Annotated in this window: 54 protein-coding genes (2 of these 54 only partly in view); 36 read left to right on the plus strand and 18 right to left on the minus strand. The window is 42.2% G+C overall.

Annotation, left to right across the window (positions count from 1 at the left end; genetic code table 11):
* On the minus strand, positions 1-6 hold the beginning of the coding sequence (locus AACW45_RS18880; protein ID WP_190628437.1) for a DUF2231 domain-containing protein. Its footprint begins 495 nt before the window's first position; only the first 6 of its 501 coding nucleotides appear in the window; the start codon lies at positions 4-6; its stop codon lies beyond the left edge, outside the window.
* Between the two features lie 510 nt (positions 7-516).
* Between AACW45_RS18880 and AACW45_RS18885 the strand changes: the two genes are divergently transcribed.
* Both AACW45_RS18885 and AACW45_RS18890 read left to right on the plus strand, forming a co-directional pair.
* Entirely contained in the window at positions 517-936 is a 420-nt protein-coding gene (locus tag AACW45_RS18885) for a BlaI/MecI/CopY family transcriptional regulator (RefSeq protein ID WP_190628756.1), read from the plus strand.
* Positions 936-1781: a M56 family metallopeptidase gene (locus AACW45_RS18890; protein ID WP_190628439.1), complete on the plus strand. Its 846-nt coding sequence runs from the start codon at positions 936-938 to the stop codon at positions 1779-1781. Before AACW45_RS18885 ends, AACW45_RS18890 begins: the two co-directional genes overlap by 1 nt.
* A gap of 30 nt (positions 1782-1811) precedes the next feature.
* On the opposite strand, the gene AACW45_RS18895 is transcribed toward AACW45_RS18890, so the two are convergent.
* From AACW45_RS18895 to nifV, 4 genes are all read right to left on the minus strand, one after another.
* The gene (locus AACW45_RS18895) at positions 1812-3152 is read right to left on the minus strand and encodes a glycosyltransferase (RefSeq protein WP_190628441.1); all 1341 of its coding nucleotides are present in this window, start codon (positions 3150-3152) and stop codon (positions 1812-1814) included.
* A 188-nt stretch (positions 3153-3340) separates the two neighbouring features.
* Positions 3341-3544, minus strand: coding sequence for a putative nitrogen fixation protein NifT (gene nifT / locus AACW45_RS18900; RefSeq protein ID WP_190628444.1), 204 nt, complete (start codon positions 3542-3544; stop codon positions 3341-3343).
* Positions 3541-3807: a nitrogen fixation protein NifZ gene (locus AACW45_RS18905; protein ID WP_096647218.1), complete on the minus strand. Its 267-nt coding sequence runs from the start codon at positions 3805-3807 to the stop codon at positions 3541-3543. Before AACW45_RS18905 ends, nifT begins: the two co-directional genes overlap by 4 nt.
* A 127-nt stretch (positions 3808-3934) precedes the next feature.
* Positions 3935-5050, minus strand: coding sequence for a homocitrate synthase (gene nifV, locus AACW45_RS18910; RefSeq protein ID WP_190628446.1), 1116 nt, complete (start codon positions 5048-5050; stop codon positions 3935-3937).
* A gap of 1715 nt (positions 5051-6765) precedes the next feature.
* Between nifV and nifB the strand changes: the two genes are divergently transcribed.
* The 18 genes from nifB (at position 6766) to fdxB (ending at position 22350) form a co-directional block, all read left to right on the plus strand.
* A complete protein-coding gene (gene nifB / locus AACW45_RS18915; RefSeq protein ID WP_190628447.1) occupies positions 6766-8226 on the plus strand; it encodes a nitrogenase cofactor biosynthesis protein NifB in 1461 nt (486 codons plus the stop codon).
* A 42-nt stretch (positions 8227-8268) separates the two neighbouring features.
* A complete protein-coding gene (locus tag AACW45_RS18920; protein WP_190628450.1) occupies positions 8269-8628 on the plus strand; it encodes a 4Fe-4S binding protein in 360 nt (119 codons plus the stop codon).
* Positions 8625-9821, plus strand: coding sequence for a cysteine desulfurase NifS (gene nifS, locus AACW45_RS18925; RefSeq protein WP_190628452.1), 1197 nt, complete (start codon positions 8625-8627; stop codon positions 9819-9821). Before AACW45_RS18920 ends, nifS begins: the two co-directional genes overlap by 4 nt.
* A 92-nt stretch (positions 9822-9913) precedes the next feature.
* On the plus strand, positions 9914-10849 hold the full coding sequence (gene nifU, locus AACW45_RS18930) for a Fe-S cluster assembly protein NifU (protein WP_190628453.1): 936 nt from the start codon (positions 9914-9916) through the stop codon (positions 10847-10849).
* 141 nt (positions 10850-10990) lie between these two features.
* On the plus strand, positions 10991-11155 hold the full coding sequence (locus tag AACW45_RS18935; protein ID WP_190628455.1) for a hypothetical protein: 165 nt from the start codon (positions 10991-10993) through the stop codon (positions 11153-11155).
* Entirely contained in the window at positions 11148-12044 is an 897-nt protein-coding gene (nifH, locus tag AACW45_RS18940) for a nitrogenase iron protein (RefSeq protein WP_190628457.1), read from the plus strand. Before AACW45_RS18935 ends, nifH begins: the two co-directional genes overlap by 8 nt.
* 302 nt (positions 12045-12346) lie before the next feature.
* Complete coding sequence (gene nifD, locus AACW45_RS18945) at positions 12347-13828, plus strand: nitrogenase molybdenum-iron protein alpha chain (RefSeq protein ID WP_190628459.1); 1482 nt, start codon at positions 12347-12349, stop codon at positions 13826-13828.
* Between the two features lie 72 nt (positions 13829-13900).
* Positions 13901-15439 (plus strand): nitrogenase molybdenum-iron protein subunit beta, encoded by a 1539-nt coding sequence (gene nifK, locus AACW45_RS18950; protein ID WP_190628461.1) that lies wholly within the window; start codon positions 13901-13903, stop codon positions 15437-15439.
* Between the two features lie 142 nt (positions 15440-15581).
* Positions 15582-15872: a Mo-dependent nitrogenase C-terminal domain-containing protein gene (locus AACW45_RS18955; RefSeq protein WP_190628463.1), complete on the plus strand. Its 291-nt coding sequence runs from the start codon at positions 15582-15584 to the stop codon at positions 15870-15872.
* Between the two features lie 143 nt (positions 15873-16015).
* Complete coding sequence (locus AACW45_RS18960) at positions 16016-18727, plus strand: bifunctional nitrogenase iron-molybdenum cofactor biosynthesis protein NifEN (RefSeq protein ID WP_190628466.1); 2712 nt, start codon at positions 16016-16018, stop codon at positions 18725-18727.
* Positions 18728-18755: 28 nt separating this feature from the next.
* Positions 18756-19160, plus strand: coding sequence for a nitrogen fixation protein NifX (gene nifX, locus AACW45_RS18965; protein WP_190628468.1), 405 nt, complete (start codon positions 18756-18758; stop codon positions 19158-19160).
* Positions 19157-19633 (plus strand): NifX-associated nitrogen fixation protein, encoded by a 477-nt coding sequence (locus AACW45_RS18970; RefSeq protein ID WP_190628470.1) that lies wholly within the window; start codon positions 19157-19159, stop codon positions 19631-19633. The genes nifX and AACW45_RS18970 overlap by 4 nt, the downstream gene beginning before the upstream one ends.
* Positions 19634-19652: 19 nt before the next feature.
* Positions 19653-19889 (plus strand): CCE_0567 family metalloprotein, encoded by a 237-nt coding sequence (locus AACW45_RS18975; protein WP_190628472.1) that lies wholly within the window; start codon positions 19653-19655, stop codon positions 19887-19889.
* Positions 19886-20203: a nitrogenase-stabilizing/protective protein NifW gene (gene nifW, locus AACW45_RS18980; protein ID WP_190628475.1), complete on the plus strand. Its 318-nt coding sequence runs from the start codon at positions 19886-19888 to the stop codon at positions 20201-20203. The genes AACW45_RS18975 and nifW overlap by 4 nt, the downstream gene beginning before the upstream one ends.
* Before the next feature lie 228 nt (positions 20204-20431).
* Entirely contained in the window at positions 20432-21229 is a 798-nt protein-coding gene (locus AACW45_RS18985; RefSeq protein ID WP_190628478.1) for a ThiF family adenylyltransferase, read from the plus strand.
* 23 nt (positions 21230-21252) lie between these two features.
* Positions 21253-21624, plus strand: a complete 372-nt coding sequence (locus AACW45_RS18990) for an iron-sulfur cluster assembly accessory protein (protein ID WP_190628480.1) — start codon at positions 21253-21255, stop codon at positions 21622-21624.
* Positions 21625-21660: 36 nt separating this feature from the next.
* Positions 21661-21960, plus strand: a complete 300-nt coding sequence (locus tag AACW45_RS18995; protein WP_190628482.1) for a 2Fe-2S iron-sulfur cluster-binding protein — start codon at positions 21661-21663, stop codon at positions 21958-21960.
* Between the two features lie 93 nt (positions 21961-22053).
* Positions 22054-22350, plus strand: a complete 297-nt coding sequence (fdxB, locus tag AACW45_RS19000) for a ferredoxin III, nif-specific (RefSeq protein ID WP_190628485.1) — start codon at positions 22054-22056, stop codon at positions 22348-22350.
* 81 nt (positions 22351-22431) lie between these two features.
* On the opposite strand, the gene AACW45_RS19005 is transcribed toward fdxB, so the two are convergent.
* Positions 22432-22569 carry a hypothetical protein gene (locus tag AACW45_RS19005; RefSeq protein WP_190628487.1) on the minus strand — a complete coding sequence of 46 codons (138 nt, stop codon included), beginning with the start codon at positions 22567-22569 and terminating at the stop codon, positions 22432-22434.
* A gap of 71 nt (positions 22570-22640) precedes the next feature.
* On the opposite strand from AACW45_RS19005, the gene AACW45_RS19010 reads away from it, so the two are divergent.
* The 6 genes from AACW45_RS19010 to AACW45_RS38430 all read left to right on the plus strand — a co-directional run bounded on the left by AACW45_RS19010 (position 22641) and on the right by AACW45_RS38430 (position 28377).
* Positions 22641-24011, plus strand: a complete 1371-nt coding sequence (locus tag AACW45_RS19010) for a cytochrome P450 (RefSeq protein WP_190628489.1) — start codon at positions 22641-22643, stop codon at positions 24009-24011.
* A 101-nt stretch (positions 24012-24112) separates the two neighbouring features.
* Positions 24113-25492, plus strand: coding sequence for a flavin monoamine oxidase family protein (locus AACW45_RS19015; RefSeq protein WP_190628491.1), 1380 nt, complete (start codon positions 24113-24115; stop codon positions 25490-25492).
* Between the two features lie 147 nt (positions 25493-25639).
* Complete coding sequence (locus tag AACW45_RS19020) at positions 25640-26509, plus strand: sterol desaturase family protein (protein ID WP_190692770.1); 870 nt, start codon at positions 25640-25642, stop codon at positions 26507-26509.
* A gap of 186 nt (positions 26510-26695) precedes the next feature.
* On the plus strand, positions 26696-27358 hold the full coding sequence (locus tag AACW45_RS19025) for a TMEM175 family protein (protein WP_190628495.1): 663 nt from the start codon (positions 26696-26698) through the stop codon (positions 27356-27358).
* 103 nt (positions 27359-27461) lie between these two features.
* On the plus strand, positions 27462-28151 hold the full coding sequence (locus tag AACW45_RS19030) for a GNAT family N-acetyltransferase (RefSeq protein WP_190628497.1): 690 nt from the start codon (positions 27462-27464) through the stop codon (positions 28149-28151).
* A 40-nt stretch (positions 28152-28191) separates the two neighbouring features.
* Positions 28192-28377 carry an alpha/beta hydrolase gene (locus AACW45_RS38430; RefSeq protein ID WP_190628499.1) on the plus strand — a complete coding sequence of 62 codons (186 nt, stop codon included), beginning with the start codon at positions 28192-28194 and terminating at the stop codon, positions 28375-28377.
* 6 nt (positions 28378-28383) lie between these two features.
* Here AACW45_RS38430 and AACW45_RS19035 read toward each other — a convergent pair whose 3' ends face one another.
* The 5 genes from AACW45_RS19035 to AACW45_RS19055 all read right to left on the minus strand — a co-directional run bounded on the left by AACW45_RS19035 (position 28384) and on the right by AACW45_RS19055 (position 33033).
* Positions 28384-29055 carry a TetR/AcrR family transcriptional regulator gene (locus tag AACW45_RS19035; RefSeq protein WP_190628501.1) on the minus strand — a complete coding sequence of 224 codons (672 nt, stop codon included), beginning with the start codon at positions 29053-29055 and terminating at the stop codon, positions 28384-28386.
* Positions 29056-29357: 302 nt separating this feature from the next.
* On the minus strand, positions 29358-29969 hold the full coding sequence (locus AACW45_RS19040; RefSeq protein WP_190628503.1) for a cytochrome c oxidase subunit 3: 612 nt from the start codon (positions 29967-29969) through the stop codon (positions 29358-29360).
* Between the two features lie 208 nt (positions 29970-30177).
* On the minus strand, positions 30178-31830 hold the full coding sequence (gene ctaD / locus AACW45_RS19045) for a cytochrome c oxidase subunit I (RefSeq protein WP_190628505.1): 1653 nt from the start codon (positions 31828-31830) through the stop codon (positions 30178-30180).
* A gap of 7 nt (positions 31831-31837) precedes the next feature.
* Complete coding sequence (gene coxB / locus AACW45_RS19050; RefSeq protein WP_190628507.1) at positions 31838-32683, minus strand: cytochrome c oxidase subunit II; 846 nt, start codon at positions 32681-32683, stop codon at positions 31838-31840.
* A complete protein-coding gene (locus tag AACW45_RS19055; RefSeq protein WP_190628509.1) occupies positions 32680-33033 on the minus strand; it encodes a hypothetical protein in 354 nt (117 codons plus the stop codon). The genes coxB and AACW45_RS19055 overlap by 4 nt, the downstream gene beginning before the upstream one ends.
* A 1524-nt stretch (positions 33034-34557) precedes the next feature.
* Between AACW45_RS19055 and AACW45_RS19060 the strand changes: the two genes are divergently transcribed.
* Positions 34558-36177, plus strand: coding sequence for a helix-turn-helix domain-containing protein (locus AACW45_RS19060; RefSeq protein ID WP_190628511.1), 1620 nt, complete (start codon positions 34558-34560; stop codon positions 36175-36177).
* 348 nt (positions 36178-36525) lie between these two features.
* Here the strand turns inward: AACW45_RS19060 and AACW45_RS19065 are convergent, their stop codons facing one another.
* The 5 genes from AACW45_RS19065 to AACW45_RS19085 all read right to left on the minus strand — a co-directional run bounded on the left by AACW45_RS19065 (position 36526) and on the right by AACW45_RS19085 (position 46144).
* A complete protein-coding gene (locus AACW45_RS19065; RefSeq protein WP_190628513.1) occupies positions 36526-37410 on the minus strand; it encodes a GNAT family N-acetyltransferase in 885 nt (294 codons plus the stop codon).
* 133 nt (positions 37411-37543) lie between these two features.
* A complete protein-coding gene (locus AACW45_RS19070; RefSeq protein WP_190628515.1) occupies positions 37544-41389 on the minus strand; it encodes a hybrid sensor histidine kinase/response regulator in 3846 nt (1281 codons plus the stop codon).
* 337 nt (positions 41390-41726) lie between these two features.
* Complete coding sequence (locus tag AACW45_RS19075) at positions 41727-44108, minus strand: glycoside hydrolase family 31 protein (RefSeq protein ID WP_190628517.1); 2382 nt, start codon at positions 44106-44108, stop codon at positions 41727-41729.
* 75 nt (positions 44109-44183) lie between these two features.
* On the minus strand, positions 44184-44576 hold the full coding sequence (locus AACW45_RS19080) for a response regulator (protein WP_242045513.1): 393 nt from the start codon (positions 44574-44576) through the stop codon (positions 44184-44186).
* A gap of 17 nt (positions 44577-44593) precedes the next feature.
* Positions 44594-46144 carry a sensor histidine kinase gene (locus AACW45_RS19085; RefSeq protein WP_242045514.1) on the minus strand — a complete coding sequence of 517 codons (1551 nt, stop codon included), beginning with the start codon at positions 46142-46144 and terminating at the stop codon, positions 44594-44596.
* A 1763-nt stretch (positions 46145-47907) separates the two neighbouring features.
* Here AACW45_RS19085 and AACW45_RS19090 point away from each other — a divergent pair.
* The 3 genes from AACW45_RS19090 (at position 47908) to hpnK (ending at position 51303) form a co-directional block, all read left to right on the plus strand.
* A complete protein-coding gene (locus tag AACW45_RS19090; RefSeq protein WP_190628519.1) occupies positions 47908-48738 on the plus strand; it encodes a squalene/phytoene synthase family protein in 831 nt (276 codons plus the stop codon).
* A 140-nt stretch (positions 48739-48878) separates the two neighbouring features.
* Positions 48879-50324, plus strand: coding sequence for a hopanoid biosynthesis associated radical SAM protein HpnJ (gene hpnJ, locus AACW45_RS19095; RefSeq protein WP_190628520.1), 1446 nt, complete (start codon positions 48879-48881; stop codon positions 50322-50324).
* A 112-nt stretch (positions 50325-50436) separates the two neighbouring features.
* Entirely contained in the window at positions 50437-51303 is an 867-nt protein-coding gene (gene hpnK, locus AACW45_RS19100) for a hopanoid biosynthesis-associated protein HpnK (RefSeq protein WP_190628763.1), read from the plus strand.
* 28 nt (positions 51304-51331) lie between these two features.
* Here hpnK and AACW45_RS19105 read toward each other — a convergent pair whose 3' ends face one another.
* Entirely contained in the window at positions 51332-51706 is a 375-nt protein-coding gene (locus AACW45_RS19105; protein WP_190628522.1) for a DUF2237 family protein, read from the minus strand.
* 451 nt (positions 51707-52157) lie between these two features.
* Here AACW45_RS19105 and AACW45_RS19110 point away from each other — a divergent pair, with 451 nt between their 5' ends.
* The 6 genes from AACW45_RS19110 to AACW45_RS19135 all read left to right on the plus strand — a co-directional run bounded on the left by AACW45_RS19110 (position 52158) and on the right by AACW45_RS19135 (position 56816).
* Positions 52158-52448: a hypothetical protein gene (locus tag AACW45_RS19110; protein ID WP_190628524.1), complete on the plus strand. Its 291-nt coding sequence runs from the start codon at positions 52158-52160 to the stop codon at positions 52446-52448.
* Positions 52449-53023: 575 nt separating this feature from the next.
* Positions 53024-53458, plus strand: a complete 435-nt coding sequence (locus AACW45_RS19115; protein WP_190628526.1) for a DUF6918 family protein — start codon at positions 53024-53026, stop codon at positions 53456-53458.
* Positions 53459-54193: 735 nt separating this feature from the next.
* Positions 54194-54799: a vWA domain-containing protein gene (locus AACW45_RS19120; RefSeq protein ID WP_190628528.1), complete on the plus strand. Its 606-nt coding sequence runs from the start codon at positions 54194-54196 to the stop codon at positions 54797-54799.
* A gap of 204 nt (positions 54800-55003) precedes the next feature.
* Positions 55004-55606, plus strand: coding sequence for a VWA domain-containing protein (locus AACW45_RS19125; protein ID WP_190628530.1), 603 nt, complete (start codon positions 55004-55006; stop codon positions 55604-55606).
* A gap of 44 nt (positions 55607-55650) precedes the next feature.
* Positions 55651-56256 carry a vWA domain-containing protein gene (locus tag AACW45_RS19130; RefSeq protein ID WP_096646009.1) on the plus strand — a complete coding sequence of 202 codons (606 nt, stop codon included), beginning with the start codon at positions 55651-55653 and terminating at the stop codon, positions 56254-56256.
* A 146-nt stretch (positions 56257-56402) separates the two neighbouring features.
* Entirely contained in the window at positions 56403-56816 is a 414-nt protein-coding gene (locus AACW45_RS19135; protein ID WP_190628532.1) for a salt stress protein, Slr1339 family, read from the plus strand.
* 70 nt (positions 56817-56886) lie between these two features.
* Here the strand turns inward: AACW45_RS19135 and AACW45_RS19140 are convergent, their stop codons facing one another.
* A protein-coding gene (locus AACW45_RS19140; RefSeq protein ID WP_190628535.1) for a two-partner secretion domain-containing protein crosses the window boundary here: on the minus strand, positions 56887-57671 show its final stretch. It continues 2737 nt past the right edge of the window; the window shows 785 of its 3522 coding nt (coding positions 2738-3522); its start codon lies beyond the right edge, outside the window; it ends in the stop codon at positions 56887-56889.

Below are 57671 nucleotides of genomic sequence, written 5' to 3' on the forward strand. Positions count from 1 at the left end.
CAGCATGGTCTTTTCCTGTGCATATCTATTGCACTTAGTCAAACTTAACAAATATATTCTTCCAATAATGTCTTCAATAATGATTTATCTAGCTATTCTTTAACTTTTTTATAGATTTTTTGTTTGACATAATGTCGGATTTAAACATGACAATCTGTCTTTTGACATTGGTTAATTCTTTCTCATAAAATAACCAGATTACTGGATAGCTTTGATAAAAAATCTGGTAAAAGAGTAACGATTAAACCAGAAAATATTGAATATTCGGTAAGTTATATCGATGGAATTAGAGGAGCAGATAAGAATAAATTACATCAGAATATCCAATGGAAAAAATAATTAGCTTCAATATTTTGCCAAAAATACCATTTGACATTAAGTCAGTTAGGTTGAAATGTCAAAAGACAGTCTGTCAGACTTAAATATGACAATTTGTCAAAGTTATTTTTGATGTTATCTAGCAACCTAATTATCTAGAAATTATTAGTGAATTTAGTTTAAATACCCGGAAAAATGATGAATCCGCTACCAAATTACCGTCCCAAACAATTAAAATTAGGCCCTTTGGAAGCCGAGATTTTAAATATTATTTATTCTCTGGGAACTGCCACAGTTAAAGATATACATAAACGGATCGCTGCCGATCCTCAAAGAGAGTTAACTTATTCATCAGTGGCTACAGTACTCCATCGCCTTACCAAGAAGGGGTGGCTAGAATGTGAGAAACATCAACGCCAGTATCTTTGGCGACCTTTGATTACTCATTCTGAAGCCCAGACAATAAATGCTTATGAACAGTTGCAGAGATTTCTCGAATTGGGGAAGCCGGAGATTATCGCTGCTTTTGCTGACAGTCTGGATGCGGCTAGTGTGGCACAGTTTGAGGCGATCGCAAAAAAAATCCAAGCAGTTCGTAAACTCAGGGAGAAGAAATAATGCATCTATTGATGGTAGTAATGGCGTTAATCCTAGCTTGGTACTTGAGAAGTCAGTGGTCATCCCCGATAGGAAATTGGACGGAACGTTTTCCCCGCGCCTTGTTGCTATTTCTTTTACCGCCGTTACTGCTGTTAACTACAACATTTGCAGTATTTTGCATGGGCCCTCATGGACATATTATGGTTTGGGGATGGGAAGGTTGGGTTAGCTACGGATTAGCTATCAGTTTTTTAGGATTTGCAGGTGTCTTATGGCTAAAATTAGTATGGGAAGGAAGCCAGATAATAAAACAAATTCGCACTTATCCCATAGTTTATCTCTACGGGACAGCAGCACGTTTACTGAATGTACCTGTTGCTTATTGTGCTTTAGTTGGTTTTTGGAAACCTGAATTAATTATCAGTCAGGGATTGTTAGATACCTTAGATGTCCCCCATCTCAAAGCTGTATTAGCTCATGAAAATGGACATCGCCACTATCACGATACCGGTTGGTTTTTCTTTTTCGGGTGGCTACGTCAGTTAACCTCTTGGCTACCGAACACTGAATCATTATGGCAAGAATTATTACTTTTAAGGGAAATACGAGCTGATACTTGGGCTGCTAAACAAGTTGATAGTCTGTTATTAGCAGAGGCTTTACTTTTGGTTGTCAATACTCCATTTTTACAGTCAGTAAATTTTTGTGCAGCTTTTGCCGATCGTATTCCCTGTAATCATGTCACACAGAGAATAAATGCGCTTTTGGAGCAACCAGATTTTCAAGGACAGCCAAAAATATGGTTTTGGGTGTGGTTAATTTTGGCACTTGTACCATTACTGGTGATTCCATTTCATCATTAGAGAAATTATCCAAAGATCACAATCTTAAATTTAGTAATTATTTTTACCTTCATGCTGGGTTTTAATCCAGCGCGATCGCTGTTTTTGCAAGCACATTCTTAAAGTAACTACCATCATCACCGGCACCCAATGCACCATGTAGAGCGAACCTTGAATAGTTGCCCACAGCAAAGACAATCCGCGTAAATTTTGATATTGGTAAAGTCCTGCGATAAAAGCACTAGTTAAAATAATACTCAGTATAGTCTGTAGCGGCCACAGCACGGGGCGATCGCTATAAAATATTGACCATAGTAAATCTGGGATTAAGGCTATTGGTAAGAGAAATTGTAAGAGGAAAAATAATAATAAATCGATTTCTTTTTTCCAACCTAAAGTTAAAATTTGGGGAAAATAATCTAAGAAACGCTGATAGCCACCTTCTGCCCAACGACAATGTTGATGCCATAGTTGTTTCCAGGTGATGACTCCTTCTTCTTGAATGGCTAAAGATGTGACAAACTCAATTTCACTACCTACTAAATAAAGTTTAAAACAGAAATCTAAATCATCAGTAACAGTGTCTTCATTCCAGCCATGACAATTTTCTATTAATTCTCGCCGTAATAACATCCCATTCCCGCGTAACTCAGACATTCCGCCGACTGCAATGCGATGGGTTTGCAGAAAACTATCACAAATCATTTCCATTTGTTGACAGCGAGTTAAGAAATTAGTATTTACGTTACATATTGATTTTCTCACTTGCACTGCACCAGTAACTTGATTTTGAAATAGCGGTACTGTTCGCCGGAGAATATTTACAGGTAACTGGGCATCAGCATCACAAATTAATAGAATCTCGCCTTTAGTAACTGGAAAAACTGCGTTCAGCGCGGCTGATTTGCCATTTGTTGATTGGCGAGTATAAACTTGTAAATCGGGAAATTGAATTTGTAAATTGCTCAAAATCGCTGGCGTGTCATCAATACTACCATCATCAACAATCCAAATATCTAAGCGATCGCTAGGATAGTCTACATTAAATAAGCTGTGAACTAAATCCTCTAAAACTGCACTTTCATTTTTGGCGGGAACTACAATTGATACTAATGGTAGATAAGTATCATCCTCCATGACTGGATTTGCTGGTTTTGCCATCAGCATTCGGAACATTTGCACAGTTAGCACCAACGTTAATCCGACAAGTAGCCATTGCAAGATTGGTACTAAATGCAACAAACTCACCAAGATAAAAATCAGTATAACTACTAAACTCGCTTGGAAACTGCGATCGCGATGAATGCTGATATCCTTACCAGACTGATAGGTAGTTTTTGCCAATTTACACCAATTATCCCAATTAATGCCCAGATATAGTCTGAAAAACATGACTATTCTTAAAATACACGAGTAGGGGTGCAAAGCTTTGCACCCCTAAAGATGATTTTTTATTGGGCATGGGGCATTGGGCATTGGGCATGGGGCATTGGGCATGGGGCATTAGGGCAAAGACGCGATGAATCGCGTCTCTACAATTGTCATTCGTCTCCCTTGTCCCCCTTCCCTAGCCCCTATTTTCAAGCTAATCTTTTAGCCTCGATAGTCTGGGGTAAACGTAAGGGTTCTGCTAAATCTGGGATTGCTAATTCCCAACCATTTGCTAAGGTGAAAATTTTTCCTTCATCTCCTATTGTTTGACTAACTACTTCTTCTTCTAAGTCTTTTTTGGCAACATAAACTACTAACTTTCCAGTAGCATTTTGACGCAGCATTACTTTCATTTAATTTCCTCTACAGCTTCTAATTCTTTTTTGCGACAACCAACGATTAAACCCTTTTCAATAAAATGCACTGCATATATATAGGAGTTTTGCAAAAATGTACCAATACTGATGATGTAGCCAATATCTCCCTTTTTTGCTAATGTTGCCCCAATTTCTTGCCCTGGGTATGTGCCATCATTACGGATTAACTTACGAGTTTTGACTTTAGTACCAATTTCAAAGGCTGGTGGTAAATCTAGTTCTAATTCATCTAATTGCATATCAAGCTAGCTTATTTAGGTTGAATATTTAAGTATTTCTTCAGCAAACAAACAAATTAAACAATTTCTTTCCAGTCAACAGTCAACAGTCAACCGTCAACAGTCAACCGTCAACCGTCAACTGTTATCACTTTTGAGATGAAACTAAACTCAAAAGTTCTTCCATATCAAGGCTGCGTTTTTTCTCTACTGAATGTTGTCTGACTGCGTCTAAGATAGATTGAGTTTGTTCTGGATTTAAATCAATACCTTGTTGCTGGAGTAGATTTTTTACTAAGTGTCTACCTGAATGTTTACCCACAACTAAGCGCCTTTCCCAACCGACTTCTTCCGGTGCAAAGGGTTCGTAAGTCACGGGATTTTGCAATACGCCATGAGCGTGAATCCCTGATTCATGAGCGAAGGTATTTTCCCCAACAATCGCTTTCCAAGGCGGTACGTGACAACCTGATGCGGTGGCTACCATGCGAGATAGTTCTAACAAGCGGGTTGTATCAATTCCTAAATCAATACCTTGAATGCGTTTGAGCGCCATGACAACTTCTTCTAAGGCGGCGTTACCGGCTCTCTCCCCTAAGCCATTCACGGTGGTATTCACCGATAAAGCTCCCGCTTGTAATCCGGCTAAGGCGTTGGCTGTAGCTAATCCAAAATCATTATGGGTGTGCATTTCTAGGGGAATCGATAAATATGTCACCAATTGTTTAACTTTGGTATAGGTAGTAAAAGGATCGAGAATGCCGACAGTGTCACAAAAGCGAAATCTGGAAGCACCCCATTCTTGAGCATTTAAGGCGACTTCTAAAAGAAAACTGTCAGTGGCTCTGGAAGAATCTTCACCGCCTACTGCTACCCAAAGACCGCGATCGCGTGCAAAGCTAATAGCATCTTTGAGTTTTTCTAACATACAGCGCCACTGTCCATGAAACTTCGCAGCAATTTGAATTTCTGAGACAGGCACAGATATATGTACGCGCTGTAAACCACAGTTGATAGAAGCCTGAATATCGCTAATATTTGCCCGATTCCAGCCTAATAGCTCTGCTTTTAAACCTAAGTTAGCAATTGCAGCGATCGCTTTTGTTTCTACTTCTCCCATTGCTGGGATACCAATTTCTAATTCAGCAATACCAATAGCATCTAATAATTGCGCGATCGCAACTTTTTCTTGAATATTAAAAGCAACACCCGCCGCTTGTTCCCCATCCCTTAGTGTAGTGTCATTAATCACGATCGCATTCATAATACACAACCCCTTGAGTCGCAATTTAGATTTTCGCTGAGTTCCTGAGTTTAATCATAGGTGTGTTGCTGGGTATTGGGATAGTGAATTAATCACAATTTACTTTTTGGCTTTTACCAATAAATAGCCAAAATAAGTATTTACCATTGCGGGAATAACTATCAAACTTATACCTGCCATTAATATTGTCAGCATCGTAGTTTCCTCACAAGGGATAGGTGATGAAAAAGTCTCTGAGCGGGAAAATTAAAATTGCCAAACTGAAACATCTTTTAATTAGTTCTTAACTATCAACTGATACCAAAAATGTTTGATGAACAATTATGAATTACCATTGCATATTTGCAATAGTAGTTAACAAATCTAGATGCCGATATCATTTTGGGTGAAAGAGCGATCGTCAAGGCAACAGGAGGGAAGGGAAAGGGGGCACAGAAGAACAGAGGACAAGTAACTATTGATTATTGACAACTGACAGATTCCCAATGCCCATATTACTTATATCAGGTGCTTCTAACAACACCAGTACCTGTATTAGCCTGTACTCAATTCTTATAAATTCCGATAGCATCAGAATTTACACATTGAAAAAACTTTTTTCCATCTGAGGGTACTAGTATTTTCTAATTATGCGTACCGTATCTTAGAGGCGATAAATTGGTGGTGATTGACTCCAAACAAAGCTTTACACCAAGTGCTTTTTGCAGTTATCTCTGTCATGAGTTTTTGAATATTTTTATATGTACTCATCTGTACTCATTTGTAATTGCAGAGATTTTTTATGGAAAAGTTTTTGTCTGTATATCCAGCTACAATCTAATATTTTTTGGCTAAGTTTTGGCAAAAAAATCGCCTTCTCTGTGCTGATATGAAACTTCAATGCTCGTATATCAAGTTCTATCAGCTTCTATTTCCTGTCTTTGTCCTAATTTAGGGGTCAGACCCATCATTTAACCAAGCTAGCTCGTCTGTATATGGAAACACAATTTTCGATGAAGTTATTTTAAGGATAGTTTTTTCTAGGGAAAAAGTGTTATTTTAGATACGGAATTGAATTTCGCTTAGCCACTGGGGTAGTGTTTGCTTACTGCTCCAGTTATTTCTCTCAAAAGAACCTAAGTAAGTAGCTCTCAAAAGAGCGATCGCAGACAATCTGAGTACAGATTGAACAACAGCAAAAAACAACTAAGATTACACTCAAACTCAAGCTAGTATTGAGTTACAGGCGAGTACAAAAATACTTGAACCCCTTCGTTATAAATACTCGTACCCCAGGGAATAAATACTAGTACCTATACCTAAAAAGTTTTTTTAAAATCTACGTAAACCTTGCTAATTCTGCGTTACAGATTTTGAGTACAAGGGTAATAAATTTAATAAATTATAAAAAACACCAGCAATTTTCTCTTTTCAAGTGACTGGTATAAATAAGACATGTATCGCTCAACACTTAAAGCACTAACACAAATGTATTGCTCAAAACTTAAAAGCGATCGCTATCCAAGTTTGTAGCAATCATCTCTATGAATCAAAGTCGCCGCTTTAAACCCCAATTTACCCCAATCCCCCAGGCGGACAAACTAGCCGAAAGTCTAAGTTTATCCAACTAGAGTAGGCAATCGAGAGAGTACAACGCGACTTTAATTTCTGACTCAGAGCGAACAAAAGCATCTTGTATAACGCCAGTCCTTTATCCCCAAGGTAAGCGAAATTCAATGACACCACCACCTACAGGACTCCTAACATCAGCTCCCACGGAAACTAAAGCTAAATCTAGTAGTTGTGGTTGCAGTAGCAAAACTGATACCACAACTAGCTTAGATGAAAAAATGAAGGCGCGGATTGAGAAACATCCTTGCTATAGCGAAGAAGCACACCACCACTACGCTAGGATGCACGTTGCAGTTGCACCAGCTTGCAATATCCAATGCAACTATTGCAACCGCAAATATGATTGTGCTAACGAAAGCCGTCCTGGAGTGGTGAGCGAATTACTCACGCCAGAAGAAGCAGCGCACAAAGTTTTAGTAATTGCTGGGAAAATTCCCCAAATGACCGTTTTGGGAATTGCAGGCCCAGGAGATCCCCTAGCAAATCCAGAAAAAACCTTCCGTACCTTTGAGTTAATTGCTGAGAAAGCACCAGATATCAAACTTTGCTTGTCAACCAACGGATTAATGCTTCCCGATTATGTGGATCGGATTAAACAACTGAATATCGATCATGTCACCATCACTATTAATATGGTAGACCCAGAAATCGGCGCGAAAATTTATCCTTGGGTTCACTACAACCGCAAACGCTACAGAGGGATTGAAGGTGTCCGCATTCTGCATGAAAAGCAGATGGAAGGATTGCAAGCTCTCAAAGAAGCAGATATTCTCTGCAAAGTTAACTCGGTGATGATTCCGGGAGTTAACGATGAACATTTGGTAGAAGTCAACGAAGTCATTCGTTCCAAGGGTGCGTTTTTGCATAATATTATGCCCTTGATTTCTGCCCCAGAACACGGTACTCACTTTGGTTTGAATGGTCAACGCGGCCCCAATCCTAAAGAATTGAAAACAGTACAAGATAAATGTTCTGGTAATATGAAAATGATGCGCCATTGTCGTCAATGTCGCGCTGATGCGGTAGGATTATTGGGTGAAGACCGCAGTCAAGAATTTACCAAAGATAAATTCATGGAAATGGCTCCAGAATATAATTTGGAGCAACGCCAAGAAGTCCATGCACAGATAGAGAAATCGCAACAAGAAATCAAAGCTACCAAAGAAAAAGCTGTAGAGACGTTGCAAACAACAGATCTCAAGAACAGACCAAAAATATTAGTTGCAGTTGCTACCAAAGGCGGCGGTTTAGTTAACCAGCACTTCGGTCACGCAAAAGAGTTTATGGTTTACGAAGTAGATGGTAGCAGCGCTAAATTTGTCGGTCATCGCAAAATTGATCATTACTGCCAAAGCGGATACGGTGAGGAAGCGACTTTAGACAACATTATTCAAGCTATCTCCGATTGTAAAGCGGTTCTAGTTTCTAAAATCGGTCACTGTCCTCAGGAAGAATTGCAAAAAGCTGGTTTACAGACAGTTGAAGCTTACGACGTAATCGAAAAAGTGGCTTTGGAATTTTACGACCAGTATATCAAGGGGTTAGAGAAAACTGTTGACTGTTGACTGTTGACCGTTGACTGTTGACTGCTTAAAAAGAGAATCATCATGGTTTACAAGATTACTCGCCAATGTATTTCTTGCCATCGCTGTCGGTCTGTTTGTCCCACTGGTGCTATTAAAATTATCGCAGGCGATCGCTACTGGATTGACTCTAGCCTTTGTACAAACTGTGTTGGTGCTTATGGTGTAGCCCAATGTGCCGCCGAATGTCCGATACAAGATGGTTGCGTAAAAGCACTGACTGATTACTGGGAATCCTGGTTTGCTACTCACGACCGTTTAGTGGCGAAGTTAAAAGGAACTTACCAAGCAGATTACTGGGAACGCTGGTTTAATCTGTACTCTCAAAAACTTTCCGAGCAATTTTCTAAGCGTAAACAAGATGTGGTGAGTCTGGAAGCATGAATGTAATTTATTTAGATAATAATGCTACAACCAAGGTAGATGAACAAGTTATACAGGCAATGCTGCCCTATCTCACCGAGTTTTACGGTAATCCTTCTTCGATGCACAGCTTTGGCGGACAAGTAGGAAAAGCAGTCAGAGAAGCGAGAGCGCAAGTTGCAGCTTTGTTGGGTGCGGAAGATTCAGAAATTATCTTCACCAGTTGCGGTACTGAAGGCAATAATGCAGCTATCAAAGCCGCTTTAGCCGCCCAACCTGATAAGCGCCACATTATTACCACTCAAGTAGAACATGCAGCCATTCTCAATGTCTGCAAACAACTGGAAAAACAAGGTTACACAGTTACCTACCTCTCTGTAGACCGCAAGGGTCAAATTGACTTGATGGAACTAGAAGCCGCCTTAACTGGCAATACTGCTTTAGTTTCCACCATGTACGCCAATAATGAAACCGGTGTGGTGTTCCCAATTGAGCAGATAGGCTTGCGGGCGAAAGATGCAGGTGCTATATTCCATGTAGATGCAGTACAAGCTGTAGGTAAAATTCCCCTCAACCTCAAGACCAGCAGCATTGATATGCTCACCCTCTCCGGTCACAAATTCCATGCTCCCAAAGGGATGGGTGCGTTGTATGTCAGACGCGGTGTGAGGTTCCGTCCTCTGTTAATCGGCGGACATCAAGAACGGGGACGCAGAGCAGGTACAGAGAATGTTCCCGGTATTATTGGTTTAGGCAAAGCTGCGGAATTAGCTCAACTACATTTAAAAGATATACAACGGGAAAAAGCATTACGCGATCGCCTAGAAAAAGGTTTATTATCTGCAATTTATGATACCGAAGTTAACGGTGATATTACGCAAAGATTGCCCAATACCACCAGCATCGGTTTCAAATATATCGAAGGCGAAGCGATTTTATTATCCCTCAACCAATACGGTATCTGTGCGTCTTCTGGTTCCGCTTGTACTTCTGGTTCTTTGGAACCCTCCCATGTTTTGCGGGCAATGGGCTTACCATACACCACTTTACACGGTTCGATTCGCTTCAGTCTTTCACGTTACACCACTGAAGCCGAGATAGACCGAGTTTTAGAAGTAATGCCGCCAATTGTCGAACGTTTACGCGCTATTTCTCCCTTTAATAACGACCAAGCTGATTGGCTGCAAGGAAGGGAAGAGGCTTTGGCTCACTAAGAGAGCAGAGGAAGCAGAGGGGCAGAGGGGAAAGTTTTACTTTATACCTAATGTCGAATATTCAATAATTCATACACAATCTACAAGCGGTCATGTGGGATTATACAGATAAGGTACTAGAACTTTTTTACAACCCTAAAAACCAAGGCGCGATTGAAAATAGCGATGAGTCAGGTGTGGCGGTGGTTTTTGGTGAAGTGGGCAGTATTGCTTGCGGAGATGCTTTAAGACTGCACCTAAAGATAGAAGTAGACAGCGATAAGATTCTTGATGCTCGATTTCAAACTTTTGGCTGTACCAGTGCGATCGCATCTTCTTCGGCTTTGACTGAGTTAATCAAAGGTCTCACCTTAGATGCAGCGCTGAAAGTCACTAATAAAGAAATTGCTGAATACTTAGGTGGACTACCAGAAGCTAAAATGCACTGTTCTGTGATGGGACAAGAAGCCTTAGAAGCAGCGATTTTCAAATACCGGGGTATTCCTGTAGTTGCCCATGACGATGATGAAGGTGCTTTAGTTTGTAGTTGCTTTGGCATCAGCGAAGCCAAGGTTCGCCGTGCGATTCAAGAAAACAACCTCACCACTGCGGAACAGGTAACAAGCTATATCAAGGCTGGTGGCGGCTGCGGTTCTTGCCTTGCTAATATCGATGACCTAATCGCTACGGTGAAACAGGAATCGGCTGTTGGTACTAGCTATAAAATCAGCACCCAAATTGCAGCAAATATTGCCACCACTCAAGAGCAATCCCCAAAACCGCTAACCACAGTGCAAAAAATTGCCTTGATTCAAAAAATTCTCGATGAAGAAGTTAGACCACTACTAATTGCTGATGGCGGAGATATTGAACTTTACGATGTAGATGGCGATCGCGTGCAAGTAGTATTGCAAGGTGCTTGTGGTTCTTGTCCTAGCAGTACCGCTACCCTGAAAGTTGCCGTTGAAGCCAAGTTACAAGAGCGTGTCAGCCAAAGCTTACGAGTAGAAGCTGTTGATCCATTATTCAGCCTTGCCAAGGGTCGTTAGAAATTATGGCATTGCTGAATCCAGATATGAAAATCAAAAATTCCATTTCTTAAACTCTTACTCTCTGCGCCTCTGCGCCTCTGCGTGACACAAATTCATATTTTCACTCAGAAACGCCAAAATTATCACTTAACCAAATATATGCAATCTATCTCTATTCCCGAACCAAAGGTGTTAGAGCGAGCGCCACCAGCGACGTTCTTACAAGCGATCGCAACCAAACAACTAAGCGATCGCACTCTCAAACCCAGACCACCACAAAACCTCAACCACCAAACTTATTGCAGGAGAAACAACCATGACTGACAACAGCATTAGACAAATTGCATTCTACGGTAAAGGCGGTATTGGTAAATCCACAACATCTCAAAATACCCTTGCTGGTCTGGCTGAAATGGGCGAACGGATCATGATTGTAGGTTGTGACCCCAAAGCAGACTCCACCCGTCTCATGTTGCACAGTAAAGCCCAAACTACCATTCTGCACCTAGCTGCTGAACGCGGCGAAATTGAAGATATAGAACTCGAAGAAGTCTTGCTACCTGGTTACTTGGATGTTAAGTGTGTGGAGTCAGGTGGCCCTGAACCTGGTGTTGGTTGTGCTGGACGTGGCATCATTACCGCCATTAACTTCTTGGAAGAAAACGGCGCTTACGAAGACCTAGATTTTGTTTCCTACGACGTATTGGGCGACGTAGTTTGCGGTGGTTTCGCCATGCCAATTCGCGAAGGCAAAGCGCAAGAAATCTACATTGTTTGCTCTGGTGAAATGATGGCAATGTATGCTGCCAACAACATTGCACGGGGTATTCTCAAGTATGCTCACTCCGGTGGTGTGCGTTTAGGTGGTCTAATCTGCAATAGCCGTAACGTTGATGGCGAAATTGAATTAATTGAGGCATTGGCAGCAAGACTGAATACTCAGATGATTCACTTTGTACCTCGTGACAATATCGTACAACACGCAGAACTGCGACGGATGACGGTAATTGAATATGCTCCTGATAGTCAGCAAGCCGAGGAGTACCGTACTTTGGCGAGAAAGATTAAAGAGAACACCAAGCTGACTATTCCCACCCCCATCTCAATGGACGAACTCGAAGAACTGCTGGTTGAATTCGGACTCCTGGGCGGTGAAGAAGAATACCAAAAAGCGATCGCCCAAGACTCAGGCAAAGCAGCCGCAGTAGTCTAATTGCAGCTGCGATCGCAGTGTGATGGTGTCACGATGTCGCCAGAGTTCGTTAATGGAGTGTTCTCCACATTAATTAGCTAAAAAGCCACAGACTCTCACCCATTTAACCACCATCCTACTCCCCATGACTCCAGAAAACTCTTTACTCTGTGTTCTCTGTGCCCTCTGCGGTTAAAAATTATTTATTTGAACCACAGAGAACGCAGAGACACAGAGAGTAGAAGATGAGCATTTGGTGTTAGCAGCAAATAATTTAACCCTTTCCCTGCATTCATCCCCACTAAAGAGGCAGATATAGAATTATGTCACCTACCGAATCCCCAACTTTAACAGAAGCAACATCAGTTGCTGATAAAAAAGAACTTATAAAAGAGGTTCTAGAAGCCTACCCTGAAAAATCGCGCAAAAAGCGCGAAAAACACCTAAACGTTTACGAAGAAGGTAAATCTGATTGCGGCGTTAAGTCCAACATCAAATCCATTCCCGGTACAATGACCACCCGTGGTTGTGCCTATGCAGGTTCAAAAGGTGTGGTTTGGGGCCCCATCAAAGACATGGTTCATATCAGCCACGGCCCCGTTGGTTGCGGTTACTACTCCTGGTCAGGTCGTCGTAACTACTACATCGGTACTACTGGTATCGATACTTTCGGCACGATGCAGTTCACATCCGACTTCCAAGAACGGGACATCGTCTTTGGTGGAGACAAAAAGCTTGCTAAATTAATCGATGAGATTGAAGAACTGTTCCCCCTCAATCGTGGTATCTCCGTACAATCCGAATGTCCAATTGGTCTAATTGGTGACGACATCGAAGCCGTTGCCAAGAAGAAATCCAAAGAAACTGGTAAAACTGTTGTTCCTGTACGTTGCGAAGGCTTCCGGGGCGTATCCCAATCCCTTGGACACCACATCGCCAACGACACCATCCGCGATTGGGTATTCCCCAAAGCCGACAAAGCCAAGAAAGAAGGTACGCTCGGATTTGAACCCGGCCCCTACGATGTAGCAATTATCGGTGACTATAACATCGGTGGTGATGCTTGGTCTAGCCGTATCCTGTTAGAAGAAATCGGCTTGCGGGTTGTCGCTCAGTGGTCTGGAGACGGTACTCTACACGAGATGATGCTCACCCCCAGCGTGAAACTGAACTTAGTTCACTGCTACCGCTCCATGAACTACATCTCCCGCCACATGGAAGAAGCTTATGGTATTCCCTGGTTGGAATACAACTTCTTCGGCCCCACCAAGATTGCGGCATCTCTGCGAGAAATTGCTGCCAAGTTTGACGAGACAATTCAAGCGAAAGCAGAAGAAGTTATTGCCAAGTACGAAGCTCAAACCAAAGCTGTACTTGAAAAGTATCGCTCCCGCTTAGAAGGTAAAACAGTCGCCCTCATGGTCGGTGGTTTGCGTCCCCGTCACGTTGTTCCCGCCTTTGAAGACCTGGGTATGAAGCTGATTGGCACAGGTTACGAATTCGGTCACAACGACGACTACAAACGTACTTCTAACTATGTCGAGAACGGTACATTGATTTACGATGACGTATCTGCCTATGAATTTGAGCATTTCGTCAAAGCACTCAAGCCAGATTTAATCGCTTCCGGGATTAAAGAGAAGTATGTCTTCCAGAAAATGGCGCTTCCCTTCCGGCAAATGCACTCATGGGATTATTCTGGGCCGTACCACGGCTACGACGGATTCGCTATCTTTGCTCGTGACATGGATTTAGCGCTCAACAGCCCGACTTGGAGCTTAATCGGCGCACCTTGGAACAAGTAAAAGCTTTTTTTAACGCAAAGGTACGCAGAGGTTTACGCAAAGGTACGCAGAGTTTTTTGAAGGAGGATATCTATGGCTCAAAATGATGTCAACAAAATTAAGGATCACGCCGAACTTTTTCAACAGCAGGAATACCAAGAGCTATTTCAAGCCAAGAAAGAGTTTGAATGTGGGCATGAATCTGAACAAGTTTCCCAGATGGCTGAGTGGACAAAAACCTGGGAATACCGCGAAAAGAACTTTGCCCGTCAAGCGTTAACCGTTAACCCGGCGAAGGCTTGCCAACCTCTAGGCGCAATTTTAGCGGCTGTTGGTTTTGAAGGAACACTACCTTTTGTACATGGTTCTCAAGGTTGTGTTGCTTATTTCCGCAGCCACTTCACCCGCCACTTTAAAGAACCATTTTCTGCCGTATCATCCTCCATGACGGAAGATGCAGCCGTATTCGGTGGTTTGAAAAACCTGATTGAAGGCTTGGCAGTTTCTTACAACCTGTATAAACCCAAAATGATCGCTGTCTGTACCACCTGTATGGCAGAGGTAATTGGGGATGACTTGCAAGCTTTTATCAAAACCGCCAAAGAAAATGAGTCTGTTCCTGAAAACTTTCCTGTGCCTTATGCCCATACCCCTAGCTTTGTTGGGTCACACATCACAGGCTACGACAACATGATGAAGGGGATTCTGTCGAATTTGACAGCAGGTAAGAAGAAAGAAAGCACCAACGGTAAAATCAACTTTATTCCTGGGTTTGAAACATATATTGGCAACCTGCGAGAAATTAAGCGGATTGCTAATGTGATGGGAATTGAGTACACCCTGTTAGCAGATAACTCCGAATACTTGGATTCTCCAAATAACGGTACATATAATATGTATCCAGGTGGAACTAAGCTAGAAGATGCGGCTGATTCGATTAATGCTGAAGCGACGATCGCACTCCAAGCTTACGCCACCAGCAAAACTCGCGAATACATCGAACACGAATGGCATCAAAAAACCTACGTTAACCGTCCTGTGGGCATTCGCGGTACTGATGAATTCCTAATGAAACTGTCGGCGTTAACTGGTAAGCCAATTCCCCAAGAATTAGAAGACGAACGGGGACGCGCAGTGGATGCGTTAACCGATTCGCAAGCATGGTTGCATGGTAAACGGGTTGCTATGTATGGCGATCCCGATTTGGTGATTGGTTTGACACAATTCTTATTAGAAGTAGGTGCAGAACCAGTTCACATCCTTGTCAGCAATAGCAACGAACATTTTGAGGCAGAATTGCGAGCATTACTTGACTCTAGCCCATTTGGTCAAGGTGCAACAATTCACGGTGGACGCGACTTATGGCACATGCGATCGCTCCTCTTTACTGAACCTGTAGACTTGCTCATCGGTAATTCCTACGGTAAGTATCTCTGGCGCGACACCAAAACCCCATTCGTGCGGATTGGCTACCCCATATTTGACCGCCACCACCTGCACCGCTACGCCACCTACGGCTACCAAGGCACAATCAACCTACTCAACTGGATTGTTAACACCCTCCTAGATGAGTTGGATCGCAACACCATTATTCCATCTAAGACCGATATTTCCTACGACTTGATTCGATGATAACTGGGCATGGGGCATTGGAAACAATTTTGGATTTTGGATTTTAGATTTTAGATTGGAATCCAAAAGACGCTCGCGGACTCGCTAACGCAAATCTAAAATTCCTTGTCCCCCTTCCCTTGTCTCCCTTATACCAGCCGCTATGAGTACAATCATCCACAGCCGCGATCGCTTTTTTGATGTTCTCTCTCCGTTACGCCGATGGGTGGATCGATTTCAAATATGCGATCGCCGTACCGCCCATCTCATTTGTCAAGTTATTCCCTGTTGTTGCCCTTTTGAACGCGACGTTAAATTTTTCGGGCACACTTTCCACATTCCCCCACTCTGTAAATTAAATCCTCTCTACGACGAATTTGTAGCTTTACGCTTCCGTAGCCTCTCCTACCTCTGTGATGAATGTGGCGAAGATATCACCAAATACATCTGCTAACTCTCCGCGTACCTTTGCGTTTACCTTTGCGCCCCTTTGCGTTAAAAAATCTTTTTTAGAATGAACCGCCAAGACGCCAAGTACGCCAAGGAAGAGAGAAGGAAGAAAAACCAGAAATTTGATTGCCAATCACCCATCAAGTCATGAAAATCACCCAAGGCAAAATTAACGAGCTACTGAGTGAACCAGGATGCGAACACAATCATCACAAACATGGGCAGAAGAAAAACAAATCTTGTCACCAACAAGCCCAACCCGGTGCGGCTCAAGGAGGCTGTGCTTTCGATGGTGCATCCATCGCCCTAGTCCCGATTACCGATGCTGCTCATTTAGTCCACGGGCCGATCGCGTGCGCTGGTAATTCTTGGGGTGGTCGTGGTAGTCTTTCCTCTGATTCCCATCTCTACAAAATGGGTTTCACGACTGATTTAAGTGAGAATGATATCATCTTTGGTGGGGAAAAGAAGCTGTACAAAGCAATTTTGGAAGTACAGCAACGCTATCAACCTGCGGCGGTGTTTGTTTACTCCACTTGTGTGACGGCGCTGATTGGCGATGATTTGGATACAGTCTGTGAAGCGGCAGCTAAGAAAACAGGTATACCTGTTATCTCTGTAAATTCACCTGGTTTTATTGGCAGTAAAAATCTGGGTAATCGCGTCGGTGGGGAAGCTTTACTAGAATATGTTATCGGTACTGCTGAACCAGAATATACCACCCCCTATGATATTAATTTGATTGGTGAGTACAATATTGCTGGCGAATTGTGGGGAGTTCTGCCCTTATTTGCAAAATTAGGTATTCGTGTTCTCGCTAAAATTACGGGTGATGCTAAGTATAATGAAGTGCGTTATGCTCACCGTGCCAAGCTGAATGTAATGATTTGCTCCAAAGCCCTGATTAATGTGGCGCGAAAGATGGAGGAGCGTTATGGTATCCCTTATATTGAAGAATCTTTCTATGGTGTAGATGACATGAATCGCTGTTTGCGGAATATTGCCGCGAAGTTAGGCGACCAAGGTTTACAACAAAGAGTAGAAAAATTAATTACAGAAGAAACTACTGCGCTAGATATTGCTCTTGCTCGTTACCGCGATCGCCTCAAAGATAAGCGGGTTGTCCTTTATACCGGGGGTGTGAAAAGTTGGTCGATTATCTCGGCGGCGAAGGACTTAGGCATGGAAGTTGTCGCCACTAGCACTAAAAAAAGTACTGAAGAAGATAAAGCGAGGATCAAAGAATTACTAGGAAAAGATGGCATTGCTATGGAAAAAGGCAACGCCCAAGAATTACTCCGGGTGATTGCCCAGACAAAAGCGGATATGCTGATTGCGGGTGGTCGCAATCAATACACTGCCCTGAAAGCCCGCATCCCATTTTTAGATATTAATCAAGAACGCCATCATCCCTACGCTGGATATGTGGGTATGGTGGAAATGGCGCGAGAATTGGATGAGGCTTTGCACAGTCCTGTTTGGGCGCAGGTGCGGAAGCCGGCTTTGTGGGAGGAGGGAAGCAGAGAGGCAGAGGGAGCAGAGGAGCAGAGGGGGAAAACTGTAGTCAAAAATTCGCAAAAAGCGGTTGCGGTGAATCCTTTGAAGCAAAGTCAACCTTTAGGTGCAGCTTTAGCATTTTTAGGATTGAAGGGTGTAATGCCTTTGTTTCACGGTTCTCAGGGTTGTACTGCTTTTGCAAAAGTTATGTTAGTGCGGCATTTTCGGGAAGCTATTCCCCTATCCACCACTGCCATGACAGAAGTTAGCACTATTTTAGGTGGCGAAGATAATATCGAGCAAGCAATCCTGACGCTGGTAGAGAAATCCAAGCCGGAAATTATCGGTTTGTTAACTACCGGACTCACGGAAACTAGAGGGGATGACATGGAAGGAATCCTCAGAAGTATCCGCAAGCGTCACCCAGAATTATATGATTTGCCCATTGTCTTTGCTTCTACACCTGATTTTAAAGGTGCATTGCAAGATGGTTTTGCCGCCGCCGTGGAAAGTATAGTTAAGGAATTGCCGCAACCGGGAGAAACCAGATTAGACCAAATCAATATTTTGGTAAGTTCTGCGTTTACTCCTGGGGATGTCCAAGAAATTAAAGAAATTGTCTGTGCTTTTGGGTTAAAACCCATTGTAGTACCTGACCTTTCCGCCTCCCTTGACGGTCACTTGGACGATTCCTACAGTGCGGTGACAGGTGGTGGGACAACTTTACCAGAACTGAGAGAAATGGGTAGTTCGGTGTTTACCCTCGCATTAGGCGAGAGTATGCGCGGTGCAGCAGAGAGTTTGCAAACTCAGTTTGATATACCTTTTGAGGTGTTTCCCCAACTAACTGGGTTAGGCGCAGTCGATAATTTCTTGCAAGGACTGGTAGATATTAGCGGGAATGCAGTCCCAGAAAAATATTGCCATCAACGCCGCCAGTTACAAGATGCGATGCTGGATACTCACTTTTACTTTGGGTGTAAGCGGGTGTCGTTAGCGCTGGAACCTGATTTATTGTGGTCAACAGCTTGGTTTTTGCAATCGATGGGTGCGGAAATTCACGCCGCCGTCACAACTACAAAGTCGCCACTGTTAGAGAATTTGCCAGTAGAAAGCGTGACTATTGGGGATTTGGAAGATTTTGAGCGATTAGCAGTAGGTTCTGATTTGGTTATTGCTAATTCTCATGGTAAAGCGATCGCTCGCCGTCTGCATACTTCTCACTATCGTCTCGGTTTCCCTGTATTTGATCGCTTGGGTAATGGACAGCGTTGTACTGTCGGTTACCGAGGAACTATTCAACTTTTGTTTGACCTGGGCAATTTATTTCTAGAAGCCGAAGAAGAAAAAGCCAAGCATTAAAAAATTCCTAATTATTGGAGGATAAATTATGAAAATTGCCTTCACAACTAGCGACCAAGTTCATATTAATGCTCATTTTGGTTGGGCGAAAAAAATTGATGTTTATGAAGTTTCACCAGAGGGTTATCAGTTTCTCAATACTTTGAGATTTGATGGCGACCTTAAGGAAGATGGCAATGAGGATAAATTAGTTCCCAAAATTGAAGCTTTAGCTGATTGCACGATTGTTTATGTATCAGCTATTGGTGGTAGTGCGGCTGCTCGGTTAATTAAAAAACGCATTACGCCAATAAAAGTGAGGTCTGAAGATGATAAAATTACTGACCTTCTAGATCAGTTAGTCCAAACTTTAAAAGGCAGCCCTCCCCCTTGGTTGCGAAAAGCTTTACAACAAAAATCACCAAGTTTTGAAGAAGAGGAAGTAACTGTATGAGTTCCACAGAAATTGTCAATAAAACTACTAGCAGCGAAGCGTTAAATTCTCCTTTTGTGCAAGAGTTAGTTAGACAAATTCGCGCCCAAGATTCCTATGGATTTTATCGCAATTGGTCGGATGAATTAATTCTCAAACCTTATATTGTCAGCAAGCAAGCGAAACGCCAAATTTCTGTAGAGGGTGATGTGGAAGCGGCTACCAAAGCCAGAATTATGTCATTCTATCGCGCGATCGCATCTCAAATTGAACAAAAAACTGGTTCATTATCCCAGGTGGTAATTGATTTGAGTCATGAGGGTTTTGGCTGGGTGCTGGTGTTTTCCGGTCGTTTATTGCTAGTCGCCAGAACCTTACGCGATGCTCAACGTTTCGGCTTTGATTCTCTAGAAAAATTAGCCGATGAGGGCGATAAACTGACACAAAAGGGTATTGCGTTAGCAGAGAAATACACTGAAGTTGCCAAGTTGTAAAAATTCACAGGGTAAAATTATGGTGCCAGCAGCAGAAACAGATTGCGAAAATCAAAAAGCTATTGAAGATTTAAAACTACAAATAAAGCGGCTGAATAGTAAAGCTGGTCAAATGAAGATGGATCTGCATGATTTAGCAGAAGGCTTGCCAACAGATTATCAAAACTTGACAGCCTTAGCAGCCGAAACTTATGAAATTTACCGTCATTTAGATGAATTGAAATCTCAGTTAAAAAGTTTGGAGCAGAAATCATGACATGGGATGTTGAAAAGTTTAATCAAATTGTCGATGCGGAGGAATACTTTGGATTTTTTCAACTTGATTACGATCCTCAAGTTGTTTATGTTAATCGCTTACATATTTTGAAGCTGTTTTCTCAATATATTCGCGAGATTGATAGTAATAATTCCGCAGCCAGTCAAGCAGAAAAACTAGATTTATACTGCACGGCACTCAAACAAGCTTACGAAGTTTTTCTCAGTTCCACACCTCTACAACAAAAGCTGTTCAAGGTGTTTAAACAGAAGCCAAACAATATTGTCATGCTGACAGAAATTGCGACAAGCTAAATCTCTTTCTCTGTGTTCTCTGCGCTCTCTGCGGTTATATAAATTATTTTTTAACCGCAGAGTTCACAGAGGCGCAGAGTGAAGAAGTTAGGACTTATGCACACTCTACGCATTCTTGGCGTTCTTCTCTTCGAGACGCTAACGCTTTGGCGGAAGCCTCTCGCAGAGAAGGCGTCTTGGCGGTTCAATAAATTCAGCCTAGCCCCTTCAAAACAGGAGAAATCAACAGTGGTAAATCTCTCGCCTACTGAATTAGAACGTTACCGTCGCCAAATCATGCTCCCTGGTTTTGGCAAAGAAGCACAGCAGAGGCTTAAGTCAGCAACGGTGCTAGTTACAGGTGTGGGAGGATTGGGCGGTACAGCAGCCCTTTACTTGGCGGTAGCTGGTGTGGGGCGGCTGATTCTGGTTCGAGGCGGTGAGTTGCGGCTAGATGACATGAATCGCCAGATTCTCATGAGTGACGATTGGGTAGGTAAGCCGCGCGTATTTAAAGCGAAAGAACGGCTAGCGGATATCAACCCAGATGTGGAAGTCGAAGCCATATTTGATTACGTTACGCCAGATAATGTAGATTTTTTGGTTCAATCCGCCGATTTAGCGCTTGATTGCGCCCACAATTTTACCGAACGCGATTTATTAAATGCAGCTTGTGTGCGTTGGCGTAAACCAATGGTAGAAGCGGCGATGGATGGGATGGAAGCTTACTTAACCACAATTATCCCTGGTGTGACACCTTGCTTGTCTTGCTTATTTCCCGAAAAACCCGAATGGGATCGGCGTGGTTTTGGCGTACTGGGTGCGGTTTCGGGTACTCTGGCTTGTTTGACGGCGCTAGAAGCAATTAAGGTGATTACTGGATGTAGTCAACCATTGTTATCGCAACTATTAACGATGGATTTACACCAAATGAATTTTGCTAAACGGCGTTCATATCGCGATCGCAATTGTCCAGTCTGCGGTACTCATTCTCACCAATATTCTACCCCTCAACAGCTAAGTCGCGTTTTGGTCAATAGTCAATAGTCAACGGTCAAAAGGTATATTTTATGACGTTAACTTTAACAGAAGCAGCAGAATTCCGGCTGCGTACCTTCCTTTTAGCCTCAGCCAAAGATGAAAATACTACTCAAAAAGGTATCCGTGTTGCTGTTGAGGATGGTGGTTGCAGTGGCTATCAGTATTCCATCAAAGTTATTAACACTCCGCAAGCCGATGACATCATTTTGCAACAAGGAAAGTTACGGATATATGTTGATTCCCAAAGCGCGCCATTACTAGAAGGCGTGGTTGTGGATTTTGTCGATGGCTTGCTAGAAAGCGGATTTAAGTTTAGCAATCCCAACGCTACAGATACCTGTGGCTGCGGGAAATCATTCCAAGCAGGGAATTGCTCTCCTGCTGGCGTACCTTGTAGCTGATACTCAAAACCTGAATTTATTTTGGAGGACATGAAGATGACAACTTATCAAGTCAGACTAATCAATAAAAAGCGATCGCTCGATATCACCATCCCTGTTGATGAAAATACCAGTATTCTCGACGCCGCAGAACAACAAGATATAGAATTACCCTTTTCCTGTCAATCTGGCTCTTGCTCTAGTTGTGTCGCCAAAGTCGTTGAAGGACAAGTAGATCAAACTGAACAAGTATTTCTCGATGACGATCAGATGGCTAAAGGCTTTATTGTTCTTTGTGTCTCCTATCCCCGTTCCGACTGCACGATTCGCACTCACCAAGAACCTTATTTGGTTTAACTGTTGACGGTTGACGGTTGACTGTTGACTGTTGACTGTTGACAGAAAAATCATTCCCTAGCCCCTAACCTCATAATTCAAGAAAATTACACTATGGCGATACTCACTGGTTTAACTTTTGGGGGAGAAGTCTGGACACCCCAATTTGTGCAAGAAATTAACCAGGACAAATGCATTGGCTGTGGTAGATGCTTTAAAGCTTGTGGCCGCAATGTGCTAGTACTACGAGCATTAAATGAAGATGGCGAGTTTGTCGAAGATGAAGAGAATGAAGAAATAGAGCGTAAAGTTATGTCTATTATCCATCCAGAATACTGTATTGGTTGTCAGGCTTGCGCTCGGACTTGTCCCAAAAATTGTTACACCCATAGCCCACTCGAACAGAATTAGCACAATCGATTAGTCTCAACTCCCAGTAATCAAATCCTCTCTTTTGCCTGATTTAGGCATTACCGTTGTTAATGGTGATGCCTATTTTTGCGATCGCTGCTCAAGAATTAACTCGCGTCTGACTGCAAGCTTGTCGGGGTTAGCGGGCTTTGAGTCATCAGTTACCTTCATAGCAAAAATAAATAAATGAGGATTACTCACATTTTTGTTGACAAACATGAATGATGCTCATATTATCTAAATATGAGCTTCGCTCACATAAACCCGCAACTGAAATGGAGTCTCTGACAATGAGCCAAGATTTACAGACCCTACCCCATCCCAATCCTGTAACCGCTTTAGAAGAATACGGACGCGATCGCTTGGGATTTATGCAACGCTGTACCCAAGACTATGAAGGCATCGTACCTTTGAAATTTGGCGATGAATGGTTTTGTCTGTTGTCTAATCCTGACTACATCACTCAAGTGTTAAAAGACCGGATGTTGTTTATCAAAGCCAAAGAAACACAACAACTGAGCGGTATTTTAGGTAATGGCTTGTTGAACAGTGAAGGCGATTTTTGGTTGCGACAAAGACGACTTGCCCAACCCGTCTTTCATCAGCAGCAAATTAACAGTTATGCTGCCATGATGGTGGACTACACCCAACGAATGTTAGAAACTTGGCAGGATGGAGAAGTGCATGATGTCCATGAAGCCATGATGCGCTTGACGCTGAACATCGTGATGAAAACCATCTTTGACCAGGATGTACAGGATAATGCCGCCGGAAGCATTGCCCATACCCTAGATGTAGCCATGAACTGGGTTGAATATCAAGAAGCGAAGAATGTTATGGGGGCATTAACGGAAATTGGGGAACTGCGATCGCCCAGTGCAGATATGCCTTCTGAGGATATAGATCAACGCTTGCAAGAAGCGATCGCTCTATTAGATGAAACAGTGTATGCCATCATTCAGCAGCGTCGCACCAGTGGTAAAACAGGCAAAGATTTATTGGGAATGCTGATGCAGGTCGAAGATGCAGATGATGGTAGCCGCATGACCGATAAACAATTGCGAGATGAAGCTGCAACCTTAATTTTGGCAGGACACGAAACCACTGCTAACGCCCTTTCTTGGACATGGATGCTATTAGCCCAAAATCCTGATGTCCGGGAAAAACTCAATGCAGAACTCAAAACAGTTCTGAACGGACGGACACCAACCCTGGCTGATTTACCCCAGTTAACCTACACCAATTGGGTAATTAAAGAATCCATGCGGCTGTATCCCCCTGCCACCGATGTCTCACGGGAAGCAACCCAAGATTGCGAAATTGGTGGCTATTTGATTCCAAAAGGGACAACCTTAATTGCTAGTCAATGGGCTATGCACCGCAACCCGCGTTATTTTTCCGAACCAGAATTGTTTCAGCCAGAACGCTGGGCTAATGACCTAGAAAAACAGTTACCCCGTGGCGTGTATTTCCCCTTCGGTGATGGGCCTCGTGTTTGTATTGGCAAGAGTTTTGCGATGATGGAGGCGGTATTGTTACTCGTGGCGATCGCCCAAAAATTCGAGCTAGATCTTGTTGCTGATCAAAATATTGAACTCCAACCCTCGATTACACTTCGGGCTAGACATGGTATTCAAGTAACATTGAAAGCCATCTCATAATTGGTGGCTAGAAGGTTTTTGTTCGTTTCAACTCAACTTCCAGCACCACAGATCACGAGAGAACGTGCTGGAAAGCAGTGAAAGCAATACAGGAGGACATCATGAATCCAAGTAAAACATCAGAACAGACAACTTTCGACACGATTATTGTCGGTGCAGGATTATCCGGGCTATATGCGGCTCGCGTTCTTTCAAAGGCAGGACAGCGCGTTGCAGTGCTGGAGGCGCGCGATCGCGTCGGCGGTCTGACCTGCTCCCAATACAGCGAGTATCTCGGCGAGTACATTGATCTGGGGGGTGCTTGGCTCGCCGATAACCATACTCGGATGCACGAACTCGTTCAAGAATTCAATGTACCCCTGATTCGGCAGTTTAGGACGGGGCAAGAGGTGACGGTTGACGGAGAAACTCGCCATACTGGCGACGTGGGAAGTTTTCCCGGACGACAAGCGGCTCTACCGGAACTCCAAACCGCTATAGCCAAGCTGGAGAGTGCGTTGGCTGGCATCGATATCGACGCACCTTGGACTCACGCCAAAGCCGATGAATTTGATGCCATGACCTTTGCAGCTTGGATTGAGAAAAACATTGAGACACCTGCCACACGCGAATTCATCGCCATCAGCACGAATGCCTACTTTGGGGTCATGCCAGAAGAAGTCTCTTTCTTGGAAACCCTCCATTTGTTCAAAACTTGCGGTGACATTATTTTTATGGGCGATACCCATACGGGCGGACAAGCCGCCCATATGATGGGCAGCCAGTTAGTATCCGAGGGGCTAGCCGCAGCCGTCAACGGGGTCGTATCACTCAACTCTCCCGTGCGCCGTATCATACAAAACGATCAAAGCGTCATTGTGGAGTGCGACGAAACCACTTGGCAGGGCAAACAGGTTATCTGTGCGCTGCCGCCCGTGATGATCAATCGACTGGAGTTTGAGCCAATGCTACCTGCCTACCGTCGCGCCTTCCATCAACGCTGCCCCATAGGTCGATATACCAAGGCTATCCTCACCTACGAAACCCCTTTTTGGCGCGAGCAAGGGCTATCGGGCATCGCCTCCAGCCTCGATAACCGCATGACTGGCATTTTTGACCTTGGTGATACCGAGTCAAAGCATGGGGTAATTTCGATTCTGTTTGGCGGTGAGCCATCGATCCGATTAGATGATGCGAGCGAGGCCGAACGCAACCAAATTATTCTCGATCAGGTTGCCTATGCCCTGGGCGAACCCGGACGACATCCCGTAGAGATGGTGGTTCAGCAGTGGGTAAATGAACCTTGGTCGCAAGGTGGGGCCTGCTCCTATATGACGACCGGAACCCTGACGACGATCGGCGATCGCCTCTGGCAACCCTGTGGCCGGATTTATTGGGCTGGTACCCATTTATCGCGCGTCTGGCGAGGCTACATGGAAGGGGCTTGTGCGGCGGGCGAAGCAGCAGCGAATGCCGTGTTGGCCGCGTGGGCATGTAGCTAAATACTTGCCTAGCCTGGATTTGAGCTTTTCAGAACTAAATGTGAGTAAATCTCATATTTTTGCTTGATAAACATGAGCAGTCGTCATATTATAAAAACATGAGCAAAACTCAAATAATTTAACAAACACCTAATGGAGTCACCAATCATGCTTGAGAACCTTTTGAATACTGATGATTTGAACTTTTTATCTTACTTAGACTCCCTCGGAGACTTTGCATTATTTAGTACAGCCCTCCCGGCGATCGCGATTTACTTCCTGGTTACGGTTCCCTTCTTCCTAGTGTTCTGGGTGTGGTACAAAAAAGAATTTCAAGCCCGACGAATTCAGCAAAAGCAACGCAGTTATGAAAAACAATGGTGGAAAGAAATCCGCCAGTCTATTGTGTCTATTCTCATTTTCACCGTGATTGACGCGGGTGTTTACATCGCTCAACAGCATGGTCTGACCAGTATTTATCAGGACATTGGGCAGTATGGAATTCCCTACCTGTTATTCAGTGTGGTGCTGATGATATTTTTACAAGATACATATTTCTACTGGGCGCATCGGTTAATGCACTGGAAACCGCTTTACAAGTTTACGCACAAAGTTCACCACGATAGTATTGATGTCAGCCCGTTCACAGCCTATTCTTTCCATCCTGTTGAAACGATCGTCGAAGGCTTACCCAGTGCAATTTTCTCCTTCCTCTTGCCAGTGCATTTCTCGGCTTTGATTGGCTTCCAAGCAGTATCACTGGTGTTGAATGTAATCGATCATTTAGGCTATGAAATTATTCCTCAAAGCTGGACAACGCATTGGCTCTTGAAATGGAAAACGCCTTCGACTCACCACAATATGCATCACACCCATGTGAACGGTAACTACGGGCTATACTTCCGCCATTGGGATGTGTGGATGGGGACTGAGTTTAAGGAATATCCTCAGACACTGGAAGCCGTTTATGCTCGTATGAACGACAGCAAGCAAGAGTCTACTGCTGGTCAAGAATCTGTAAAGGCGGGAAGTGTATAGCGTTAAAAATAAATAAACGAGGATTACTCATATTTTGGGTTGACAAATATGAGTAATCCTCATAATATACAAATATGAGCTTAACTCACATAAATAGCCAACTTCAAGAAGTCGGGGATCTATTGATTCTGAAGTTTGAATTGGTATGAAATATGATTCCTCTAATGTTGTGAAGGAGATGAAATTATGAAGGAATTAATAGAGCAAGATAAGATTATTCAAAGCAATCAAAATAATTCCGAAAACATTTTGTCTTTAGCACGTTTGAGTGATTCTATTTTTGCCTTTGCAATGGCTTTAATGGTGATTGCCTTTGATTTACCAGAAGATGCTAAAGCAATGACGGATGGTGATATCAATGCCTTTTTGTTTAGTCAATTAAAGCCTTTAGTAACATACACTATCACCTTTATTTTAGTGGCGAATTATTGGATTTCCCATTCCCGCCAGTTCAAATATCTGCGAAGAACTGATGAAACCCATATGTGGATTTCTGTAGGGTACTTAATGGGCTTGTTTTTAGTGCCTTTATCTAATGATTTAGTCATCACATTTCCAGATAATTTTCTGGTCAAAGTTTGGTTTAGTTTAAATATTGCCGTCATTGGGTTTGTTTCTTGGATAAATTGGTCTTATGCGACAGGCGATCGCAAATTAGTAGATAGTGATTTGGATGATGGGACAATTCGCTCAATGAAAATCAAAGCTTTAATTGAACCGATAGGTGCATTGATTTCCATTGGCGTGGCATATCTTAATCAAGAGTTATGGGACTATTTTTGGGTTTTGCTCTTCTTTGCCTATTCTCCCTTAGAAAAATACTTCAATAAATCGGCTGAATTAGTGTGATAAATCTGTCAGATTGAGGCAATCATCACCACATCAATAGACAATTCTCATCAAGATAGAATTACGTAAGTCAAGCATTAAGTGAATTTTGTAGGAGTTTTTTATGACAACTCACAGAAATACATCTCAAGATTTTTCAACCATCAACAACAATCTGCCAGACGATACCATAATTAAACTCAATCAAAATCAGATCCAAGATAGCGCACGAGTATTAGGTCAAGCATTTATTCAAGACCCATTTTTATCATACTTTCTCCCAGAAAAACATCAGCAAAGAATAGATGCAGTTGAGTGGATTTCGCGCACAGTATTATGTTATTATCAACGCTCCGAAGAAATTTATATAACCAATAATTGCATTAAAGGAGTTGCAGTTTGGACACCACCAGAACACTCCAGCGATAGTATATTACATTGGTTGCAAGCTGGGCTAATTGCTCTACCACAAAAAATCGGGGTTCGCAAAATGGTAGAGTTTTTATCCGCCAATCAAAAAGTAGATGAATACCATCGAAAAATTATGAAAAAACCACATTGGTATTTGAAGATGCTTGGTGTTTCTCCAGATTTTCAAAATCAAGGTGTGGGACAAAAGCTGCTGCAACCGGTACTCAATCGAGCAGATAAAGAAGGTTTTCCTTGTTATTTAGAAACTTCCACACCATCAGGAGTACGTTTTTATCAAAGACAGGGATTTGTCGTTGTGGATAGTGACAAACTATTACAAGATAGTCGGCAATTATGGTTCATGAAGCGCGAACCACAATCAGACTATAGCAATCCTAAATGATTTGTGAAATCTGATCTCAAGGATTGTTGACTGTTAACAGTTGACAGTCAACAATCAACAGCCAAAACCGATATTTTTCACAACCTTTTCGCGTGATAAAATAGCAATAATGCGGGAATTATTGCAAAAACGCATCAAAATCAGCCATGTGAAAGTTTCACGCTTCCTCTATTCTTCTGTAGGTAAATTATCGTTCAATTACTTGGGTGAATATATTCAAAGATAAAACAAGTCAATTTTTTCTCCCCGAATTCTCATCTGGTAAGTTGCTAGATGAGAAGTGACTTTGCAGGTAACTTAAGCTGAAACGCTTCATTTCTGCTACTAGTCGCTGCCGAAACTGTTGCTCTTGATTGAGGGAAAGCCACATTAAGGTACTAATTGTTTTTACCAACACAAAGGCGATCGCTTCGTAGTCTACTGTCTCTAACTCTGCTTCCCTTTGCGCGAGTAAGGTAGCGAAATCTCTAATCAGTTCAGCATCAGCAGCATCTCCAACTGCTTGCACTTCAGGTATAACACTCTGAACTTCCATAAAAATTGCAAAGTAGCCGGGATTCTCAGAGAAATGCTGCTCGGTGATATCAATCAACTGCTCAACCAGGACAGATAAAGGCAATTTTACCAAATCGGGATTATTGAGTATTGCCAATTTTTGATGCAGACGTTCCTCATACCGCAAGGCTAAAGCCTGCATAATCGCTGTCTTGTCGGGAAAAAATTGGTATAGTGAGCCGATGGGTATCTTTGCACCAGCCGCGATCGCATTGGTTGTGGTTGCAGCATAGCCCTGAGAAATAAACAGTTCTTCTGCTACATCAATAATGCGGTTAACTCGCTCCTGACTGCGGGCTTGGCGTGGTTTGCGGCGCATTCCGCCTGCGCTTGATGGGCTTTCTGTCATAGTTACCTCCCTGGCTTGAGGGAATAAATGAGGATTACTCACATTTATCTTGACATAACATGAGTAATTGTCATATTTTAAAAAGTGAGCTTTACTCGTATTTTAACCTAGTTCTTAATGGAGAATCTATCAATGAGTCAGAATTTAATATCTAAATCTCGTCGCGAAAAGGCGATCGCCCTGCTTGACGCAACAATACAGGCCATGCTCGCCCATCAGCCCTTGATTGGACAGCAAAAAAGGCATTTCTGTAAATTCAGAAATACCTTTTAAAGCTGATTATTTTCACATTTCGCGGCAATCTAGAACAAAGTTAAGATATACAGCAGCGAAAATAGGATAATCCAGATAATGTCTACAAAGTGCCAGTAGATTTCCGCCATTTCAATGCCAGTGTGTTTAGTAGCAGAGTAATGACCGAGACGGCGCGATCGCCACAGTACGCCAAGTATTAACAATAACCCTATAAATACGTGTAAACCATGGAATCCGGTCATCAAGTAAAAGCAGTTAGCAAACACGTTGGTAGTTAAGCCATATCCCAGTGTCAAATATTCATATACTTGACCGCCTAAGAAAATGGCTCCCATTAGCGCCGTAATTCCATACCACAAGCGCATTCCGGCGACATTGTTCTTTTTAATCGCGGTATCGCCTAAGTGAATGACAAAGCTGCTAGAAACCAGGATGATTGTGTTAATCGTGGGTACGAGTAATTCTACTTCTGTACCTTCTGGCGGCCAGACTTCAGCACCACCACGCAAAATCAGGTACGTGGCAAAAAAGCCAGCAAACATTAAAGACTCGGAAACCAGAAACGTCAGCAACCCAAACACCCGCAAGTCTGGATGGTGTTCGTGAGAAGCGGTGGAAGCTAAGGCTATTTCTGGGGCGTTCAAAGTTGAATCCTGCATAAATTCCAATTTTTAGATAAATAATTGGACGGTGTACCCTTAAGGCTTTTTTTCTCTCTGCGTCCTCTGCGTTCTCTGCGGTTAAATAATAAAACCACAGAGACACAGAGAACACAGAGTCAAGAAGTTACTTTGAAAACAGATGGTAGGGGCATGGCATTGCCATGCCCTCTAGAATATATTGATGTACCGCAAAGACTTTTTAAATCTAAGCTGCGGTTTGGGCTGTTTCTGCAACTTCAATATTGCGCCCGTAATCATAGGGGCCATGAGTGACTACAGGTAATACTTCCCAATTTTCAATCGCTGGTGGGGAAGCGGTTGTCCATTCTAAAGTCAGCGCCTCCCAAGGATTATCTGTGGCTTTGGTACCATACATCCAACTCCAAATGGCGTTGAAGAAAAAGGGTAATACAGATATGCCAAGAATCATAGCGCCAATGGTACAAATATGATTGATTCCGGCAAATTGCGGGTCATACATGGCGACTCTACGCGGCATTCCTTGTAATCCCAACTGGTGCATGGGTAGGAAGGTGAGGTGAGTACCCACAAAGGTGAGGGCGAAATGAACTCTTCCCCAAGTTTCATTCATCATTCTGCCGGTAATTTTGGGAAACCAATGATAGATTCCGGCATAGATACCAAATACGGAACCGCCAAATAATACGTAATGAAAGTGACCGACGACATAATAGGTATCGTGAACGTGGATATCAAAGGGTGCTGTGCCTAAAGTTACACCACCCAATCCACCAACAACGAACATAGATAACAAGCCAATAGCAAATAACATGGCGCTGGTGAAGCGAATTTTACCACCCCATAGAGTTGCTACCCAACCAAAAATTTTCACGCCTGTGGGAACGGCGACAATTAAGGTAGAGATGGTAAAGAACATCCGCATCCAAGGAGGCGTACCACTGGTAAACATGTGGTGTACCCAAACGAATAAACCGATAATGCAAATTGCCAAGCTAGAATAAGCGATCGCTTTATAGCCAAATATCGGTTTACGGGCGTGAACGGGAATCACCTCGGACATGATGCCGAAGATGGGCAAAATCATTAAATATACGGCAGGATGGGAATAAAACCAGAATAAATGCTGATACAGCACTACGTTTCCGCCTGCATCTGGCTTAAAGAAAGAAGTGCCAAAGTTAATATCAAATAATAACAGCACCAATCCTGCTGCTAGCACTGGGGTAGACAGCAGGGCTAAAACGGAAGTTGCTAAAATTGCCCAGCAAAATAATGGCATTTGCGTCCATTGCATACTGGGTACTTTCATTTTCAAGATGGTGACGACAAAGTTTAACGCCCCCAAAATTGAGGAAGTTCCCACCAAAACGATCGCTAAAATCCACATTGTTTGGGCAGTATTAGCGGTGATTAAACTCAATGGTGGGTAAGCAGTCCAACCGCTTTGGGAACCACCAAAAAAGAAACTACCTAAAAGTAATGCGCCGGCTGGGGGATTCAACCAAAAGGCGATCGCATTTAATTTCGGAAACGCCATATCCCGCGCCCCCACCATCAACGGAATCAGGAAGTTACCAAATCCACCAATGGCGGCTGGTACAATCCACATAAAAATCATCAATGTGCCGTGATTCGTCATGAAGGCGTTATACAGATTGGGGTCGAGAAAATCTGCATCTGGCGTATTTAATTCGATGCGGATAGCCATAGCCATCAATCCCCCAATCAGGTAAAAGATAAAGGCTGTTACCAGATATTGAATGCCAATGACTTTGTGGTCGATATTAAACGTAAAGTAGTCGTACCATTTCCAACTATGGGGTAATTCGTGGGCGGTAACAACTGCTGTAGTTTGCGAATTTTGTAACTGTGTCATAGAAAAACTAAGGATTTACGGCAACGGTTCTATCTATTTCTGGTTGCTGGGCTACTTGGTTTTCTGCTAACCAGCGATCGTATTCTTCGGGGGTGTGGACAACTACGGAACTACGCATACTACCGTGATAGCCACCACAAAGTTCGGCGCAAACTATGGGGTAGGTTCCGGTTTTGGTGGCGGTAAAGCGTAATTGTGTGGCTTGTCCGGGAATTGCATCTTGTTTCAAGCGAAACTGGGGTACCCAAAATGAGTGAATCACATCATTTGCAGAGATGTTTAACAATACATCTTGACCGATGGGAACGTGCAATTCGCCAGTATCAACATTTTTATCGGGATAGTTGAACAGCCAAGCATACTGCATTCCCGTGACGTTGACTACTAAAGCGGGTGGCTTTCCTTCGTTTACAGGTGTGGAACCAATACCAATCGGGTTAGATTTTGCTTCTGTCATCATCGATTCGTGACTCATTCCATGATGAGATATGGCATCCATCCCGCCCATTTCTGTGTAAACATCTACACTGTAGATTCCTAAGCCAATAACGATGATTCCGGGAATGATAGTCCACAAAATTTCTAAGGGAAAGCTACCTTCCATTGGTTCGCCATCGCTGTTATCGCCACGACGGCGGCGAAACTTAATTACAGCAATGAGTATCGCCCCTTGTACTACTAAAAATAAAGCAGTCCCAATGGCTACCATTACGTTAAAAAAATTGTCTACTAAAGGCGCTTGCAAAGAAGCTTGTTCTGGAAGTAGATGATTATTTTGTCCTACCCACAAGCTAATGAGAGTAATTAAAATACCTGCAATTAAAGTTACGATGCCAACGGGTATTTGTTTCATAAAATAATTTCCTCTGGATAAGGATTCTGCTGCCACATTCTTTGCAATATTTTGATTTTTCTTTGTCTCATCGCCGCCCGATAAGCAACATAGCTATTATGTAAATTAACTCCTAAACAAAAACCTATAGGAGCTAAAATTATCACCCATAATAATCCATAAATTCGGGGATTTATTCCATAATTCATTAATTGCTGACTGTCTTTTATGTCTGACAATAAATTTTGTCTTGCCAGAAAATTTAGATGTTCTTGCCAAACTACTATTATGGCTACTAAAGCTGGAGAAAGCACTACTAAGGTTAATAAAATTACGGAGATAATTTTTAATGTCTTCGGTTGCATAGGCATCACGGTAAAACCGCATATTCTCGTGAATGCGGCGGTATAAGTACTGCATTTTCAATCCGGTTAATTCCATGTGTAAATGTCAATAATCTTGACAAATTACAGCGAATCTCTTTGATATATGAAAATCTGCTTTAACCTGCTTCTGAGCAATTGGGATATGAAGATGAAAAAGTAAAGTCAGCCAATACCGAGACAATCTCACAACCAAGGAATAAAAATCTTTCTTCCTTTGTTACTTATATTTTGTTACCTATATTTTGTTGTATATATCACGAAAAAAGATTATATGGGTAAAATCCCCTCAGTTCGGCAGCATTTTTTAGGATTTCTTAATAGTTGAGAATGCCTAAATATTTTAGATTTTCTTAACTATTGACAGGAAAATTTTTCAACTATCGCCAATAGGTCTTCGCCCAATCCTCCTGATGCTTTTTGTGTATTTATTGGTTCATATATCAAAAGGGAACTGCTAGAGAATACTAAGGACACTCCTATTCGACCTGTATATCAGAAGTGTTATATCAGCTACTTGATTTCTTCATCGCGGATAATTAAGAATGTACTCAACTGTGTAAATCCTTGCACCATAAGAGCTTCAAAGTATTTTTCTGTTGGGGTACTAGTATTTTTCTAATGTTAAGAATATTTACTGAGGGACTTCCAAATAAAAAAATATACAACTATTTATTGTGGGGTGGGCGTCTCGCCCGCCCATAGTCAAAGGCGGGCAAGACTTCGGCGTGAGCGCTCAGTCGAACGCTGCCCACCCCACAAGATTGGATAATTTATCACACCTTCATGAATCAAATTATTTAAAAAATTAATGAGATAAACAGCGTCTATTCTTACAGCTACGAGCTAAATTTATCTCGCGAACATAATGTCAAGATTTCATGATTTTATGGTTGATAAACTCTTGTCAAGCTGAAATTTTGCCGCTTTGGTTTAATTCTTAAAAAACTCATGTTTTTATAGCAGTTAATTAGATTTTGTGCTGTTACTCAAATCCCATAAGCATCAGGGGTAATTTTGTTACACTCATGTTAAAATTGCTAACTAAAGTTGAGATTTAACGAATCTAGATAATAATTTTTTGGGAAATATGAAGATTCATATAATGGTTCAAGACGAACAAAAATCCCATGAGTTTTTGGTTAAAAAAGTTACTAATGTGAAGCTGGAGGAATGCGGATATTCCCAGAATTATTGAATCCTGCGCAATCAGTTTTAATTAATAGAAATTTTTAGCGATCGCTTATTAACAAAGTCTAGTAAATAGGACTTACGCACCGAACATAAAAACCCTCACACGGGTGGTCAAAAGTCAAAAGTCAATGGTCAAAATTCAGGTTTTTGGACTATGGACTATTGACCATTGACAAAAAGCATGAAAAATATCTGACACTGCGTAAGTCCTAGTAAATTCGGCATCTTTGCCAGCAAGAGTAATCAATAGAAGCTGTAATTAGGAGATATTTACAGCTTTATTTAGTATTTCCATCTAAAAACAACTCTGACAAAACCATGCCCTATGCCATTACTAAGCGCTGTATTCAGTGCGATAATTGCCTTCCTCATTGTCCTCAAGGCGCTATCCAAGTGATAGATGGTGATTACTGGATTGACCCAACTGTATGTAATGACTGTGAAGGTTATATGACACCACAGTGCGTGCTTTCCTGTCCGGTTGATTCACCTATACCTTATCAGGCGAAAAAGGGCAGATGCAAGGTTGACGCCAAAACTGTTGCGAGTCCGAAGCTGTTTACTAACGGAAACAGCCATCCTTTTGCTTCAGCGATTGTGATTTGGGAATTGTGCAACGTTTTAGCGCAACGCCAATCTCTTGTGTGGGATATGGATGCAGAGGGAGAGTTATATTATCAACGACAAATTAATGGTGGTAAAGGTGCGATCGCGTTTCGTGTGACAGATAGTGTTGATTCTACCGCAGCAGTAGCGCTTAAAGGTGCAGAAGCTGTTTCTAGAATTGAGAAATTCGATTTGAGATCTGCTTGTTTGCATTTAATCTATGCTGCTTATGCGACTAATTTAGAGCAGCCTTGGGCAGAAGAATTTATTATTAATGACAAACAAATTGAAGATTATTTAGGCTTAGATAAGCGCAAAGATTTAAATAAATCTACCAAACTGGCTTTAATTAAAGAATTAGTACAGCAACCATGTCAACTGATAGCTTCAATTAATTTACCTGCAAAAGGTAAAATTCAGGAAGTGAAATTAGAAAACAGCCGAGTCTGGCATTTATTAGAAATTCAACATCATTTTCAAGAAGATGATTTAGGCTGTAAACATCTAGTAGGATTAACTTTTAAAATTCAAGCTGGGGATTGGGCACAGTATTTTTTAAATCGTCAAGCTTGCAAAGAAAGGAAAGCTTTTTATCAATATGGTACTTTACCCAAAGTTTTACTGAATACAGTCATGAGTATTTGGCAACAGCATGAAGGTGCAGCCAGGATGATGCTGTGGTTATTATTTAAAACCAAAATGGGTAAAGAACAGCGCGTAACCATTCCTACTTTGATGAGAGTAGCTTATGGTGAGGGAAAATTAAGCCATGTAGCCTTGCAACCAGAACATCGCCAACGTTTATTAAGAATATTTGAAAGCGATTTAGAAGTACTTCATCATTATGGACTAAAACCAATATTCGATCCCGTTACTTACCCTGAAGAAATTCAACCTTTATGGGCGAAATTAGTAAATATTCCCGAAGATGCAGAAGCAGCATTAGAATTTTGGATTGATGATGGTAGTAATAGTACGCGATTAACTGATGCAGCGCCGCGTGGTAAATGGACTAGATTAATGAATGCGCGGATTTTAGATTTTGAAATGCCTTCAGATTGGAAAAAACAATTGAGTAAATCAAAGCAGAAAAAATCGCGAACTACTAAAAGTAAGACTCAGATGAAACAGCAAATAGTTCTTTCTACCGAATATATTCTTGAGGCGAGGAAAAAACTCGGATTAAGTCAAAGAGATTTGGCACAGCTAACAGGTAAAAGTCAGAGTTGGATTCGGGATATTGAAAATGGGCGATTTCAAGCTAAGTTAGAAGACCAAATATTATTAAGAAAAGCATTAGGGATCAATTCTAATTCTGTGGGTGGAAGTTAGGGAATTTGTCATTTGTCATTGGTTATGCGTTTTTCATAAGATGGGTATGATCTATCTCGTTTCCAGCCTCCGGCTGGAAATGCGTATTGCGAGGCTCCGCCTCGGAAGCTGATAAATTGAGGCGGAGCGTCAGGATCATCGCTCCCACGCAGAGCATGGGAGCCAGTGAGGATCTATCTCGTTTCCAGCCTCCGGCTGGAAATGCGTATTGCGAGGCTCCGCCTCGGAAGCTGATAAATTGAGGCGGCAGCCCACAGATCATCGCTCCCACGCAGAGCATGGGAGCCAGTGACAAGAAAATGACAAATGACAAATGACAAATGACAAATGACCAATGACCAGTTATCTTTAATACAAAGCAGAGGGTATAAATACTCCTGTTGGCTCGTTATACAAGCCGATACTCATCAAGGTTTCGGGTTGGATAAAACGCAAGCCACGATCTAAACACCAACGGAACAAGTCTCCGTTACGCATGGGAACGTAAAAGCCTGAACCTGCAAAGGCTGGTGCTGCGCCAATTAGTGCTTTTAAGTCTTCATTATTTTCGCCTACGGCATGACCAAAAAAGCCAATTTCTGTGGCGTAACCGGAGATACGTCCATCATACTCAACTAGGGTGGCTGTACCGCGCTCAAAGGCGGTTTTGAGTTCGCCTGCGCGGTTGTGTCCGTGAATGCGATCGCATAGTTGATTACAGCTAGCAATGTCGGCTGCTGTTACCGGACGCACAATTCGCCCTGGTATTGTAACAAAAAATGGCTGTCCTTGCAAGTTCGCTAGGGGTTCGCGGACATTAAAGCCGAGTTTGGTATACAAAGAAAGGGAACGGCTGTTATATGCAGCTTGCACGAGACGCACGCCAGGATAGCCTTTTTCCTGGGTTCGCTGTAATACATGTTCCATCAACCGACGACCTACAGACAAGTTTTGGGCGGCTGGATCGACTGTAGTGGGGCCGATTCCGGCGATCGCATCGCCTTCCCATAAAAAGTTACTACCGACAACGCGCCCATCAGCTGTTTCTGCGACGACTGAGTAAATATTGGGATCTGCTAATAGTTCGCTCAACATCTCCGCCCCAAACTCCGCAGAAGGAAAGTCTGGTGTATAACCATACTGTTCCGCAATTGCACTGAAAGCTTGATACACAATAGTGCCACAATGTAGCGCGTCTTCTGGGCGTCCCGCACGCAGTGTCACCGAAGATGTTTTTTCTAATACTTTATCCATAATAAAAAACCTGCTGATTTATCGGGAAAGGCAGAGGGCAGGAGGCAGAAGGCAGAAGGGAATTCTGGTTCCTGTTCTCTGCCCCGTACCGACAGTACAGGCTAAACACCGCACTGAACTCTACATTCTTCTCTCAAGCACGCCCAACTAAGCTAGCAACAACTGTGGCTAATTCTGCTGGTTCAATGGGTTTGGGTAAATGTAACTGATAACCTTCTTGAATAGCGCGCATTCTGTCTTCTGCTCTAGCATAAGCTGTCAGGGCGGCGGCGGGAATATCTCCCCCTTGTTCTGGTGGAAGCGATCGCACTTTGCGAATGAATGAGTAACCGTCTTCGACTGGCATACCGATGTCGCTGACAATGACATCTGGTTTCCACTGTGGAATTATTTCTAAGGCTTCTTTAACTGATGCGGCGGCTTGTACTTCGGCTTGGGCTTGTTGCAGTACAGTGGCGATAAAGTCTCGGCTGTCGGCTTCATCGTCCACAACTAGCACCCTTGTACCTAATAAGGAAGGCAATAAAACTGGGGCGGAATCTTCTTCTTGAGGGACTTGGGGAATATTTGCCTGGGTGGGTGACAACAAAGGTAGGTTGACTGTAAATGTTGAGCCTTGTTCCTCGCCGGGGCTATCGACTTGCACCGTACCGCCATGTAATTCGACTAAATGACGGACAATTGCTAAACCTAAGCCGAGTCCGCCATGTTTTCTGGTACTAGAACTATCTGCTTGGCGAAAGCGGTCGAAAACGTAGGGAAGAAACTCGGCACTAATGCCGATACCGGTGTCAGTTACTTGAATTTGAGCGTAGCTAGTAAGATTACCTTTGAATTTTTCGACGGTTTTAGCCAGTCTAATTTCTATTCTCCCACGAGGTGAGGTAAATTTGATGGCATTGGATAATAAATTCCAAATAATTTGTTGCAAGCGTTCGGCATCGCCAGAAACTAAAAAGTCAGAGTTATGATCTGGCAGATGAAATTGCATCTCAATTTCTTTGACTTGGGCGGCGAGATGGACGGTTTCTAAGGCTGAGTTAATAATGGAAATCAAATTGCAGGTAGCGACATTTAAACGCAACTTTCCTCGGATCATCCGCGAGATATCGAGTAAGTCTTCAATCAATTGGGTTTGGATTCGGGCGTTGCGTTCGATGGTTTCTAAACCCTTACTAGCTTGAGCTTCGCTAAGATTGCGCGATCGCAGTAATTGTGCCCAACCTAAGATAGCGTTGAGGGGCGATCGCAATTCATGGGACAATATCGCCAAGAATTCATCTTTCATCCGGTTGGCTTCTTGCAATTGCTCGGTTTGTTGCTGCAAAGAGTTAATTAACTGTGCGCGTTCCATGGCGATCGCAATTTGATCGCAAACTGCTTGCATCATTCCTTTTTGATTGTCAGTAAACCGCGTGCGGGTGCGACTGCCAAAGGAAAGTGTACCTAAAAGCTGTCCTTGGGTGATTAACGGGTAACTATAATAAGCTGTAATCCCTATTGAGCGAATTAAGGCTGTTTTGGGATCTGTTGATTGCTGGACATTATCTACAGTAATCTGACATTTGGTTTGGGCTGTTGTTCCGCATACCGCCGTACCCACAGCTAGATACTCAATTTCTTTGGCTAGTTCTGCGGAAATACCTGTAGATGAGGCGAGATGCATTACTTGAGAGTTATCCTCAACCAAGTAATTTAGATACATGTCTAGCCCAATCTGTTCAGCAAGTTTACGGTATAAGCTATCAACTAAAGCCACAGGATTTTGACTGGATAATAATTCGCTAGCCGTATCAAATAATAGTTTTAGCCGCTTGTAACCTAAGGAAAGGGCTTTTTCTACTTCTTTGATATTGCTAATGTCTTGAAAAACTAATACACAGGTAGCCGGATAACCATGCATTGCTGGTAAGGTATCGGCGAAGATTAAAAGCGATCGCACGCCTTGATTTGTATGCCAATCTACCTCTAAGCCATCCAAACGTTCGCCACGAGCTACCCTAACTGCGGGGATTTGGTGATTTGCTAGGCGATCGCCATTGGCATCGGTGAAATAATAAAATTTATTGTAATCCTCTATTGCTATGCCTTTGGGAAATTCCCCTCCCGCCGCTTCATTAGCAGCGCGATTCGCAAAAGTTACCTTTGCTGTTCCCGGTTCAATAAATAATAGTGGCTTGGGCATTAAATTGAGGACATCTTCTAGCCATTTTTGCTGATTGCGCAGTAATTCCTCAGCTTGCTTGCGTTCTGTAATATTCAAAAATACGCCGATACAACCTCTAGTATTACCTTCCTCATCAAATAGCGGTGCTACATATTCCAGCAGTTTGACGATGTTGCCATTATCTTGCACAACATCTACTTCAAAATCCATAACTTCCACACCATGCGCCGCAGCATACTGCATGGGAAGTTCTTCTCCAGATATTTCTCTACCTTCACGGTAGACTTTAAAATTCGGTTTTTCCTGAATTGGCGCAGTTAGGGAAGCATTATGATTCGGAGAAATTCCTAAATGTTTAGCAAAAGCTGGGTTAACGCGGATTGTTTGACATTCGGGATCTTCTGCGATTCCAATTCCAACGGGGATAACATCAAGCAAAGTTTGTAACTCAGTAACGCGCCGTTGCAAATCCTTGTTGAGTTGGATAATTTGCTGTTTTGCCTGTTGGCGTTCGCTTAAATTGATAATAAATGCTACTGACTCTTGGCGTTGTTCCCCTAATAATACATAACCTACTAAAACCGGGATGCGGCTACCATCTTTGCGGATATATTCTTTTTCATAGGGCGTACAAGCACCATTATCACTGGCTTGGGCTTCGGCAATTCCTTTCTCATCTAAATATAGGTATTCTGGGGGTGTGATTTCACTCCAACTAATTCTTCCCGCTAATAAATCTTCTCGCGTGTAGCCAATTAAAGATAAAAATTCGTTATTAGCTTGTTGGATACCGCCATAGATATCACCAAACAAAATGCCGATTAAATTCGCATCTACAAGACTTCTGAGTTTGGCTTCATAGGCTTTGAGTTCATCTTGCACGCGATCGCGCTGTTTGCTGAGACGTTCGACTACACTGGTACTTTGCCATATAATTGTGGCAAAAATCACCATAACGATAATCGCAAATAATGATATAGCAAACGCCGTATCATAACCACCGATTTTTTGACCGAGAACAATTAACCATCCCACAACAAACGGAACTGCGATCGCCGCTAATAATAATCTGCGAGACAACAAACCGCTATCGGTATTGCTAGTAATTATTCGCATTAATCCCTGGCTTGGATTTGTCCACATAATTCCTATACACAACACTATAAAAGTAATAGCTGTGTGTAACGCCATTGAAGTTGAATAAGGTTGTGCGCCATAGAGAGTACTTACGTGATAGGTATAACCAATTAAGGCTTGAATAGCAATTAAACCAGCAATCAGGGCGAGAATTTGGGAATACCAATAACTGCGGGAGGTTTTTTGAAACACTGCTAATTCTAAGGATCTACCAACTAGCATAAAATCAAGTGCAGTGTTCAATCCCATGCGCCCTGGCTGCGCTGTCAATATAGCATTTGGGGAGTCGGGGAATAATAACTCGTCAATACCGAAATTAGTCCGAAATATATATTGAATGACTGTCAATAACCCCAGTATCAAGACTGCGATCGCCAAAATACGAGAACCCCACAGATAACGGGGATAATTTTGTATAGCAGCACCTTTTTCTTTGTTGAGATGTTGAGCTAACAAAAGTGACACCCCAGAAAATATAAAACCCAAGGCTGTATTCGCCTTCATGGTTACTAAACCCCTAGAGCAGGCACATTTGAGCCATTCAATCTCGAAAACCCAGCCTATCAGTACAAATACACCAATGAAAATGGCGATCGCACTAGTGATTTGTACTATTAACGCTTGTGTGGAGACGCGAACAAGAACTGGCAAACGCCTGCGGTTTCTGTTTAACATCCAGGTTTTTGTAACCCCATCTAAACATGCCAATCGTAGATTATTTTGTGTGTGAGTCTAGTGGGTTATATTCTGGTAGTTAATGATACCTACATTCAATTTATAATTTCATCTATCTATGTGCAGATTTTATTGGGCATTGGGCATTGGGCATTGGGCATTGGGCATTGGGCATTGGGCATTGGGCATAAAAAGTCAACAGTCAACAGTCAACAGTCAACAGTCAACAGTATTTCTGAATTTTGAATTTTGAATTGATTTTGTCCCCCTTCCCTTATCCTCCTTGTCCTCCTTGTCTTCCTTGTCCTCCTTCCAAAAATCTATCCTTATGTAGATGTTAAAATCTGAAAATATACGCGCTGCCATCATCAGTAAAGCGTTGTTCGCCAATACCAACGACTTCAACAATTACTTCTCTCTCTGGTGGTATCCATTCCCCTACTCTACGCACAATATCAACGACAATTTGATTTTCTTGCGTATATACTCTGATTTCTCTTAAAGAATAGTTTTGATTTTGACCAGAATTACTAATACCATCATCTTCAAAAAATAAGTATTGATTGTCACCAGGCCAAATACGCCAACGCAGTGAATTTTGTGGCGATTCACCGACATATTGCTGTACAGGCTGCATAGGGATAATCGCACCACCACGGACATACAGTGGCATTTTTTCTAATGGTGCATGACTCAGAATATGGGTAGGGCCTGTGTATTGTTCTCCCGTCCACCAGTCATACCAAGTACCTGCGGGTAAATAGACAGCGCGGTACTCAACCCCAGGACGGTAAATTGGTGCAGCCATTAGGGAAGCGCCCAAAAATACCTGATCGTAAATTGTATAGGTTTGGCGATCGCGCGGATAATGGTAAAATAAAGGTCTTAAAATCGGAGCGCCTGTTTGTGCCGCTTCCCAAAATAGGTTGTATATATAAGGTAATAGCTGATAGCGTAGGTTAATATATTCTCGACAGATATTTTCAGTGCGATCGCCAAATACCCAAGGTTCATGACGCGCCGTAGACATCGCCGAATGTCCCCGCATCAAAGGGTAAAGCATTCCTACCTGCATCCATCGGGCAAATAATTCCGCCGTCGCGTTACCAGCAAACCCGCCAATATCGCAACCCACAAACGCCACACCCGAAAGCCCCATATTACACAACATGGGTAAGGACATTTCCAAATGTTCCCACAAAGATTGATTATCCCCCATCCACACCGCAGACCAACGCTGCACCCCCGCATACCCAGAACGAGTCAACACAAACGATCTCTCTGTTTGCCGATAACGCTTTAACCCCTCAGCACAAGCCTTAGCCATCATCAACCCATATAAATTATGTACCTCCAAATGCGTCGTACTTGATGCAGATAAATTCCCCCCTGCTCCCTGCTCCCTGCTCCCCTGCTTTTCCTCATCCCCCTGCGGCGCATCCAAGGGAAACCAAATCTTCTCCCCCCCATCCCCAAAGGGACGATTATCTATAGCGGGTTCATTCATATCATTCCAAATTCCCGCCACACCGATATCGGTAAGACTTTTGTGCAAATCACCCCACCACTGACGCACATCAGAACGTAAAAAATCGGGAAAAACCGCTTTTTCCGGCCAAACATAGCCGTGAAATAAGGCACCATCAGCTTTACGTACAAAATAATCGTTTGCTAATCCTGTATCAAATACGTGATAATTAGCTTCCGGTTCATATTTCACACCCGGATCGATAATTGTCACCGTCTTAAAACCAGCTTGTGCTAAATCGCCGATTAATTTTCCTGGTTCCGGGAAACGTTGTGGACTCCAGGTAAACACGCGATAACCCCGCATATAATCAATATCTAAGTGGATCACATCGCAGGGAATGCGACGCTGACGAAATTCTTGCGCCAGTTCCCGCACCACATCTTCTGATTCGTAACTCCAGCGACATTGATGATAACCTAACGCCCATTTTGGCGGTAGCGGCATTTTCCCAGTTAATTGCGTGTATATACGCAAAATATCTGCTGGTTCGGGGCCGTAGATAATGTAATAATCTAGCTCTGTGCCTCGTGTTTCCATCTTCCACACACCAGGCTGGGCTGCGCCAATATCAAATTGACTCCAAAAGGTTGTGTTAAAAAAGATGCCATAACTCAACTCTGGACGCAAAGCCATAAAAAAGGGAATGGCTTGGTACATTTCATCAGTCAATGCATCATAATCTAAAGCATCAACCGTCCAGTTAGTTTTAACTTGGCTGAGTTTATCTAAAAAACCTGTGCGTTCGCCAAAGCCGTAAAAATGCTCATCAGCGTAGATTTTCTTCCAACCAGCAACCGCACCCTGACGCCAACCTATCCCCAAATCCACATCTTCCGCAAAGGGATGATTGTCTTTGTCAAAGCAAACTAGGCGAGAATTTTGCTTTTCCACACACAAGCGAATTTTTCCCGTAGTAATTTCTACCGCAGTCTCATTATCTTGCACTTCAAAAGGTAATTGCGTCCATTCTGAATCATCCACCGTCACCGCCCAAGAACGCCGGGGGGTAAATTCCCCTGTTGGTGAAAACCTGACTCTGATTAAGTTGGGAGAAAGTATAGTCACCTGTAACCGCGAGTTACCACAATCAAAATTAACAGTGCTATCGCTCCAATTTACAGCCTGTACGCTACCGATATGATTCCAAGGTTGGTTGGTTGTCGGTAATTTACCAAAATATTGCGGCATGATAACTGATGACTGATGACGGTTGACGGTTGACTGATGACTATTGACTATTGACTATTGACTATTGACAATCCTTTAATTCAAGACTACACCTACAACTTCCTGTAAATCTTCCTCCTTCCAGGGTTTGCGGATACAAGCATAAAGATTAGCTTGTTGTCTAGCACGCTCAATTGCGGCTTCGTCGGCTTGTCCTGTTAACATTACAGTAATCACTTCCGGGAAGCGTTGATGAACTTGAGTTAAAAACTCATCTCCTCTGACATTAGGCATCAACCAGTCAGAGACAATGATGAGAATTTTAATTCCTTCCTGTTCTAATTCATCAATCACAATCCAGGCTTCTTCTGCACTTTCGGCAACTTCATAAATATACTTATTGCCAAATAACCTTTTGAGTTGTTCCTTCAGTGCCTTTAAAATTGCAACTTCGTCATCTACACAAAGAATAGCAGCATCAGACATCATAAATTTCCTTTACCTATTTAAATAGACTCGATGGGCAAGTACACAATAAATTGAGTATGCCCTGGTTTTGTATTTAATGTTATGCGTCCTTGATGTTTATCAATAATTCTCCGGGAAATATGTAATCCTAAACCACTTCCTTCACCAGCCGGTTTGGTGGTAAAAAAAGCATCAAAGATTTTTTGCTGTATGTCTTCGGGAATGCCAGATCCTGTATCTGTAATGCTTACCTGAATTTCTTGTGCTTGCTGACGGGTGGCGATAGTCAGCGTTCCCCCTGATGGCATTGCTTGTATAGCATTAAAAATTAAGTTTGTCCATACTTGAATTAGTTCGTCGGGGTAACCCCAAATGTCTGGTAAATCTTGATAATCACGAATTAATTTAATATTGCGTTTGATTTGATTGTGATAAAGAGCGAGCGTAGTTTCCAAGCCTTCAGTTACTTTTAATAACTGTTTTTTTCCACTTTGATCGAAATGTGAATAGCTTTTGAGTGCAAACACAATTTTGGCGGAGCGATCCACAGCATTGCTAATCATCTGATTGTTGATAAAACAGGAAGTGAGGTTATAGGCAAACTGTATAGCCCATTCTCCTGAATCACCTTTTAGCAGAGGTAACAAAAATTCCATATCTTCAGTTATACCCATATCCATCAAGAGATCGGCAATATATCTAGCATTGTCAATATCATTCTCTTGAAGTGTATTGGTAATTTTGCGTTTTAGCACCCGGTCTTTTTGCGAACCTAGGGACGGTTGATTTTGCAGCGCCCTATTAACGATATCAAACAAAATTTCTTGTTCTTTACTGTCCAAGTGCTGATGTAGATAAGCAATTTCTGCGAGTGCTTCTTGTAGTGCCTTATCTGTATTACTTGCCGATGCTTTAATAATCCCTAAAGGATTATTAATTTCATGAGCTATCCCCGCAATCAGTTGACCTAAAGATGCCATTTTTTCTTTTTGAATCAACTGATCCTGGGTTTGGTGTAGTTCTGTCAAGGTAGCTTTCAATTCTTGGTTTTTATTCCACAATCTCTGATTAAAACTATATGATAAGCCCCCAATGATAGCGGCTGATAATATTAAAGAAACTGTAGTACCAATATCTGCTATTTTTCTCGCATCTACTTTCTGTTGTACATAATATTTTTCTAAGGTAAAAACTTCAGCATATAACTCATCATATATTTGATCGATACCATCAGCATCAACTTGAATTGCTTCCTTGACGTTACCTTCGCTGATTAGCTTCAGAACCCCATCAATTTGTGTTCTATAAAGGCGATGTAGTCCAAACAATTTTTTTAAATCATCTTTTCGCTCAATTTGCCCTAGCTCATTTAATATAATGCTTGTAGTTTCTTTATTTTCTGCTAGTTCTTCTGTTAAATCTTCATCAATTGTACCTTTAGAAATACCCTCCCATTCTAAAGCATTGAGCCTACTGACTTGCTCTTTGACACGAGTTAAAAGTAGTCTGGTGTTATTGCTCTCCTCTGCCATCTGATTAAGTGTATAAATTGCTCCTGCTGTGGCGATCGCAACTATAATAGACAGCAATAATATGGGCCATGTTGAATATTGAGACTTGAGCTTGACTGGAGCCTGAGCCAACTGCGCTTTTAAGACCAGAGAGAGGTGATTGAACATAGATCCTAAATAATAGAGAGTACGAAGCAATAATTACGGCGATGACAATAAACAAATTTGTCAATAGTAGTCGAAATACTGACACTCAGGAAATAATAGCAACCTCTTTAGTGATTGTAATACAGAAAAAACACTAACCTTAGGATTATTGTTCCCTATATATCGAAAAAATCACCAGGGTTTATTGGCATATATATTGCTAAAAATACCGATATTGATCGCGATCGCATCCATGAAAAATGAGACAATTCATGGCATTTGCAAAAAGAATGCAACAGATGCTAGAGACATACCTGTGTCAACTTAACTCGAAACCCAGTTACCGTAAAGAAATTCAATTCCTTGTTCATAGCAAAAGTCATTTACTGGGTTGCTAAATCTCCCTGGGGATCTAACCACCAGCTACTTCTCACAACTAATAAGATGAACCACTAAATATGCTCAAAATTTTTAGTCTACTTTGAGTATATTTGGACTTGGTTTCTGGTCATTAATTCCAAAGCAAGCGAGAAAGCTTACAGTCAAGGGATTTCTCGCTGAAGTTGACACCAATGATCAAAACTTGCACCCCTACATAATTGCAATAAGCTTCAGTGGAGACAGCAAAATCTGCTTTTGTTAACTAAATATACCAAAATGAGTCAGTGAAATAGCTTGTAACTTGCGGAAAACACCAAAATGAGTAAGTAAAATGGCTTATGACTTGCGGAAAACACTAAAATGAGTAAGTCGAACGCCATTTCTAGTAAGTCGAATGGCTTATGACTTGCGGAAAACACTAAAATGAGTAAGTCGAACGCCATTTCTAGTAAGTAAAATGGCTTATGACTTGCGGAAAACACCAAAATGAGTAGGTAGAACGCCATTTCTAGTAAGCAGAATGCCATTTTGAGAAGGTAGAATGGCATTTTGAGAAAGCGATCGCGGATTTTGCTGACTAATTTTAGTCTAAATCTCAAGTTTAGATGAAGTTGTTATGTATGACTTATCTGTATACAAAGGATTGCCTGAAACCACACTTGTTAAAACTAATACATAGCCTATCTCAAACACAGTCCTGAAAAAACTTTCTTAAGAGTCAACAGTCAACAGTCAACAGTCAACAGTCAACCGCCAACAGTCAACAGTCAACAGTCAACACTTCGGGACTTCCAATTAAAAAAATACCCACGGGGGTAGGGGCACGGCACCGATAAAATATCGGTAATACCGAAAGTTTGTATATGCCGTGCCCCTACAAGTTGGATAATTTATTTTTTGGAGTTCCCTTCGACAGAGCTTCAGTGCAGCGCAGTCAACAGTCAACAGTCAACAGTATTTTATTCAGCTTCATCAATACTTCACAGAGTTTTTTCTCTGACAATTAGCTATTCTTTGAGAGAAAAACTTGCAGATAATTCAGCAAATTTTAGCATAATTATTTCTAATTACACTGAAAAATTATGCTAGTAGTGGCATCACATCCTCCAGGCATTTTTGTCACCAAAGGACTATATACTAGACTAGACTTTAGGCGATTTGAGCCTTTTGTTAATTGTGATACCTTAGACTATTAATTTTTAGAGGAAAAACTAGCTAAAAAACAGTTCTTAATGTTTAGTAAAAATTAGATCAAGTATCATCGAAAAACTGAAAACTTCATGTGGTGTGACAATCAAGAGAGGAGTGAAAACATGGATTTACGTAGAGATGCACTGCAAATCCTGAAAGAAACGAGTCGAACTTTTTACATCCCAATTAGCATTTTACCGTCAGGGTTACAAGAGGCAGTTGCATCAGCATACTTGTGTATGCGCGCTATTGATGAAATTGAAGATCATCCAGAACTGGATAACCCAACTAAAGCACAGTTATTGCGCACAATTAGCTTGACATTACAAGCAGGGGTTGATGGTTTTGCCGTTGATGCTTTTTCCTCAGGATTCAATGGTTATGAGAATACTTTACCAGAAGTTACCCTTGGCATTAGGGAATGGTCAATTTTAGCACCGGAAGCGATCGCCCCGCGAATTTGGGATGCCACCGCCGCAATGGCAGACAGAATGGCATATTGGGCAGAAATCAACTGGAAAATCACCACAGAATCAGATTTAGATCGTTATACATTTGGGGTTGCAGGCGCGGTGGGGTTGTTGTTATCTGATTTATGGGCTTGGTATGATGGTACCCAAACAAACCGTACCCAAGCCATCGGCTTTGGCAGAGGTTTACAAGCAGTGAATATTTTACGTAACCATACTGAAGACTTAAAACGGGGTGTAGACTTTTATCCCCAAGGCTGGACTGCTGCCAACATGCACGAATATGCAAGGCGCAACCTAGCCCTAGCAGACGCTTACACTCAAAGTCTAGGTGCGGGGCCAGCCTTAGACTTTTGCCAAATTCCCCTCACCTTGGCACATGGAACCCTAGACGCCCTAGCCAACGGCAAAGAAAAACTCAGCCGCAACGATGTTTTGGCACTGCTCAAGCAATTTATTGATGTGAACATTAAAGCTAGTTAGTTTGAAAAGGCAGAGGGGCAGGGGGCAGGGGGGCAGGGAGCAGGGAGCAGGGGGAAAGAAATGCCCCATGCCCAATGCCCCATGCCCAATTACTATTGACCATTGACTATTGACTTTGGACATTTTAAGGAGAGCTATCAATGAAGAAAACTTTGTTCCTCAGTCCTCCTTCCTTTGATGGATTTGACGGTGGTGCAGGTTCTAGATATCAAGCCAAGCGGGAAATTACTTCTTTTTGGTATCCCACATGGCTAGCCCAACCTGCTGCACTTGTGCCAGGGAGTAAACTGGTGGATGCGCCGCCACACAGTCAAACTGTGGAAGATGTACTGAAAATTGCTAGGGATTACGAATTGGTAATTATGCACACCAGTACACCATCATTAGCTAATGATGTGAAATGTGCAGAAGCGATAAAATCCCAAAATCCAGACGTAAAGATAGGCTTTGTCGGTGCCCATGTGGCAGTATTACCAGAGGAAACACTGCGGGATCACTCAGTCATCGACTTTGTATGTCGTAACGAATTTGACTACACTTGTAAGGAATTAGCCGAAGGCGTAGCTTGGGAAGATATTAAAGGTTTGAGCTATCGTGACCAGTTTTCTAACGTGCGTCACAATGAAGAGCGCCCCTTAATTCACGATTGGGATGCTATGCCCAGCGTTTTGCCTACCTATGCCCGCGATTTAGATATTAATAAATACTTCATCGGCTACCTGCTGCATCCCTACATTTCTTTTTATACTGGGCGCGGTTGTCCGGCGAAATGTACCTTTTGCCTATGGCCGCAAACAATAGGCGGACATTTATATCGCCATAAAAGCCCAGAAGTTGTTGGAAAAGAGATGGCAGAAGCCAAAGCTATCTTTGGTGACAAAGTACGGGAGTATATGTTTGATGATGATACCTTTACCATCGACAAACATCGCGCGATCGCAATTAGCGAACACATGAAGCGTCTCAAACTCACCTGGAGTTGTAACGCCCGCGCTAACCTAGACTACGACACCCTCAAAACCCTGCGCGACAACGGCTTACGCTTGCTACTTGTCGGTTTTGAATCTGGTAACCAAGATATTCTCAACCGGATTAAAAAAGGCATCAAGCTAGAAGTAGCGCGGGAATTCATGAAAAACTGCCACAAATTAGGCATCACAGTTCACGGTACTTTTATTATTGGTCTACCAATTGAAACTCAAGAAACCGTAGAAGAGACAATTCGCTTCGCCTGCGAACTCAGTCCCCATACAATTCAAGTTTCCATTGCTGCACCATACCCCGGCACAGAACTTTACGAACAAGCCAAAGCCAACGGCTGGTTTACCAACCAATCCCTAGTAGCAAACTCCGGTATTCAAACCTCAACCCTGCAATATCCCACCCTTTCCAGCGCGGAAATTGAGGATGCAGTTGAGCGCATGTACCGGAAATTCTACTTCCGTCCCAAAGCCATCATCCCCATTGTCAAAGAAATGCTAACAGACAGACAAATGATGGTACGCCGCCTACGCGAAGGCGGAGAGTTCTTCACCTACCTCAAAGAACGCCGCAATCAGCAAACTGCCGCACACGCAGGAAACTAGGCAGAGGGGACGATTGTAGAGACGCGATTCATCGCGTCTCTGAGCAATGCCCAATGCCCCATGCCCAATGCCCACTCGCCTTGAGCGAAGTCGAAAGGATGCCCCATGCCCCATGCCCAATACCAAACCCCGCTTTGCCATCATTAATGGTGATGACTTTGGCTTTTCTGCTGGAGTCAATCAGGCAATTATCCAAGCTCACGAACAGGGTGTATTAACTAGTACCAGTTTAATGGTAACAGGAGATGCTGCCGCAGATGCGATCGCCTGGGCACGCGATCGCCCTAGTTTAGCAGTTGGTCTACATTTGGTATTGGTTTGCGGTCGTTCTGTCCTGCCTCCCTCCCAAATTCCCCATTTAGTAGACTCCCAAGGCAATTTTTCTGATAGTCCTCTGGTAGCTGGCTTACGTTATCAATTTTACCCAGCCGCCCGTGAGGAATTACGCCAAGAAATCCGCGCCCAGTTGGAAAAATTTCGCCAATCTGGGCTGCCCCTTTCTCATGTCGATGGGCATTTACATTTACATGTACATCCTGTAATATTACGTATATTAGTAGAATTAGCTCCAGAATTTAACATCCAAGTAATCCGTCTGCCATCGGAAGAATTGCAAATGAGCCTCAAACTTGACCGGAGTGCTTTACTAACTAAATTAGTTTGGTCAGGAGTATTTGGAAGACTGCGCAGTTATGGCGAAAGCTTACTTACCGCTCACGGTATAAAGTTTGCACAGCGAGTATATGGATTGCTGCAAACTGGGAATATGAGCGAACAATACTTACTTGGTCTTATACCCCAAATTCAAGCAGAATTAGTGGAAATTTATTCCCATCCCGCCTTAGTTCAACCAGGAGAACCGCTTAATGGGTTACCCGGCGCTGGCGAAATAGAACTTGCTGCTTTATTAAGCGAACAAGTCCGTCAGGTTTTAACTATCAATGGATTTGAATTAACTAATTATCACCAGCTTGAATAGTCAACAGTCAACAGTCAACCGTCAACCGTCAACCGTCAACCGTCAATGCGTATTTTTTCAAATCCTCCAAATTACACACTTCCAACGCTCTTGCATGGGTAGCTTCTAATACAACTGGGGGAGCAAAACCAGCTTCTAGAGCTTCTTGCCAACGAGCTGCACATAAACACCAGCGATCGCCTTCTCTCAATCCAGGAAAATTATACTCAGGGACAGGTGTACTTAAATCATTTCCGCGCGATTTGGTAAATTGCAGGAATTCTGCTGTCATTTGCGCACATACAACATGCATACCAAAATCTTGACCACCAGTATTGCAGAATCCATCACGATAATAACCAGTCATCGGAGCAGTACAGCAACTCTCCAAAGTAGTACCAAGTACGTTTTTAGCTTCTGCCATAAACACCTTACCTTAAGTTCACCCGTATTGTTGTACAGCTAATAACTAGATAACTAAAGTGAACTTTATCATTTTTCTCGAAGCTTCAGAGTAGTTTACACATTACACTTCTAACAAAATTGCTAATTTTCGCGTTCTTCTTTGCAACTTTGTGACACAATTCACCACAACGGTGGCAATCCTGCAACGCGCTATCTTTTGTTTGTGCGAGCTTTTCAGACTATTATTCAACAACGCCACAATATTTATCTAATAATTGTCTTGAAATTAGAAAAAGTGAACAGTTTTCTTATGAAGATTTCTTGACAACCAATCTAAGTTTTTTTAAGGAAAAATCTTACAATAATAAATTACTAATACAGTACCTATGAATTCCGTAATTCTACCGTAGCAGAAAGCTCTAATCCCCGTGTAATCTGGAGCGCAACGTCTTTTCATAAGCTCAGTAGTTGTGAAATCTATTCTTCAGACCTATTTAGAACAAGAAATCTGGATATTAATAAGAGATAAGTGGTATTTCGCCACAGTAATCGGAGTTTGGGATGATTTGTTATGGTTTAAACACAGAACTTATAACAAAGAAACAGAAGAAGATACTCTCTGGGAAATGATTGTCAAAATCAGTGAAGTAATAGCCATTGATAAAGTCAAGTCTGTTGTCAGTAGAAAACCAGACGTATTTATTTCCCGGCTACAAGAAAGTGAGACAAGTACAAGTCATCACCCAGAGCAAGAAAATTAACTAACTTCATCAAAATATTGGCTGTTTTTATCAGTCAATATTTTTATTTTGGTAGAGAAAGAGTAATAAAAATCTGACTCAAAATACAGCCGATTTTGAGTCAATTAAAACTATGGATACAACATATTGCGCCCCTAAACTTAAGTAGTTAGGTATCAATACACCAAACTATATTACGAAACCTAATACCAATTCAAAATTCAAAATTCTCTCTTGGAAAGTCTGAGCGCCGGAAGTCGGCGCTCAGACTTTTCGCAAAATTCAAAATTAAGAATAAAGACAGGACAAGCGTTTGGGGCTTTATTTATGTCGCATTCTTTTTTCAAATTGGTATAAATATACTTATATCCCTGACAAATGACTATTGACTATTGACTATTGACTAATAGCAAGTAATATTTATTACTTTACAATTTCTTTAACTATATAAATTTTCGACAGTACCGCCGAAATTGTTTAGAATTTCTGGGGGTGCTTAGTAAGTTTTCACACTTACTACCCTATTTTGTAATATCCTGTTCGTTGACAAAATTGGTTGAATAAAAATTAAGACTTTGACAATCAGGAGGATTGAAATGGGATTAAGCGACGAACTATTGAATTCCGATAAAAAAGACAAGATTGTCGTTGACTGTTGCACGGTGCTGGAAAAGCAGGTTGAATCCAAGTCCGGACTCAGTGGTATGGCTTTAAAAACAGCCTTCGCTGCATTAAAGGGAGTAAAACCAGGATATATCCCTTACGTTGTCGAGCAGCTCCTACCACAGTGTTTTACAGCCATCGATCCAATCTGGAATGAAGGTGTACAGAAAGGCGATCCTGTAGAATATATGACTACAAGTAGCGATCGCACTGCTGATGCACTACTAAGCGTCACCGATGAACGAGTCAAAAAAACCAAGCGTCAAATTGTTCGCGGAACATACGAAAGATTTCGAGGTTCAGCTAAACAGCATGTAGAAGAAGCAGTACCAGAATTAGCTAAGGTCATCAGTAAATACACTAACTAATAAACAAACAGGCAACCTCTAGGCAACAGTTTTTCTAACTCTGTTGCCTATTGCCTATTCATAGCGATAAAAAATAAAAAAAAGAATGCGACAAATGGTAGGGGCATGGCATTGCCATGCCCTCTAGAATATATTCACGTGCCGCCAACATTATTTAAATTGGTATAAGGAAATAGCGCTGAGGACGTTAATCTGCAACCTCACAGAGATTTAGCCTCAATCACAAAATTTCCATAGACTACACATATCTGCAATTCATCGCCTGTAATTAGGACTTTATACTAACTTTCTATGAAGATGCAAATTAGCCTGCCTTTGCAGGCTTTGTGTGTTTAGCCCCACCCTTCTAGGGTGAGGGCGCTAATGTGCAGCCTCGCTTCAATCCTGAGTATAAATCAGCTATTCACAAAAAAATCCCACAACTAATACCGCTTCACTTTAAAAATGATACACATAGGCAAGCAGAGGGGCAGAGGAAGCAGAGGGGCAGAGGAAGTGATTTGTATCAGTAATTTCGTGAATTGGTATAAGCATAAAAATCTATCTTTCCCATGCCCCATGACGCCAGTTGCTACAACGGGGGGAACCCCCGCAACGCACTGGCTCCCCCATGCCCCATGCCCATTTTTAATAAAATTTTCAGTAGCAAATGTAACGATAGAGGTAACAACACTTGTATCAACCCCGATTCTAGTAGTTAAACTAGTAACCAAAGGATAACAATCAAGGAATACTATGATGAGTGACCGTGACTATACATTAATTATCGATAAAAGCGGCAGCATGTCTACCCCTGACCAAGCAGGAGGGAGAAGTAGATGGGATATAGCTCAAGAATCCACACTAGCCTTAGCCAGGAAATGTGAGCAGTATGACCCAGATGGGATTACAGTCTACGTATTTTCCGGTAGATTTAAACGCTACGATGATGTTACCTCCGCCAAAGTTGCGCAAATTTTCCAAGAAAACGATCCAGCAGGGACAACAAATTTAGCAGGCGTACTTCAAGACGCACTCAATAATTACTTTAAGCGGAAAGCATCAGGTCAAACTAAACCCAATGGCGAGACAATCTTAGTGATTACTGATGGCGAACCAGACGATCGCAAAGCCGTATTTGAAGTCATTATTAGTGCTACCCGCCAGATGGATCGGGATGAAGAATTAGGAATTTCCATTGTGCAAGTTGGTACAGATCCCCAGGCTACAAAGTTTCTTAAAGCCTTAGACGATCAATTACAAAGTGTAGGTGCTAAATTTGACATTTGTGATACCGTGACTTTAGACGACTTAGAAGAAATGAGTCTTGCAGATGTGTTAATGAGTGCAATTACAGACTAAGTTTAACTAACCAAATCTGTAAGCTTTATCTATAGCTGTAGCCAGATAGATTAGGACATCCAGCTAAGATAAAACCCTGACAATAAAAGGCTTTTAAGTCTGTCAACAGTCAACAGTCATCCGTCAACAGTCATCAGTCAACAGTCATCAGTCAACAGTCATCAGCTATAACTAATTATCAACAAATTTTGGGGGACATCAGCCATGCTAGAAAACCGTGACTACACCTTAATTATTGACCAGAGTGCCAGCATGGCTACTACAGATCAAAAAAATGGTAAAAGTCGCTGGACAGCACTACAAGAATCAACATACGCTTTAGCTGCTAGATGCGAAGAATTTGACCTTGATGGTCTCACCATTTATATATTTTCTAAAGAATTTAAGCGTTACGATTATGTTACCGCCGCCAAAATCAAGCAAATTTTTACAGAAAATATTCCTGGGGATAGCACCAACTTAGTAGGGGTGCTACAAGACGCCATTAATAGCTACTTTAAACGCAAAGCCGATGGCAAAACCAAGCCAGCAGGAGAAGTAATTTTAGTTGTGACTGATGGGACACCAGGCGATCGCCAAGCCGTCTATGAAATAATTATCAATGCAACTCAGCGCTTGGACAATCCCCAAGAGTTAAGAATTGCTGTCATTCAAGTAGGTGCTGATACCAAGGCTACCAAATTTCTTCACGCCATAGATGATGAATTGCAAAGCGTTGGCGCTAAATTTGATATTTGTGACACCATCACTTTAGATGAATTAGAAGAAATGACCCTCACCGACGTATTAAAAGCGATCGCTGGTTAATCCATCGGTGCAAATGTTTTAAATAATACTTGGAGACATTAGAAATGCTAGATAATCGTGACTATACCTTAATTATCGACAAAAGCGGCAGCATGGCTACCCCAGATCAAAAAGGTGGTAGAAACAGATGGGTAACCGCGCAAGAATCAACCTTTGCTTTAGCGAGTAAGTGTGAACAATTAGATCCCGATGGTATCACTATTTACGTATTTTCCGGCAAATTCAAACGCTATGAAAACGTCACCTCCGCGAAAGTAGCGCAAATCTTTCAAGAAAACGATCCCTCAGGAACCACAGACTTAGCCGGAGTCCTCAAACACGCCACAGATGATTACTTTAAACGCAAAGCAGCTAAACAAACTAAGCCTAATGGTGAGACAATTTTAGTAGTTACCGATGGCGAACCAGACGATCGCAAAGCCGTGATGAAAGTCATTATCGAAGCTTCCCGACAAATGGATCGCGATGAAGAACTAGCCATTTCCTTTATTCAAGTCGGTACAGATGCGCAAGCTACCCGCTTTCTCAAAGTCCTAGATGACGATCTCCAAGGCGCTGGAGCCAAGTTTGATATATGCGACACTATTACAATGGAAGATATGGAGGATATGAGTTTATCAGAAGTGTTGCTGAATGCGATTAAGGACTAATGGTCAATAGTCAATAGTCAATAGTCAATGGTCATTAGTCATTAGTCATTAGTCCTCCTTGTCTTCCTTGTCCCCCTTGTCCCCCTTCCCTTGTCTCCCTTGTCCCCCTTCCCTTGCTCCCTTGTCCCCCTTCCCTGATTCCTGCAATGGATAATATTGATAAGCTATTAGCTGAACTCCAAACTGAATACAAAGAAGGGAAAACTCCGCCACCCCAACCACAACCTCAGTCAAAACCTCAGCTAAACATTACCCAACCATTTATTCCCGTATCACCAAAAGCAGCTTCTCTCATCGATAATCTTTTGGAGGAAGTGAAAGCTGATTTTGTCGAACGAGACAAAGCCGAAGATTTGAGACGACAGGAAGAATTAGAACAAGAAAGAATTCGCCAAGAACAACTTAAAGTAAAACAAAGAGAAGCATTAAAAACTCAGGCGAAAGAATGGTTAGCTAAATTAGATCCCTTCTCGCCTGAAGGACTTTGGTTTGAAAGATTCGCCGAAGGATATTCTTCCAAATTAGAAGCTGCTATTGAATATTTACAAAACAACTATTAACCCATTGTTTATTTTATTAAAAATAACCCCCTCTGACAATTGTACAGACGCGATTCATCGCGTCTCTCATTTAAATTGCTCCACAATAAGCAGGAGAATTTTTAGCCGATTCAGGAAGAATCTTCGGAGAATTAGCTAATAATTCAGCTTCACCGCGACTATTAATTATCAAACCTTGAGCCTCAATAATTGCAGAAGGCTCATTATTTTTTGGCGCTACTTGAGAAGTATTTGAAACTCTTGCTTCCACACCCTTTGGCTGTAATCCTACTTTAGCAGACAAATCACGGACATCATGCCAAATTGTATGACCCATAATCATATCAGTAGGATTTTGTGGTAATCCACCTCGTCCAGTCACAACAAAATTATTAGCGCGATCGCCTCGACAACTAGCAGCAATTTGTTGACTAGGATCTATAATATTTGTGGGTAATTCAGTATTAGCAAGATTCTTACTCGTTTCTAGGTTATTAATTGTCACAACCCCATCAACTCCGAATTTTGAACTCGCATCAATATGACTATCTGGAGAGATAAAAATACCTTGAGTTTGGATTTGAATATTACCACCAGGGCCAAAAACAGCATTAGCTCGAATATCGCTGCTATTATGAGCTAAAACAAAATTGGCATTAATGTTAATATTACCACCGCCACCAGTACTATCTAAAACGCTAGTACTAATTAAACTCTGGTTATTGAGGAAGAGTAAATCAGTAGTCAAATTGAGATTACCGCCACCTGTTTGCGTGGATGTGGCTACTATATTACCGCGATCGCTTTGGATTTGCTGGGCATTGATAATAATATTACCAGCTTGACCTAATCCCAAACTATTAGTAGAAATGCGAG

Origin of the sequence: Calothrix sp. FACHB-168, assembly GCF_963889195.1 — a bacterium.
GTDB classification, from domain to species: Bacteria; Cyanobacteriota; Cyanobacteriia; order Cyanobacteriales; family Nostocaceae; genus Aulosira; species Aulosira anomala_A.

Excerpts from the sequence above, each read along its gene's own strand:
- AACW45_RS18885 (WP_190628756.1), top strand. The coding sequence starts at position 517 with ATGAATCCGCTACCAAATTACCGTCCCAAACAATTAAAATTAGGCCCT.
- AACW45_RS18890 (WP_190628439.1), top strand. The coding sequence starts at position 936 with ATGCATCTATTGATGGTAGTAATGGCGTTAATCCTAGCTTGGTACTTG.
- AACW45_RS18895 (WP_190628441.1), bottom strand. The coding sequence starts at position 3,152 with ATGTTTTTCAGACTATATCTGGGCATTAATTGGGATAATTGGTGTAAA.
- nifT (WP_190628444.1), bottom strand. The coding sequence starts at position 3,544 with ATGAAAGTAATGCTGCGTCAAAATGCTACTGGAAAGTTAGTAGTTTAT.
- AACW45_RS18905 (WP_096647218.1), bottom strand. The coding sequence starts at position 3,807 with ATGCAATTAGATGAATTAGAACTAGATTTACCACCAGCCTTTGAAATT.
- nifV (WP_190628446.1), bottom strand. The coding sequence starts at position 5,050 with ATGAATGCGATCGTGATTAATGACACTACACTAAGGGATGGGGAACAA.
- nifB (WP_190628447.1), top strand. The coding sequence starts at position 6,766 with ATGACACCACCACCTACAGGACTCCTAACATCAGCTCCCACGGAAACT.
- AACW45_RS18920 (WP_190628450.1), top strand. The coding sequence starts at position 8,269 with ATGGTTTACAAGATTACTCGCCAATGTATTTCTTGCCATCGCTGTCGG.
- nifS (WP_190628452.1), top strand. The coding sequence starts at position 8,625 with ATGAATGTAATTTATTTAGATAATAATGCTACAACCAAGGTAGATGAA.
- nifU (WP_190628453.1), top strand. The coding sequence starts at position 9,914 with ATGTGGGATTATACAGATAAGGTACTAGAACTTTTTTACAACCCTAAA.
- AACW45_RS18935 (WP_190628455.1), top strand. The coding sequence starts at position 10,991 with ATGCAATCTATCTCTATTCCCGAACCAAAGGTGTTAGAGCGAGCGCCA.
- nifH (WP_190628457.1), top strand. The coding sequence starts at position 11,148 with ATGACTGACAACAGCATTAGACAAATTGCATTCTACGGTAAAGGCGGT.
- nifD (WP_190628459.1), top strand. The coding sequence starts at position 12,347 with ATGTCACCTACCGAATCCCCAACTTTAACAGAAGCAACATCAGTTGCT.
- nifK (WP_190628461.1), top strand. The coding sequence starts at position 13,901 with ATGGCTCAAAATGATGTCAACAAAATTAAGGATCACGCCGAACTTTTT.
- AACW45_RS18955 (WP_190628463.1), top strand. The coding sequence starts at position 15,582 with ATGAGTACAATCATCCACAGCCGCGATCGCTTTTTTGATGTTCTCTCT.
- AACW45_RS18960 (WP_190628466.1), top strand. The coding sequence starts at position 16,016 with ATGAAAATCACCCAAGGCAAAATTAACGAGCTACTGAGTGAACCAGGA.
- nifX (WP_190628468.1), top strand. The coding sequence starts at position 18,756 with ATGAAAATTGCCTTCACAACTAGCGACCAAGTTCATATTAATGCTCAT.
- AACW45_RS18970 (WP_190628470.1), top strand. The coding sequence starts at position 19,157 with ATGAGTTCCACAGAAATTGTCAATAAAACTACTAGCAGCGAAGCGTTA.
- AACW45_RS18975 (WP_190628472.1), top strand. The coding sequence starts at position 19,653 with ATGGTGCCAGCAGCAGAAACAGATTGCGAAAATCAAAAAGCTATTGAA.
- nifW (WP_190628475.1), top strand. The coding sequence starts at position 19,886 with ATGACATGGGATGTTGAAAAGTTTAATCAAATTGTCGATGCGGAGGAA.
- AACW45_RS18990 (WP_190628480.1), top strand. The coding sequence starts at position 21,253 with ATGACGTTAACTTTAACAGAAGCAGCAGAATTCCGGCTGCGTACCTTC.
- AACW45_RS18995 (WP_190628482.1), top strand. The coding sequence starts at position 21,661 with ATGACAACTTATCAAGTCAGACTAATCAATAAAAAGCGATCGCTCGAT.
- fdxB (WP_190628485.1), top strand. The coding sequence starts at position 22,054 with ATGGCGATACTCACTGGTTTAACTTTTGGGGGAGAAGTCTGGACACCC.
- AACW45_RS19005 (WP_190628487.1), bottom strand. The coding sequence starts at position 22,569 with ATGTTTGTCAACAAAAATGTGAGTAATCCTCATTTATTTATTTTTGCT.
- AACW45_RS19010 (WP_190628489.1), top strand. The coding sequence starts at position 22,641 with ATGAGCCAAGATTTACAGACCCTACCCCATCCCAATCCTGTAACCGCT.
- AACW45_RS19015 (WP_190628491.1), top strand. The coding sequence starts at position 24,113 with ATGAATCCAAGTAAAACATCAGAACAGACAACTTTCGACACGATTATT.
- AACW45_RS19020 (WP_190692770.1), top strand. The coding sequence starts at position 25,640 with ATGCTTGAGAACCTTTTGAATACTGATGATTTGAACTTTTTATCTTAC.
- AACW45_RS19025 (WP_190628495.1), top strand. The coding sequence starts at position 26,696 with ATGAAGGAATTAATAGAGCAAGATAAGATTATTCAAAGCAATCAAAAT.
- AACW45_RS19030 (WP_190628497.1), top strand. The coding sequence starts at position 27,462 with ATGACAACTCACAGAAATACATCTCAAGATTTTTCAACCATCAACAAC.
- AACW45_RS19035 (WP_190628501.1), bottom strand. The coding sequence starts at position 29,055 with ATGACAGAAAGCCCATCAAGCGCAGGCGGAATGCGCCGCAAACCACGC.
- AACW45_RS19040 (WP_190628503.1), bottom strand. The coding sequence starts at position 29,969 with ATGCAGGATTCAACTTTGAACGCCCCAGAAATAGCCTTAGCTTCCACC.
- ctaD (WP_190628505.1), bottom strand. The coding sequence starts at position 31,830 with ATGACACAGTTACAAAATTCGCAAACTACAGCAGTTGTTACCGCCCAC.
- coxB (WP_190628507.1), bottom strand. The coding sequence starts at position 32,683 with ATGAAACAAATACCCGTTGGCATCGTAACTTTAATTGCAGGTATTTTA.
- AACW45_RS19055 (WP_190628509.1), bottom strand. The coding sequence starts at position 33,033 with ATGCCTATGCAACCGAAGACATTAAAAATTATCTCCGTAATTTTATTA.
- AACW45_RS19060 (WP_190628511.1), top strand. The coding sequence starts at position 34,558 with ATGCCCTATGCCATTACTAAGCGCTGTATTCAGTGCGATAATTGCCTT.
- AACW45_RS19065 (WP_190628513.1), bottom strand. The coding sequence starts at position 37,410 with ATGGATAAAGTATTAGAAAAAACATCTTCGGTGACACTGCGTGCGGGA.
- AACW45_RS19070 (WP_190628515.1), bottom strand. The coding sequence starts at position 41,389 with ATGTTAAACAGAAACCGCAGGCGTTTGCCAGTTCTTGTTCGCGTCTCC.
- AACW45_RS19075 (WP_190628517.1), bottom strand. The coding sequence starts at position 44,108 with ATGCCGCAATATTTTGGTAAATTACCGACAACCAACCAACCTTGGAAT.
- AACW45_RS19080 (WP_242045513.1), bottom strand. The coding sequence starts at position 44,576 with ATGATGTCTGATGCTGCTATTCTTTGTGTAGATGACGAAGTTGCAATT.
- AACW45_RS19090 (WP_190628519.1), top strand. The coding sequence starts at position 47,908 with ATGGATTTACGTAGAGATGCACTGCAAATCCTGAAAGAAACGAGTCGA.
- hpnJ (WP_190628520.1), top strand. The coding sequence starts at position 48,879 with ATGAAGAAAACTTTGTTCCTCAGTCCTCCTTCCTTTGATGGATTTGAC.
- hpnK (WP_190628763.1), top strand. The coding sequence starts at position 50,437 with ATGCCCAATACCAAACCCCGCTTTGCCATCATTAATGGTGATGACTTT.
- AACW45_RS19105 (WP_190628522.1), bottom strand. The coding sequence starts at position 51,706 with ATGGCAGAAGCTAAAAACGTACTTGGTACTACTTTGGAGAGTTGCTGT.
- AACW45_RS19115 (WP_190628526.1), top strand. The coding sequence starts at position 53,024 with ATGGGATTAAGCGACGAACTATTGAATTCCGATAAAAAAGACAAGATT.
- AACW45_RS19120 (WP_190628528.1), top strand. The coding sequence starts at position 54,194 with ATGATGAGTGACCGTGACTATACATTAATTATCGATAAAAGCGGCAGC.
- AACW45_RS19125 (WP_190628530.1), top strand. The coding sequence starts at position 55,004 with ATGCTAGAAAACCGTGACTACACCTTAATTATTGACCAGAGTGCCAGC.
- AACW45_RS19130 (WP_096646009.1), top strand. The coding sequence starts at position 55,651 with ATGCTAGATAATCGTGACTATACCTTAATTATCGACAAAAGCGGCAGC.
- AACW45_RS19135 (WP_190628532.1), top strand. The coding sequence starts at position 56,403 with ATGGATAATATTGATAAGCTATTAGCTGAACTCCAAACTGAATACAAA.